The 54,804-nt window shown below is 69.4% G+C and carries 57 protein-coding genes and 2 pseudogenes (2 of these 59 only partly in view); 28 read left to right on the top strand and 31 right to left on the bottom strand.

Annotation, left to right across the window (positions count from 1 at the left end; translation table 11 throughout):
- Positions 1-599, top strand: partial view of a restriction endonuclease gene (locus OIE12_RS33445; RefSeq protein WP_329130311.1) — the end only. Its footprint begins 895 nt before the window's first position; only the last 599 of its 1,494 coding nucleotides appear in the window; its start codon lies beyond the left edge, outside the window; its stop codon occupies positions 597-599.
- A gap of 110 nt (positions 600-709) precedes the next feature.
- On the opposite strand, the gene OIE12_RS33440 is transcribed toward OIE12_RS33445, so the two are convergent.
- A complete protein-coding gene (locus tag OIE12_RS33440; RefSeq protein WP_329130313.1) occupies positions 710-1,201 on the bottom strand; it encodes a hypothetical protein in 492 nt (163 codons plus the stop codon).
- A gap of 94 nt (positions 1,202-1,295) precedes the next feature.
- Positions 1,296-1,496 (bottom strand): hypothetical protein, encoded by a 201-nt coding sequence (locus tag OIE12_RS33435; RefSeq protein WP_067237575.1) that lies wholly within the window; start codon positions 1,494-1,496, stop codon positions 1,296-1,298.
- A 229-nt stretch (positions 1,497-1,725) separates the two neighbouring features.
- On the opposite strand from OIE12_RS33435, the pseudogene OIE12_RS33430 reads away from it, so the two are divergent.
- The 4 genes and pseudogenes from OIE12_RS33430 to OIE12_RS33415 all read left to right on the top strand — a co-directional run.
- A pseudogene (locus tag OIE12_RS33430) lies at positions 1,726-2,937 on the top strand (helicase associated domain-containing protein); the annotation flags it as partial.
- A gap of 103 nt (positions 2,938-3,040) precedes the next feature.
- Complete coding sequence (locus OIE12_RS33425) at positions 3,041-4,279, top strand: ABC-three component system protein (protein ID WP_329130318.1); 1,239 nt, start codon at positions 3,041-3,043, stop codon at positions 4,277-4,279.
- A 2-nt stretch (positions 4,280-4,281) separates the two neighbouring features.
- On the top strand, positions 4,282-4,770 hold the full coding sequence (locus OIE12_RS33420) for a three component ABC system middle component (RefSeq protein ID WP_121709953.1): 489 nt from the start codon (positions 4,282-4,284) through the stop codon (positions 4,768-4,770).
- Positions 4,771-4,793: 23 nt separating this feature from the next.
- Positions 4,794-6,743 (top strand): DUF3732 domain-containing protein, encoded by a 1,950-nt coding sequence (locus OIE12_RS33415; RefSeq protein ID WP_329130322.1) that lies wholly within the window; start codon positions 4,794-4,796, stop codon positions 6,741-6,743.
- A gap of 152 nt (positions 6,744-6,895) precedes the next feature.
- Here OIE12_RS33415 and OIE12_RS33410 read toward each other — a convergent pair whose 3' ends face one another.
- The 7 genes from OIE12_RS33410 to OIE12_RS33380 form a co-directional block, all read right to left on the bottom strand.
- On the bottom strand, positions 6,896-7,216 hold the full coding sequence (locus OIE12_RS33410) for a hypothetical protein (RefSeq protein ID WP_189718390.1): 321 nt from the start codon (positions 7,214-7,216) through the stop codon (positions 6,896-6,898).
- 6 nt (positions 7,217-7,222) lie between these two features.
- On the bottom strand, positions 7,223-7,525 hold the full coding sequence (locus OIE12_RS33405; protein ID WP_329130326.1) for a hypothetical protein: 303 nt from the start codon (positions 7,523-7,525) through the stop codon (positions 7,223-7,225).
- Positions 7,526-7,666: 141 nt separating this feature from the next.
- Positions 7,667-8,500, bottom strand: a complete 834-nt coding sequence (locus OIE12_RS33400; protein ID WP_329130328.1) for a hypothetical protein — start codon at positions 8,498-8,500, stop codon at positions 7,667-7,669.
- Between the two features lie 778 nt (positions 8,501-9,278).
- The gene (locus OIE12_RS33395) at positions 9,279-9,455 is read right to left on the bottom strand and encodes a hypothetical protein (protein ID WP_329130330.1); all 177 of its coding nucleotides are present in this window, start codon (positions 9,453-9,455) and stop codon (positions 9,279-9,281) included.
- Positions 9,456-9,537: 82 nt separating this feature from the next.
- Entirely contained in the window at positions 9,538-9,693 is a 156-nt protein-coding gene (locus OIE12_RS33390) for a hypothetical protein (protein ID WP_329130332.1), read from the bottom strand.
- Between the two features lie 171 nt (positions 9,694-9,864).
- Positions 9,865-11,004, bottom strand: a complete 1,140-nt coding sequence (locus OIE12_RS33385; protein ID WP_329130334.1) for a hypothetical protein — start codon at positions 11,002-11,004, stop codon at positions 9,865-9,867.
- Between the two features lie 56 nt (positions 11,005-11,060).
- Complete coding sequence (locus OIE12_RS33380; RefSeq protein WP_329130336.1) at positions 11,061-11,282, bottom strand: hypothetical protein; 222 nt, start codon at positions 11,280-11,282, stop codon at positions 11,061-11,063.
- A gap of 188 nt (positions 11,283-11,470) precedes the next feature.
- On the opposite strand from OIE12_RS33380, the gene OIE12_RS33375 reads away from it, so the two are divergent.
- Positions 11,471-11,809 (top strand): hypothetical protein, encoded by a 339-nt coding sequence (locus tag OIE12_RS33375; RefSeq protein WP_329130338.1) that lies wholly within the window; start codon positions 11,471-11,473, stop codon positions 11,807-11,809.
- 51 nt (positions 11,810-11,860) lie between these two features.
- On the opposite strand, the gene OIE12_RS33370 is transcribed toward OIE12_RS33375, so the two are convergent.
- Positions 11,861-12,241: a hypothetical protein gene (locus OIE12_RS33370; protein ID WP_329130340.1), complete on the bottom strand. Its 381-nt coding sequence runs from the start codon at positions 12,239-12,241 to the stop codon at positions 11,861-11,863.
- Between the two features lie 162 nt (positions 12,242-12,403).
- Between OIE12_RS33370 and OIE12_RS33365 the strand changes: the two genes are divergently transcribed.
- Positions 12,404-13,783, top strand: coding sequence for a hypothetical protein (locus OIE12_RS33365; RefSeq protein WP_329130342.1), 1,380 nt, complete (start codon positions 12,404-12,406; stop codon positions 13,781-13,783).
- On the opposite strand, the gene OIE12_RS33360 is transcribed toward OIE12_RS33365, so the two are convergent.
- On the bottom strand, positions 13,780-14,493 hold the full coding sequence (locus OIE12_RS33360; RefSeq protein WP_329130344.1) for a TIGR02391 family protein: 714 nt from the start codon (positions 14,491-14,493) through the stop codon (positions 13,780-13,782). The genes OIE12_RS33365 and OIE12_RS33360 overlap by 4 nt on opposite strands.
- Before the next feature lie 66 nt (positions 14,494-14,559).
- Here OIE12_RS33360 and OIE12_RS33355 point away from each other — a divergent pair, with 66 nt between their 5' ends.
- Positions 14,560-15,795: an IS701 family transposase gene (locus OIE12_RS33355; RefSeq protein WP_329130346.1), complete on the top strand. Its 1,236-nt coding sequence runs from the start codon at positions 14,560-14,562 to the stop codon at positions 15,793-15,795.
- A gap of 139 nt (positions 15,796-15,934) precedes the next feature.
- On the opposite strand, the gene OIE12_RS33350 is transcribed toward OIE12_RS33355, so the two are convergent.
- Positions 15,935-16,797, bottom strand: a protein-coding gene (locus tag OIE12_RS33350) for an IS5 family transposase (RefSeq protein ID WP_443054085.1) whose coding sequence is annotated in 2 segments (ribosomal slippage) — positions 15,935-16,440 and positions 16,440-16,797 — 864 coding nt in all. Because the reading frame shifts where the segments join, the coding sequence is not laid out codon by codon here.
- Between the two features lie 1,054 nt (positions 16,798-17,851).
- Between OIE12_RS33350 and OIE12_RS33345 the strand changes: the two genes are divergently transcribed.
- On the top strand, positions 17,852-18,688 hold the full coding sequence (locus tag OIE12_RS33345; protein ID WP_329141683.1) for an alpha/beta fold hydrolase: 837 nt from the start codon (positions 17,852-17,854) through the stop codon (positions 18,686-18,688).
- Between the two features lie 131 nt (positions 18,689-18,819).
- Positions 18,820-19,542 carry a type 1 glutamine amidotransferase domain-containing protein gene (locus OIE12_RS33340; RefSeq protein ID WP_329141682.1) on the top strand — a complete coding sequence of 241 codons (723 nt, stop codon included), beginning with the start codon at positions 18,820-18,822 and terminating at the stop codon, positions 19,540-19,542.
- A gap of 705 nt (positions 19,543-20,247) precedes the next feature.
- Here OIE12_RS33340 and OIE12_RS33335 read toward each other — a convergent pair.
- On the bottom strand, positions 20,248-20,838 hold the full coding sequence (locus OIE12_RS33335; RefSeq protein ID WP_329141681.1) for a TetR/AcrR family transcriptional regulator: 591 nt from the start codon (positions 20,836-20,838) through the stop codon (positions 20,248-20,250).
- A 238-nt stretch (positions 20,839-21,076) separates the two neighbouring features.
- On the opposite strand from OIE12_RS33335, the gene OIE12_RS33330 reads away from it, so the two are divergent.
- The 3 genes from OIE12_RS33330 (at position 21,077) to OIE12_RS33320 (ending at position 25,553) form a co-directional block, all read left to right on the top strand.
- Complete coding sequence (locus OIE12_RS33330) at positions 21,077-21,721, top strand: isochorismatase family protein (RefSeq protein ID WP_329141680.1); 645 nt, start codon at positions 21,077-21,079, stop codon at positions 21,719-21,721.
- Between the two features lie 116 nt (positions 21,722-21,837).
- Complete coding sequence (locus OIE12_RS33325; RefSeq protein WP_329141679.1) at positions 21,838-22,332, top strand: DUF1579 family protein; 495 nt, start codon at positions 21,838-21,840, stop codon at positions 22,330-22,332.
- Between the two features lie 584 nt (positions 22,333-22,916).
- Positions 22,917-25,553, top strand: a complete 2,637-nt coding sequence (locus OIE12_RS33320; protein WP_329141678.1) for an alpha-L-rhamnosidase-related protein — start codon at positions 22,917-22,919, stop codon at positions 25,551-25,553.
- 13 nt (positions 25,554-25,566) lie between these two features.
- On the opposite strand, the pseudogene OIE12_RS33315 reads toward OIE12_RS33320, so the two are convergent.
- The 3 genes and pseudogenes from OIE12_RS33315 to OIE12_RS33305 form a co-directional block, all read right to left on the bottom strand.
- Positions 25,567-25,982: pseudogene (locus OIE12_RS33315) on the bottom strand (LysR substrate-binding domain-containing protein); the annotation flags it as partial.
- A gap of 340 nt (positions 25,983-26,322) precedes the next feature.
- Positions 26,323-27,072 (bottom strand): SDR family oxidoreductase, encoded by a 750-nt coding sequence (locus OIE12_RS33310; protein ID WP_329141677.1) that lies wholly within the window; start codon positions 27,070-27,072, stop codon positions 26,323-26,325.
- Between the two features lie 219 nt (positions 27,073-27,291).
- Positions 27,292-28,044: an SDR family NAD(P)-dependent oxidoreductase gene (locus OIE12_RS33305; protein ID WP_329142383.1), complete on the bottom strand. Its 753-nt coding sequence runs from the start codon at positions 28,042-28,044 to the stop codon at positions 27,292-27,294.
- Positions 28,045-28,185: 141 nt separating this feature from the next.
- Here OIE12_RS33305 and OIE12_RS33300 point away from each other — a divergent pair, with 141 nt between their 5' ends.
- On the top strand, positions 28,186-28,788 hold the full coding sequence (locus OIE12_RS33300; RefSeq protein ID WP_329141676.1) for a TetR/AcrR family transcriptional regulator: 603 nt from the start codon (positions 28,186-28,188) through the stop codon (positions 28,786-28,788).
- Positions 28,789-29,069: 281 nt separating this feature from the next.
- Here OIE12_RS33300 and OIE12_RS33295 read toward each other — a convergent pair whose 3' ends face one another.
- A complete protein-coding gene (locus OIE12_RS33295; protein WP_329141675.1) occupies positions 29,070-29,657 on the bottom strand; it encodes a TetR/AcrR family transcriptional regulator in 588 nt (195 codons plus the stop codon).
- Positions 29,658-29,739: 82 nt separating this feature from the next.
- Between OIE12_RS33295 and OIE12_RS33290 the strand changes: the two genes are divergently transcribed.
- Positions 29,740-30,642 carry an SDR family oxidoreductase gene (locus tag OIE12_RS33290; RefSeq protein WP_329141674.1) on the top strand — a complete coding sequence of 301 codons (903 nt, stop codon included), beginning with the start codon at positions 29,740-29,742 and terminating at the stop codon, positions 30,640-30,642.
- A 334-nt stretch (positions 30,643-30,976) separates the two neighbouring features.
- Here the strand turns inward: OIE12_RS33290 and OIE12_RS33285 are convergent, their stop codons facing one another.
- Genes OIE12_RS33285 through OIE12_RS33275 form a run of 3 tightly spaced genes read right to left on the bottom strand, consistent with a single transcriptional unit; the run spans position 30,977 to position 32,422 of the window.
- Positions 30,977-31,348 (bottom strand): antibiotic biosynthesis monooxygenase family protein, encoded by a 372-nt coding sequence (locus OIE12_RS33285; RefSeq protein ID WP_329141673.1) that lies wholly within the window; start codon positions 31,346-31,348, stop codon positions 30,977-30,979.
- Positions 31,349-31,379: 31 nt separating this feature from the next.
- Complete coding sequence (locus tag OIE12_RS33280; protein ID WP_329141672.1) at positions 31,380-31,973, bottom strand: NADPH-dependent FMN reductase; 594 nt, start codon at positions 31,971-31,973, stop codon at positions 31,380-31,382.
- The gene (locus OIE12_RS33275) at positions 31,970-32,422 is read right to left on the bottom strand and encodes a VOC family protein (RefSeq protein ID WP_329141671.1); all 453 of its coding nucleotides are present in this window, start codon (positions 32,420-32,422) and stop codon (positions 31,970-31,972) included. Before OIE12_RS33275 ends, OIE12_RS33280 begins: the two co-directional genes overlap by 4 nt.
- 99 nt (positions 32,423-32,521) lie before the next feature.
- On the opposite strand from OIE12_RS33275, the gene OIE12_RS33270 reads away from it, so the two are divergent.
- Positions 32,522-33,514: an Lrp/AsnC family transcriptional regulator gene (locus OIE12_RS33270; protein ID WP_329141670.1), complete on the top strand. Its 993-nt coding sequence runs from the start codon at positions 32,522-32,524 to the stop codon at positions 33,512-33,514.
- An 814-nt stretch (positions 33,515-34,328) separates the two neighbouring features.
- Here OIE12_RS33270 and OIE12_RS33265 read toward each other — a convergent pair.
- Positions 34,329-35,327 carry a helix-turn-helix transcriptional regulator gene (locus OIE12_RS33265; protein ID WP_329141669.1) on the bottom strand — a complete coding sequence of 333 codons (999 nt, stop codon included), beginning with the start codon at positions 35,325-35,327 and terminating at the stop codon, positions 34,329-34,331.
- 106 nt (positions 35,328-35,433) lie between these two features.
- Between OIE12_RS33265 and OIE12_RS33260 the strand changes: the two genes are divergently transcribed.
- From OIE12_RS33260 to OIE12_RS33250, 3 genes are all read left to right on the top strand, one after another.
- Positions 35,434-35,847, top strand: a complete 414-nt coding sequence (locus OIE12_RS33260) for a DUF1761 domain-containing protein (protein ID WP_329141668.1) — start codon at positions 35,434-35,436, stop codon at positions 35,845-35,847.
- A gap of 100 nt (positions 35,848-35,947) precedes the next feature.
- Complete coding sequence (locus OIE12_RS33255) at positions 35,948-36,409, top strand: VOC family protein (protein ID WP_329141667.1); 462 nt, start codon at positions 35,948-35,950, stop codon at positions 36,407-36,409.
- A gap of 93 nt (positions 36,410-36,502) precedes the next feature.
- Positions 36,503-37,543 carry an aldo/keto reductase gene (locus tag OIE12_RS33250; protein WP_329141666.1) on the top strand — a complete coding sequence of 347 codons (1,041 nt, stop codon included), beginning with the start codon at positions 36,503-36,505 and terminating at the stop codon, positions 37,541-37,543.
- Positions 37,544-37,739: 196 nt separating this feature from the next.
- Here OIE12_RS33250 and OIE12_RS33245 read toward each other — a convergent pair whose 3' ends face one another.
- Both OIE12_RS33245 and OIE12_RS33240 read right to left on the bottom strand, forming a co-directional pair.
- Entirely contained in the window at positions 37,740-38,846 is a 1,107-nt protein-coding gene (locus OIE12_RS33245) for an FAD-dependent monooxygenase (protein ID WP_329141665.1), read from the bottom strand.
- Between the two features lie 333 nt (positions 38,847-39,179).
- Complete coding sequence (locus tag OIE12_RS33240; protein WP_329141664.1) at positions 39,180-39,788, bottom strand: TetR/AcrR family transcriptional regulator; 609 nt, start codon at positions 39,786-39,788, stop codon at positions 39,180-39,182.
- 69 nt (positions 39,789-39,857) lie between these two features.
- Here OIE12_RS33240 and OIE12_RS33235 point away from each other — a divergent pair, with 69 nt between their 5' ends.
- The 6 genes from OIE12_RS33235 (at position 39,858) to OIE12_RS33210 (ending at position 44,844) form a co-directional block, all read left to right on the top strand.
- Positions 39,858-40,907, top strand: coding sequence for an alcohol dehydrogenase catalytic domain-containing protein (locus OIE12_RS33235; RefSeq protein ID WP_329141663.1), 1,050 nt, complete (start codon positions 39,858-39,860; stop codon positions 40,905-40,907).
- Between the two features lie 39 nt (positions 40,908-40,946).
- A complete protein-coding gene (locus OIE12_RS33230) occupies positions 40,947-41,549 on the top strand; it encodes an NADPH-dependent F420 reductase (RefSeq protein ID WP_329141662.1) in 603 nt (200 codons plus the stop codon).
- Between the two features lie 62 nt (positions 41,550-41,611).
- Complete coding sequence (locus OIE12_RS33225; RefSeq protein WP_329141661.1) at positions 41,612-42,697, top strand: alkene reductase; 1,086 nt, start codon at positions 41,612-41,614, stop codon at positions 42,695-42,697.
- Positions 42,698-43,179: 482 nt separating this feature from the next.
- A complete protein-coding gene (locus tag OIE12_RS33220) occupies positions 43,180-43,575 on the top strand; it encodes a hypothetical protein (RefSeq protein WP_329141660.1) in 396 nt (131 codons plus the stop codon).
- The gene (locus OIE12_RS33215) at positions 43,554-43,775 is read left to right on the top strand and encodes a helix-turn-helix domain-containing protein (protein ID WP_329141659.1); all 222 of its coding nucleotides are present in this window, start codon (positions 43,554-43,556) and stop codon (positions 43,773-43,775) included. The genes OIE12_RS33220 and OIE12_RS33215 overlap by 22 nt, the downstream gene beginning before the upstream one ends.
- 130 nt (positions 43,776-43,905) lie before the next feature.
- The gene (locus OIE12_RS33210) at positions 43,906-44,844 is read left to right on the top strand and encodes an alpha/beta hydrolase (protein ID WP_329141658.1); all 939 of its coding nucleotides are present in this window, start codon (positions 43,906-43,908) and stop codon (positions 44,842-44,844) included.
- A gap of 43 nt (positions 44,845-44,887) precedes the next feature.
- Here OIE12_RS33210 and OIE12_RS33205 read toward each other — a convergent pair whose 3' ends face one another.
- Both OIE12_RS33205 and OIE12_RS33200 read right to left on the bottom strand, forming a co-directional pair.
- Positions 44,888-45,580, bottom strand: a complete 693-nt coding sequence (locus tag OIE12_RS33205) for an SDR family NAD(P)-dependent oxidoreductase (protein ID WP_329141657.1) — start codon at positions 45,578-45,580, stop codon at positions 44,888-44,890.
- Positions 45,581-45,756: 176 nt separating this feature from the next.
- Entirely contained in the window at positions 45,757-46,590 is an 834-nt protein-coding gene (locus OIE12_RS33200) for a helix-turn-helix domain-containing protein (RefSeq protein ID WP_329141656.1), read from the bottom strand.
- A 390-nt stretch (positions 46,591-46,980) separates the two neighbouring features.
- On the opposite strand from OIE12_RS33200, the gene OIE12_RS33195 reads away from it, so the two are divergent.
- On the top strand, positions 46,981-48,237 hold the full coding sequence (locus tag OIE12_RS33195) for a chloride channel protein (RefSeq protein WP_329141655.1): 1,257 nt from the start codon (positions 46,981-46,983) through the stop codon (positions 48,235-48,237).
- Between the two features lie 156 nt (positions 48,238-48,393).
- Here OIE12_RS33195 and OIE12_RS33190 read toward each other — a convergent pair whose 3' ends face one another.
- Positions 48,394-48,771 (bottom strand): MerR family DNA-binding transcriptional regulator, encoded by a 378-nt coding sequence (locus OIE12_RS33190; protein WP_329141654.1) that lies wholly within the window; start codon positions 48,769-48,771, stop codon positions 48,394-48,396.
- Positions 48,772-48,846: 75 nt separating this feature from the next.
- Between OIE12_RS33190 and OIE12_RS33185 the strand changes: the two genes are divergently transcribed.
- The gene (locus tag OIE12_RS33185) at positions 48,847-49,575 is read left to right on the top strand and encodes an SDR family oxidoreductase (RefSeq protein WP_329141653.1); all 729 of its coding nucleotides are present in this window, start codon (positions 48,847-48,849) and stop codon (positions 49,573-49,575) included.
- A 118-nt stretch (positions 49,576-49,693) separates the two neighbouring features.
- On the opposite strand, the gene OIE12_RS33180 is transcribed toward OIE12_RS33185, so the two are convergent.
- Both OIE12_RS33180 and OIE12_RS33175 read right to left on the bottom strand, forming a co-directional pair.
- A complete protein-coding gene (locus OIE12_RS33180) occupies positions 49,694-50,626 on the bottom strand; it encodes an aldo/keto reductase (RefSeq protein WP_329141652.1) in 933 nt (310 codons plus the stop codon).
- Between the two features lie 104 nt (positions 50,627-50,730).
- Entirely contained in the window at positions 50,731-51,588 is an 858-nt protein-coding gene (locus tag OIE12_RS33175) for an aldo/keto reductase (RefSeq protein ID WP_329141651.1), read from the bottom strand.
- Between the two features lie 434 nt (positions 51,589-52,022).
- Here OIE12_RS33175 and OIE12_RS33170 point away from each other — a divergent pair, with 434 nt between their 5' ends.
- Complete coding sequence (locus OIE12_RS33170; protein WP_329141650.1) at positions 52,023-52,145, top strand: hypothetical protein; 123 nt, start codon at positions 52,023-52,025, stop codon at positions 52,143-52,145.
- A gap of 81 nt (positions 52,146-52,226) precedes the next feature.
- Here the strand turns inward: OIE12_RS33170 and OIE12_RS33165 are convergent, their stop codons facing one another.
- From OIE12_RS33165 to OIE12_RS33155, 3 genes are all read right to left on the bottom strand, one after another.
- Positions 52,227-52,790, bottom strand: a complete 564-nt coding sequence (locus OIE12_RS33165; protein WP_329141649.1) for a COG4315 family predicted lipoprotein — start codon at positions 52,788-52,790, stop codon at positions 52,227-52,229.
- Between the two features lie 104 nt (positions 52,791-52,894).
- On the bottom strand, positions 52,895-54,466 hold the full coding sequence (locus OIE12_RS33160) for a molybdopterin-dependent oxidoreductase (RefSeq protein WP_329141648.1): 1,572 nt from the start codon (positions 54,464-54,466) through the stop codon (positions 52,895-52,897).
- Position 54,467: 1 nt separating this feature from the next.
- A protein-coding gene (locus tag OIE12_RS33155) for a DUF308 domain-containing protein (protein ID WP_443054006.1) crosses the window boundary here: on the bottom strand, positions 54,468-54,804 show its 3' portion. 245 nt of this gene lie beyond the right edge of the window; only the last 337 of its 582 coding nucleotides appear in the window; its start codon lies off the right edge, out of view — the gene reads right to left on this strand; its stop codon occupies positions 54,468-54,470.

The raw sequence follows: 54,804 nt of genomic DNA, 5'->3' as shown, positions 1-54,804 counted from the left end.
AGCCGGCTGCCCCGCACCACAGCGAGCAGCTCGTGTACTGCGACACCACCCTGGGTGGTCTCTACACACTGACGGCAATCATCGCTGCGGCTGAGCCGTCACCCACCGGCCAGCGACCGGACGAGTGCGCCCCCTCGAGCGGCCAAGGCGACAGAACGCCGGCACCCCTCCTGGTCTCGCAGTGCCAACTTTCCTTCCAGCTACCTGGCACTCCGCTGGATGCCACAGCCCTGCGTCACCTCCACGACCGATTCGGAGCGACGCACAACGTCTACTTCCGCCACTTGGACATCACGGCGATCAAGATCAGCTGGCTTGATCAGCAACCAGCAGACCCACTGGCCACCATCGTGGAGCACGACCCAATCACAGGCCAAGACTTCGTCGTCGGCCTCGTCGTGCACGATCACTACTCCGTGAACAGCAAGCACGCCGTGCTCGAAGGCTGGCCGCTAGAACTCCAGGAGAGCGGGTTTCTGGTGTGCGCCTTGGCGGATCACCATCCCGTAAGTCGCCCACCAGAGAGCTACTGGCTGGAAGCCGTGCACACCGCCCACACGTCCGACCTAGCCGTAGCAACGATCCGGGCCAGATGGTGACCAGCGTCAGCTCCACGACGGATGAGCAGGGACAGACACTGCCGCAAGCAGGACCCGCTGGCTGGTGAAGGCCAGCAGCCAGTGGGTCCTGCTCACTCAAGCCCAATTGCCTAGGCGGTCTTCCTCCGCCCTGGACTCCGGTCCCACCTAGCGGCAAAAGACCGGATGGACTCAGCGGTGAAGACCGGACCGGCACCAGTGCGGCCAATCGGTCGCGGGAAGTCAGGATGATTACCGTCCAACTGGGCAACCCGCTGGCGGGAAACATCCAGTTCCTCAGCCGCTTCCCTGTACCCCATGAGCTCCTGCTCCCTGGGGTAGTCCCGCTCCGCGTTCGCCTGCTCAGCAGTAACCACGCGCAGGTCGATCAGCTGAGGCTCGTGACTCATCGCAGCCCCCAGCCCCTCAACCGCCGTATTAAGAGCCTTGTGCGCAGCCTCTACCAAGCTGGGCGCGTCCAGGCGCCACAGAAGGTGAAGACGCTGCCCGGCAGCCTCGTGCCTGATGACGCCAGCAAAGTGCCGATGCAACTCTTCGTATTGCTCATCCCGGAGGGCGCGGACAGCACCCACGGTTACAGATGCCCGCCATTCCTGTTCCATGCTTCTCTCCTTTCCTTCCATCTGTTTCGTTCTGCGGTGTGCGCGGATGGACAGGTACAGGGGGCCAGGCCTTCTGGCCCCCTTCTACACCTGGCTAGCCCTCGTCCGGGAAGACCAAGCCTGCGCCTCGCAGCGCCGAGATCAGATCGATCCACTCACCCGTGCCGTCCGGCTCGTGACCGATCGTGATCATGGTGCCGTTCCGGGAGAAGAACCAAGATCCCTGCAGGCTCTGCCTGCTCTCGAATCCCTGACGGTCCAGCGCCGCGAGGAGCACTTCCATCCGATTTGCCATGTCGATACCACCCCCAAACCTTGCGCGTGTCAAGAGATAATCTCGGGCAACCTACTCAGAAACCTTGCTCCTGGCAAGTGGATCAAGAGTTCCGCGCGCACCTCTCCGGCCGGCCCGTCTCGTACAAGGATCGAGGCACATGCCACGGAGCTGCACACAGCACTCGGACACCGAGATATCAGCAGGTCAGAAGGCCAACAAACACTCCCTACAGCTGCACCACCTGTAGATAAAGGGCCTGCGCAGCCACGATGAGCGCCTGGTCGAGCAGCTCGCCTCCCGCGCGCTCACCAGCGGCAAGCGCAAGGTGCACCTCCGGCGTGACGAGGACGGGCAGATCGTCGGGGCCGACGGAGAGGGCGACGGCGAGGACCAGGAGGACGACACGCAGGCCGCCGCCGAAGCAGCGCTGCTCCACTTCTCCAGCCCGCGCGACGCGGCCACGATCGCGGCGTTTCTGCGCACCCGGGTCTACCGGCCGGAGTCCCTGGTGTGGCTGGAGGGCTACCAAGCCCTGATCCGCTGGCGGGCGGAGAACAAGATCACCGGCCTCTACGCCGTGCCCTACGACGTCGAGGTCGAGGTCGGCGTCACCAAGGACTCCCCCCTCGGGCGGTGGGTGCACCAGCAGCGCAAGGCACTGCGCGCCGGCGAACTCGATCCCCACCGCAAGGAACTGCTGGACGCCCCCGAGGCCGGGATGGTCTGGGAGCCAGGCGAGGAAGCATGGGAGACCAAGCTCGCCGCACTGCGCTCCTACCGGCGGGCCACGGGACACCTTGCCCCGCGTCAGGACGCCGTGTGGGGCGAGGGCGAGGCGATGGTGCCGGTCGGGCAGCACATGGCCAACCTCCGGCGGAAGGGCGCGAAGAACGGCCTGGGCAAGGACCCGAAGCGGGCGGAGCAGCGTGCGGAGCAGCTCACCGCGATCGACCCGGACTGGGACTGCCCGTGGCCCCTGGACTGGCAACGCCACTACCGCGTCCTCGCCGACCTCGTCGACGCCGACGGCCACCTGCCCGACATCGCCCCCGGCGTGCTCATGGACGGCGATGACATCGGACGGTGGCTCCAGCGGCAGAAACAGCCGGGCACCTGGGCGCAGCTGTCCACCGAACAGCAGGACCGGCTGTCCAAGCTGGGCATCAAACCCACCGAGGCGCAGTCTCCTGCCCCGGCAACCAAGGGTGCAACAAAGGGCCAGAGCAAGGCGCAGCAGGCATTCCAGCGCGGCCTCGCGGCCCTCGCGCAGTGGGTGGAACGGGAAGGCGTGCACCGGCCGGTCCCGCGCGGCCATGGTGAGCTGGTCGCGGTCGACGGCGAGACGGAGCCGGTGCTCGTAAAGCTGGGCGTATGGGTATCGAACACCCGGGCGAGGCGGGACAAGCTCACCCAGGAACAGCTCGACGCCCTACGGGAGCTGGGTGTGGAGTGGGCATAGAGGTTGCGCACAGGAATCGGAGCCAGCGGAGATTCGCACCGATGTGCGATCTTATGAGTGTGTATTGATCCAGTTGCAGGCTGTCTCTAGAGTGACGCGCATCGTGACAGAGAAGATGCCCCACTCAGCGGCTGGCCAGATGCTGGGCTACCTCTACCAGTGCGAGTGGGCGTTGGTGGAGCTGGCGCAGCGGTGGTTCAAGGACGCCGAGGCCACCCTACGCATGGAGATGCTGGACGACATTGACCTGCTGCACGGGTCAGTTCCTGTCGAGCTTGTGCAGTCCAAGCATCATGGCGGTCAGGGCGAGATCGGCTCCACCAGTGCTGATCTGTGGCGTTCTATCAATTCCTGGTGCGATGCCTTAGAGATCCTCGGGGACGCGCCGCTGCCGCTGCTCCGCTTGGTCACCACGCAGCAGGTTTCTGCCGGGAGCCTCCTGGAGAAGCTGCGCGCCGAGCCGCAGACGCGCGATGTAGCCGCAGCTCTAGCAGCTCTTGAGGAGCTAGCTGGTGATGCCGAGGGTCCGAAGACGACACGCCCTTGGCGGGAGCGCTTCCTCCGGTGCACTCCGGTGGTCCGGGAGGCTCTGGTGGGCCAGATCGTCGTGGACGATCTGGCGCCTCGAGTGTCAGAGGTGGACTCTAAGCTCCGTGAAGTGATCGGCGTATGGAAGACGGATCAGGGCCAGAGCCAAGAGATCCTGGAGGAGCTAAAGGGCTGGTGGTGGGGGGTCTCCAAAGAGATGCTCGACCGCTCCAACCCCATCCGGAGAGACACTGTTTCCGCCGAGGAACTGCGCACGAAGATCGACTATGTGATGAGCAAGTACGCGCAGACCTCGTTGCCCATCAGCGACCGGCTGGAACGGCTCACCGAGGACGAGGTGGCCCGGTACAAGGACCGCGTCTTCGTTGCCCAGCTCCAGCTCCTGAAACTGGGGCGCCGAAGCATCCGATTCCATCTCGGCGAGTATCACCACGCATGGACCCATCGATCTCGCTGGCTCCACCGTCACTACGTCGCCCAGAGCGAACTCGACCAGTTCGAGTCAGATCTCCGGCGTGAGTGGGAGCAGGTGTTCTCCAAACTCGCCGACGCCTATGACGCTGGCGAATACGGGGACGATGCGGTCAAGGCCGGTGTGGACATTCTGGACAAGGCCATGGCTGCCGTAGAAACACTGCGGCTGCGTCCGCAGGTGGAGAAGCGATGGGTCGCCCGCGGCACGCTTCACGCTTTGGCCGATCTGGCTACGCAGGACGACGAGCCGGTGGGCTGGCATCCCGACTTCGAGAACCTGCTGTCCCAGTCGTCTGATACTGCTGACAGGGAGGAATAGCCATGTCGGCTCCCGCGCGTCAACTCCCTGAAGCTGCAGCGCTGTTCAATCCCGCTTTCGGGGCGTATGTGCTGGCGCACTGTGTAGCGGCCCACATGGCAGCAGGCCCCAGTCTGCCTCTCCCCTTGCCGAGCAGTTTCCTGGTCCTTCCCCTGGTGCTGCCGCCGGACTCCCGCGCCGCGCTCCCGAGAGATGTCCGCACGCCGCTGGCCAGCTGGCTGGCTGATAATCCGATCCAGCGCGCGTCATACCCGCACCGCGCCGCCTCGCTAACGGATTACACCCGCGCGTCCCAGCGGTTCGGCGTCCGGCACAACGTGTTGACGGTGCATTCCAGCGGCCTCGCAGTGACCAGACAGCCCAGGCGTCCCAACGCGAACAGTCATGGAGCGGAGCTCGTCGACTGCACACGCGCTGCGGCCCTCGTTGGCCGCTGGCTTGCAGCGACATCGCCTGCTACCGCATTCGCCCTGCTCGGGGTCCGCCCCTAGCTCTCCAAGGAAGCCACCTCAGCATGCATCTGCTCGCTCTTGCCCTGTATCACCGTGATGGCAGGCAAGCACCGCGCACCATTACCTTCAAACCCGGAGCCTTGAACATCCTCACCGGAGAGTCCGAGACCGGAAAATCGGCAGTCCTCGACATCATCGAGTACTGCTTGGGACGGCAGCACATTTCGCTGCCAGAGGGCGTGATCACTCAGACGGTGGGCTGGTACGCGCTGCTCGTACAGATCGGTTCGACGCGCCTGCTCCTGGGCCGGCCCCGACCAGCGGGAGCCTCCACCAACAAAGCCATGCTGATCATCGGCGACCACACGCTCGAGCTGCCGGCAGGCGACCGTATGAGAGCGAATGCCGACACGGACGCGCTACGCGCAGAGCTCAGCGCTCGCCTGGGCATCGACGACTTCCGCTTCGAACCTCCGGCGGGCGCCGAACGCTACGCGTTCAATGTCTCTATTGCCCAGGCCGTTTACCTGTGCCTGCAAAAGCAGACCGAGATCGCCAACCAGCAGCTGCTGTTCCATCGCCAGTCCGAGCCCGGCATGGCGCAGATGATGAAGGACACGCTGCCGTACTTCCTCGGTGCGGCCGGACCGGAACAGGCCGCACGCCAACGACAGCTTGCGGAGGCCACCCGGGCACTGCGGCGCGTCCAGCGACAGGTTGATGAGAGCCAGCGGGACAACGAATCCGCGAACGCCGCCCTGCACGGCCTGGCCCGCCTTGCCCAGGAGGCAGGCATGGTCCAGGGTGTGCCAGAGCGCGCATCGGCAGCCGAACTGAGTGTCCTGCTGCGCGAGGCGGCGGACACAGTCGTTGATCCATCGGCGCCTCCGGTGTTCGGCGAAGACGGGATGCAGGAACGCCTGGCTGCGGAGCGACAGGCGCTGAGGGAACAACTTCACGACCTCAACGAGGCCGGGGCCCTTCTCGACTCGTGGCAGCAGGAGAGTCAGGCGTTCACCGGTGAGCTCCACACCCAGCTCGGCCGCCTTACGTCTCTGCAACTCCTCAGTCCCGAAGATGCAGGGGCGCCCGAGGTCTGTCCTCTGTGTAATCAGGCCTTGGAGGAGCCCGACCCCGACATCGAGCAGCTCAACGACCTCACGCGCCGTCTCCAGTACGAGCTGACCGACGCAGAAGCACTACAGCCATCGCGGACCCGTCACCGTCAGGAACTCAACGAGCAGATCGCAGACGTTCGCCGGCGCCTCCAGGCCAATGCCTCAGCGCTCCAGGCCCTGCAGGCCAGTAACCGCCGTCTCCAGGAGATCAATGACCAGCACGCGCGGCAGGCTCACGTGCAAGGACGCATTCTCCAGGAACTGCAACGAACTACGTCGCAGTCGGCAGACGAATCTGGATCGCTGCGCCGTCAGGCGGCTCGTATGCAGGAGCGGATCGCAGAACTGCAGGAACTCGTCGATGCCGACGATGTGAGGGCGGAAACGGAAAGCCGCCTCAGCCGTATCGCACTGGACATGACGGACTGGGCCCGCGAGCTGGATCTCGAGCATGCAGACGAGGCTGAAGAAGTACGCATCAGCCTCTCCCTCCTCAACGTCGTCCTGCGCACGGAAACTAGTCGCATCCCCCTCACCCGCATCGGCAGCGCGAAGAACTGGATCGGGTACCACCTCGTAGCGCACCTGGCCCTGCACACCTACCTGCTCAAACACCAGCGACCCGTCCCGCACTTCATCATGTTCGACCAGCCCACCCAGGCCTTCTTCCCCGAAGAAGTCCATGACGTAGGCGCCCTCACCGACGCCGACTGGGAAGCAGTACGCAGCTACTTCACCCTTATGCGAGACGTCGTCAACCGCAACGGCCAGGGACTGCAGATCATCGTGTGCGATCACGTGAACCTACGAGACGATTGGTTCCGCGACGCCGTCATCGAAAACTGGCGCCAAGGCAAAGCCCTGATCCCGACGGACTGGATCATCGAGGCATAGACCTGGCCGTAGCTCCCCATGAGTCTCGCGTGTGAGACCTGAGTTCCACGCACGAAGGACCAATGTGAGCCGCTCCTGGTGGCCGGGGCGCGAAGGTATGCCGGGCGTCAGGGCCGCTGAGGGATGGAGCGTCGCTCGTCCCACTGGTGCCCCTACGGGTGGGGGCCGATGACGAGGACGGTGATTACCGAGATGGTCTCGCCCGCCGCGTTCTTCTCGTCCGGCCCGTACATCCAGTAGATGCGCCAGGCGCTGGGGTTGTGGTTCTCCACGTAGGAGTCCCAGACCTTCTCCGAGGCGTACCCGGGGAAGTTGTCGTACTGGTGGGAGTGCAGGCCGGGGTGGCGCGGGTTGGCCTGCAAACGGGCGAGTGCGTTGTTGACCTTCTTGAGCTTGGCCGGGTCGGCCTTCGAGCCGACGGTCAGGCGGTTGAGGGTCTCGTCGGCGTCTTCGGTGAAGCGGAGGCTGTGCACCTGGTTCTAGTCCTCGTAGTCCTCGTCGAGGTAGTGCGAGAAGTCGCCGCGGTCGATGGTCTTGCCGGCCTTGGCCTGCTCGATCCCGGTGCGGATGCGCTCGGCGAGGTGCGGGTCGTTCCACACCTGCATCTCCCGCTCCGGGATGGAGACGACCGGGGTCAGCAACAGCACGCCGTCCGGGTTGCTCTCGACCCGGTACCGGCGGCCCGGACGGGCTCCGGCACGGCCGAGGGAAACTCGTCCGCGGCTGTCGACCTCAGTCTCGGCGACGGTCTCGAACTCCTCGCGCTCGTGAATGGCGGTCATGTGCATGCTCCCTCGGTTCCGCCGGAAGGCTCTCCACGGCTCATGCCTCCTACGAGCGGGAGGCACGCCTTCCGGCGCTTAGCACCAAGGTACCCTCATTCGGGAAAGTGGGTAGTTCCCACTTTCGTGTTTCTCCTCTCCTCAAAGTCCAATGGCTTCGGCACCACCCGAGGCCTCGATGGCGTTCTCCGTGGAGGCCGCCTTCTTCCGCGCGGGGCGTGCGATGAACGGGTCGAGCAGCACGTAGCGATTGACCTCGGCCGTCCCGGTCGGGCTGAGAGGGGCGGTGATGTAGGCCTTGTGGACCTGGAGCACGCCCTCCTTCGCCAGCTCCCGGAAGCCGCGCTCGGCGGTATCAGGCGACCACCCGTACCACTCCTTCATCCGCTCAGTCGGAAGTTCGAAGAAGGCCGGCTCGCAGCTGGCCGTCAGCAGCATGGCCAGGGCCGGGAGGCTGAGCTTGTCGATCAGGCCAGTACGCCAAAGCTCGAACGGGATCTTCAGGTAGGCGTCGCGGTTCTGGTTGCCGGGCCGGGTGTACGGGTCGAGGCTTCCGTCCTCGCGCAGCAGCGTGACCTGGATGTCCCAGGTTCCCTTGGGCCGCTCATAGGTGATCAAGCGGCGTTCCTCGAGGCGCTTGAGGACCTTGGTCACCGCCGTGCGGGCGGAGGCCGGCGTCGCGTTCTCCGTGGTGCCGAAGGCCCTGGCCCACACCCCGCCGGGGAGGGTGGTGCTCCACCCCGACTCAGCGGTCTCGGCGCTGGTGACCGCGACGATGAACAGATATGCGCGCAGGCCGCGCACGTCTCCATTGGTGACGAACTCGGCCAGTCGGCTGGACCGGTCCGCCTCGTCGCGCTTCTTCTGCACGAACGCCCGCCGGATGGGCGCGAAGTCACGCGCGGCCCTCTCGAGGAGGGCTTCCCGCGTCTCGGCGGGGGAGGCGACCGGCTTCTGGGATGTCTGCTGCTTCACACCACAGACCATGCCGGACGGGCGCCCCGCAGGACAAACAATCCAGCTTCCGTAGTTCGGACGCTGTAGCGGGTGTCTGGAGGATTACGAGTGACGATGACATGTGACGATGACAGTGACGAGATCAATGTCTAATGACACTAGTAGGTGGAGTCCAGAAGGCGCAGCGCTGAACCCGTGGGTCCCCAGCGCGGGAACCATCCTCCGAGGCAGAAACTGCCGCCCGCTTCGCCAGAAACCCGCGAAGGACCCTTGCGGGGGCCCAGAGGACCCTTCCCGCCCCCGAAACGTGCCCTCCTCCATCGGGCCCGCACAGGGGCCCTGCAGCTGCTCCAGCCGCCCAGACAGCGCGGCCGAAGGCGGACAGGATGCCGGTCTCCCTCGCGGACCGATCGTCCGCAGGGCCGTCCGTCCCGAGCGCCCGAGGCCTTGCGCCGCGGAGGTCGCCCCGGGTGCTGGCGGAGCTGAGCTCACCCGGCAGGCGGGCGTGGCGTGGATCTCCCGGACGGTGCCGATCAGGTCGGGGAAGCGGCCCTCGCGGCGGGATCGGGCGAGCTGCGCGGACAGCCGCCGGTACATCGGCGCGGCGTGCGGCAAGCGCGCCCTCGGAGACCAGGCGGTACATCACCTGGCGCAGCGTGACGCCGCCCTCGTAGCTCTCCACGATCTCCCGGGCCCGGTCCACCACGGCTGGCCACCGGATCCGTTCCGACGCCATCCGTACTTGTACTTGTACCCATCGCCGCCGCCGTGGCGTAGCCGGGCCGGGAGGTCCTGCTCAGGCGTGGCTGCCCGCCGGCTCCCACAGCGGGCGAGCACGTCCGGTCCCGTCGCAGTGGAAACAGCGGCCGCCGCCCGGTGTGCTCCGGGCACCGATGGTGCCGGAGGCGTGCAGTGCGTGCCACAGGTCGCCCGGCAGATCCTGCGGTCCGGTCTCTTCTCGGCTGCGTCTCATACGGCTGGTGTAGGGCCTCCGGTGAGCTGCCCTCGTCGATGGGGCCGCTCGCCGGGGGTCAGCGGGCCTGGGCGCGGGCGCTCTACTGCCCCTGCAGCCGGCGGAGCATGATGCGGCAGTACTCGGCCAGTGGCCGGTGCTGGTCCTTGTCGATGACCAGAGCGACCGTATCCGTACCTGCATTGGTGTCGTGCGGCGCGGATGTCGATGACGATGCAGCCGGGGCGGTGTCGTGCACGCCGTCGACTGCGAAGGGGGGCTGGCAGGCGCGCCGGTTCTGCCGCTGGACCGGACAGTTGACGCCGCCGAGGTGCCGGGGTTCGACTGTGCTCGCTGTGCGGCGCCGCCGCCGGGCTTGACCCGGTCCTGAAGGGCTTCGACCACGGGTTCGGGTGATGGTGTGCGAGGGTCAGCCAGCGGTCCGGGACGCAATGAGCCGGTTGGTGAGTTCCACCGTTCCGAGGTACCACCAGAAGATCCAGTCCAGGAACGCTTCGTCGTAGTCGCCGCGCTGGTCTGCCTTGCGGTGGCGCAGGTCGTAGCGGTTGGCGATCTCGAACAGCGCACCTTCGTCCTTGCCGAGCTTGTCCTTGAGCAGGGCGCGGCGTTCCTCGAGGATGCCCGCCAGGGTGACGATCGCCGACCGCTTGCTCTCCACCGTCGTGTCCCGGCCGCGGAACAGGGCGATCGCGTGGCGGACCCGGGCCGTGATGTCTGGGGCGCTCTCGTTGAACGCCCGGTGCACCAGCGAGCTGCGGGCGTCGTCGGTGACGGCGACCAGGCGCCCGAGGTCCTCGCCTTCGGCAGCCAGCTCGTACTCGATGCTGGCCTCGCGCAGCAACTCGTTGACCCTGCCCCGGTACAGGACGCGGGCGGGCCCGTTGTGGAACTCCGAGTGGTGCCATCCGCAGCCGCTGTAGGAGTGGTAGCGCCGTATGCGAGGGCGGCTCACCAGATCGTGGAACACCTCGATCAGCCCGTAGAAGGTGTCTTCGTCCCACGTCTCCGGTGTCAGAGGCCACAGATCAGGGATGCCCAGGCGCCTGTCGATCACCTCAGAAGCGTCGGGCAGCTCACTGTTATCGTCGACGCATTCCTCGCCGAACACCTCAACCAGATAGCCCTTGTTTTCAAACTCACCGACGAGCCGTGCGAAGTCACGCCGTGTGTCCCGTGGAGTGCTGCCGTCATGCGACAGCCCACGGCCGCGGCGCTGCGGCCAGTATGGCCGGGGAGCCGCCGCCTGCCGGAGCTCCCCCGCCCGGTGGACCAGTTCGGTGAACCACTCCCGTTTGCCCATCCCGGGCTGGCTGTCCCAGCCTGGAGTGGTGGACGACCAGGGGGCGTCCGTGGGCACATCACGGTCTGGCAGCTCCTCGAAGTCCGCGACCGCGGTGGTGCCGGCCAGGGCCTCGGTGATGATCCAGGTAGCTCTGTCTACCCATGAAGAGTCCGAGGTGCGATCCGATGCGCACAGGATGCGCTCGCCTTCAGACGCGAGTAGCTCTGCGGGCCAGAGGAGTTCGTAGTTACTGAGGTCCAAACTCACCGCAACATCATCACTTATCAGGGATGTGTCACGGGCCTGAGTGATGGATTCCCGTCTCAGCCTCGGATGAGGTCCTGAAACTGAGGACATCCGACGGCATGCCACTCCCTGACGAGGACTTCCCCGTCCACAATCACGACCTCGGCGTGCCATGGCAGGCAGTCGTGGCACGCATGGATCTCGTACGAGTTGCCGTTGTCGTCGAACGCCTTCAGGTCGACGGAGCCGACGGGCGCCCGGTAGGTGACGTCCTGCTGCGAAACGGGGCGTTCTGTCATGTCGGCCAGTATCTACGTGCTGGAGCTGTGGGCTCTCATGGCGTTGGTTACACGAGTTCCTCGAACGTGAGCTGCTGCAGGACCATGACGAGCGGCGCCGACGGCTGTCAGTGGCGTGCTGTAGCTTGATCGTTAGGCGCGGGGCCTGGGCGGTCGGGGTGCGACCGCTGGAGAGTCCAGGAGGACTCGTGCCCATAGGACGCGTCAACGCCGCGAAGTTCATCGCTCGTCTTCTGCCAGAACCGCACGAAACGGATTTCGGCGGCGAGCCCGCCCACCGCCTACTGACCACCGCTCACGCCGACCGGGTTTGCCCACCGTCCGGCCACAGCATCGGCTGGACGGACTGCTACGCCAGCGCGGACATGCTGCCTCTGCCCGACAAAGCGGATCTGCTGCTTGAGCCGAACGGCGAGCCCAGGTCGATTCCGCATCATCTGGTTGGCGAGGCACGTGAGCTGGCGGACTGGGCCGGCCGCCAAGCGGCGCGGATCCGTCGGGAAGCTCACCATCGCGGACTTCGCTGAAGCCGCTCGTAGTCCAGCACCCGCCCTATCCCGGGGCGGGCGTTCGCGTACTCAGTCCCCGTATTCGCGCACTGACCAGCCGTCTGGCACTTCGCGGACTTCAAAGCCTGGCGCGATGATCTGGTGCAGTGTTTCGCCGTCGGTCCAGTCGTGGAGCGTGTCGGCAAGAGTGGTTATGAGCGGCTCGTCCACGTTGTCGAAGAGGATGACGGGCTCGACGGCCAGTTGGTGATCGGTTCGCCGCATACCGTCGACGGGAGTGGCCCAGCCGACGATTGGCATTACCAGGATCATGCCGTCGTCGGGACATTTGATCGCCACTCGCCACCCGTCCGGGGCGGCAGCGAAAGGGAACACGACTGCGGTCATGACGACAGACTCTAGCCCTGCGGTTTCGGGCAGCTGCCCGGGCATGACGGGCACGATGTCCATGCCGCTGCACCCGTCGGCCCCGAGCTTCTCCTTCCGCCGTTCAGAGGACGCCTTTGAGCAACGCGGAGCGAAACTCGACCTCCGTACTCAAAGGTTTCGAACATGGCTCCGGCGGCCCGGAAAACGACAGCAGGGGAACGCAGTGATCGCCACACTTGCAGGATGAGCTTGTTCCACACCGACTCCTACAGCCCCGACGACATGGTGATGCACCCTCGCCATCAGGCTATGCAGCCGGTCCTGGTCCAGCTCATCCAACAGCTCCGCGCCTGCGAGTCGGTGGAGGCCGGGGCGGATTTTCAACGGGACCTGCTCACGTGCCTGCTGGAGGTGGAGAAGGACCGCTGGGAGTTCAAGCGTGCCGTCACCCGGATGCGCAACGGCAAGCAGCCGCACCGGGAGGTCCCGGAGCTCCAGTCAGGCCGCGACCCCGCTGACATCGCGACCTGGCGTTTCGAGCACGACGTGTGCGAGAGGCTGGCCCGTCAGTTGCGTTCAGTCGGTGACGCGCTGGCCTGGCGCGTCTTCGGCTTCCACCGCCCGTTCATCCTCGCTCTGTGCCGCAACCAGTCGCCCGGCCCGATGTACGGCAAAGCGGGCCTGCCGGCAGAACTCGAACACTTCGAGAGGGCCTGCAAGGAGGACGGCGCTTTCGCACTCCTGCACGACCTGACCAACTGCCTGCGCATCGGCGACATCACCGTATGGGACGGCGTGCACCCGCCCCGAACAGAAGAGATCAAGACCAACCCGAAGAACAGCAGGAGCGCGCAGCTACGGCGGATCAACCAGGCCCGCGCGGCTGTGCTGGACGGCGGCCCGCTTCCAGGGGACAACGCCTCCGAACTCCTCTACGACCTGAACCTGCCGCTGCGCACCCACCTGGACGTGCTGCGCGACGCCCTGGAGCGGGCCGCAACCGACGGCATCTACGCCACCCCGGTGCCCGGCAGCCGGGCCCTGTTCGTCGTCGACCAGTACGCATGCGCCCAGCACGGCATGTCTTCCAAGCAGTTCAACGAGCGTCTTCAGCATGCAGCCGCCACCGCCCTGCAACGGGCGGGAATCGCGGCCGGCCGCGAGGACCACAACGTCCACGCCACCAGCCTCGACAGTACGGCACGCGACCCGCTGCGGGTGCCCTGGGCGAACTATCCACTGCATCCGGTGGCCTGCGCCCGGCTGATCGGCGACTACGCCGTGGCGACCGTGGAGACCTCCGGTCCGGTACTGACCCGCCTGCTACAGGCCGCCGGCCTGGACGCACGATGGGTCCGCCCGCCGGGCAATGCGGACCTCCAGCAGGGCGAGGTCATCATGGAGATCCACCAGCAGGAACAGCTGCGGTCCGTGGCACTTCCTGGCAGCCTGACGATGACGCCGGGATGGACGCTGCAGATGCGCCGATCCGAGCTGGACCGCTATCTGATTGAGCTCCTGCAACCAGGCTCGTGGGTCGCGGGTATCAAGGACGTCCTCGCCGCACGGCAGGCCGGGCGGCCGTGGCCTCACTACCGCAACGAGCACGAAATCTGGGTCTAGGTGGCGCGCTCCACAGCGCACTGCTCGATCCAGCGGGCGAGGACGCTCAAGGTCGCCAGGTGCTCCAACGCTTCCTGTTCGGTCCAGGTCACCTCATCCTCGTGCGCGGCGACGTTCCGCAGGGCGAGGAAGGCGCCGGCCGCGAGGTACTTGGCGCCTTCCTGTCGGGCGCGCCACGTAGGTGTGTTGCGGTCGCCGTCGAAGCGCAGGCGTGGTTTCCCTGCGGCGGGTTCCTTCATGTCGAAGGCCTGCATGCACAAGTCCGTCTCGCCGATGTCGTGACGTCCCAGCTTCTGCTGGAGTCGGCGGTTCACAGTGCGGGCAGCAGCCAGGACGGCGTCCTGCCGGGCCTCTGCGCCCCACAGTGGGGCGGCCGGCTCCCACACCCAGGGGTGGAACTGGTCAGCGGGCAGGGTGGGGGCATCTGGTACGAGCCGGGCGGCCCATTCGTCCATGTCCGCCAGGATGCCCAGGCCCCGATGAACCTCGTTGCGGGCCATGTCTTCGCCTGCCATCTGATCGAGATTGATCTTTTCGGCAAGCTGCGGGTCCAGGAGCCGCAGGATCTGCTTGACCGTGGGCTCTGCGCGGTGCAGCTGTTCATACAACGCCGCATCGCCTATGTAGTCGCCGGGCCCTGTACTTCGTTCGTAGCGCAGGGCCAGGTCGTCGAACGCCTCAAGCCGCTGTCGCATCCAGTCTCGATCCACGGGCCGCATCCTAGTAGTGCTTCGTTACGTTGAGTGATCTCGGCTGGTGGTGGGCAGCCTCCCAGGATGAGGCTGGGGGAGGTGGAACGGCTCCGGGGCGAGTTGGCGGGGTTCGTTGCCGATGTGTTCGGGTCGTTGCCGCGCCGGGATCAGCGGCGGTGGGGCGAGTGTTATCTGCGGGGCCTGATGCTCGACGGCCGGCGCAAGTCGGTCCAGCCGATGGCCGAGCGGCTGCCGGACGGGAACATGCAGGCCCTGCAGCAGTTCGTGAACCAGTCGCCGTGGGATCCGCTGCCAGTCAGGCAGCGGATCGCTGAGCGGCTGTCCGAGGTGATCACTCCTGAGGTGTGGGTGATCGACGACGTGTCGTTCCCCAAGTGCGGCAAGGCGTCGGCCGGGGTGGCCCGCCAATACTGCGGAGCGGTCGGCAAACGCGCGAACTGCCAGGTCGCGGTCAGCGTCCATGCCGCCACCGACACCGCGTCCTGCCCGCTGAACTGGGAGTTGTATCTGCCGCGCGAGTGGACGGACGAACCGGACCGCTGCCGCCGGGCCGGAGTCCCCGACGACGTCGTCCACCAGGAGAAGTGGCGTCTCGCGCTCGGCCTGCTCGACAGCCTGACCGACTGGCGGTTGAAGGCGCCGGTCGTGGTCGCCGACGCCGGCTACGGCGTCAGCACCCCCTTCCGCCTCGGCCTCGAGAAGCGAGGACTGTCCTACGTCCTCGCGCTGACCGGCAAGGAAGTCGCCCACCCGGAGGAGGTCGAGCCGCACCAGCCCGTCTACGGCGGGCTCGGACCGCCGACCCTGCCCCGCTACCGCACCCCACCCCGAGCCGTTTCCGCCCTTGCGGCGCGGGCCAGTGCCAGCCGGTTCACCGAGGTGACCTGGAGGCAGGGCAGCAAAGGCGCGATGACCTCACGGTTCGCGGTGCTGACAGTGCGGCCCGCGGGCAAGCAATGCCTGGCCGCTGCCCAGGAGGCGGGCGGCGGCCGCAACCACTGGAACGGAGTCCTGCCCTCCCAGACCCTGCTGGTCGAATGGCCGGACGGCCAGGACGCTCCGACCGGCTACTGGATATCAAACCTGCCCGCCACCACCCCGGTCGCTGACCTGGTGCGGTGGGCGAAGATGCGCTGGCGCATCGAGCACGACTACCGCGAGCTCAAGCACGGACTCGGGCTGGACCACTTCGAAGGCCGCGCCTGGCGCGGCTGGCACCACCACGTCACCCTCGTCACCGCCGCCCAGGCCTTCCTCACCCTCCGGCGGCTCGACCCAAAAGCCCACATGCCGGCCTGACCCTCTACCAGGTCCTCGATGTCCTCCAGGACCTGCTGAGGTGCTGGACCGGCACCTGCACCACCTGCGGTCGACCACTCACCACACGCAGAATCAGACCCAGAACCTAACGAAGCACTACTAGGCAGTTTCGTTTGGATCACCGCGTTGACCAGAGGAAGATGCCCGCGATGTGGAGTCCGGCGAGGTAGATGGTCGCGGTCTTCTCGTAGCGAGTGGCGATACCACGCCACTGCTTCAGACGGTTGATGCACCGCTCGACGGTGTTGCGCTGCTTGTAGGTCTCACGGTCGAAGGCCGGTGGCCTGCCGCCGCGGCTGCCCCGACGTAGCCGGTGTCCGCGCTGGTCTGCGGGGACGGGGATCACTGCCCGGATGCCGCGTCGGCGCAGGTGGTCGCGGATCGCGCGGGAGGAGTACGCCTTGTCGGCCAGGACCAGGTCCGGCCTGGTGCGAGGCCGGCCTCGCGGGCGGGGAACGCGCAGGCGGGCCATGACCTCGGTGAAGGCGGGTGCGTCACCGGCCTGGCCTGCGGTGAGAACGAAAGCCAGCGGCCGGCAGCGGCCGTCGGCCGCGAGGTGGATCTTCGTGGTCAGTCCGCCGCGGGACCGGCCGATGGCGTGGTCGTCCGGCTCCCCGGCCGGGGCCCCTTTTTGCGGGCCCCGGCAGCGTGCTGGTGAGCCCGCACGATGGTGGAGTCCACCGACACGGCCCAGCTGACATCCTCGTCCGTGTCGGCCTGGGCCACCAGGGCAGTGAACACCCGCTCCCACGTGCCGTCCACGGCCCACATCCGCAGCCGGTTGTAGACGCCCCGCCAGTTGCCGTACTTCTCCGGCAGGTGCACCCACTGCGTGCCGGTCTGGAACTTGAAGGCGATCGCATCGATCACCTCACGATGGTCACGCCAGCGGCCACCCCGCTTCGGCGTCCGGTCCGGGAGCAACGGCTCGATCCGCGCCCACTGCGCATCAGTCAACGGCACACCCGGACCAACGACCAACTGATCCAAACGAAACTGCCTAACCCAAAACACACCACCATCGACACCGGACCCACTCAGCAACGACACATCAGCACCGCACACACTCACCATTCCCACCCCCAACGACGTCGGCGAACACGACATACCCGACCCCTTCGAAGGAAGCAGCAATCCGGCCCACACCCCCAACACACCCAAACCGGTAACCATCCCCGACACAGGCCACCCCGCCCCCCTGGAACAACCCACGGACGTTCTCCACCCCCCCCTGAACTCCACACCCCCACAGCACGAACACCCCCCCCCGACACGACCCCACCCCACTCAACTGCACACCACAACCACCTCCTCACGAGCGACAACGGCCGCTGCGGGCACCATGAAACGGCCCTGCTGCACGAGAGCGGCAGCCGCGGCGAGTCCTTCAACGGCCCGGCGGATCCACACCCGGGCCCACCGAACGAGAAAGCCCCCCGTACTGCGCCGCGTCCGGATCGGCATAGTGACCACCCGGTCAGGACACACTCTCTGCAAGGTCCACCAGATCGGACAGCGAGCCGGATCCGGCGCAATCCAGAACGGCACCAACCCCCACCCGGTACATGAGCAGCGACCCGTCCGGTACATGAGCGGCAACCGCCGGTTGCATGAGCGGCAACCCGTCCGGCCAACGCCGGGCCGTAGCCCGTCACCATCGCCCTCAGCCCCGCGACGAACACACAGGGCGCCGGCCGTCGTACCCGGTACGCGCGCGCTGCGGGCCACCGTGGGCCGAACAGCGATCGTGCCGACGCCGTCGGGACTGCACCCTCGGTCAGCAAAGCCATGCCGGCAGCTGTCGATACGGGCGCACCCGGCCGTCCGGCCGGTGACACCTGGCACTGGCCACGAGCGTGCATTGCGCCACTGCGTGCCCTACACGACCCCGCCGCGCGGATCACGGCCTGCCGCCTTGGGCCGTCGGTGAGGTGATCGGCGGGCCTGTCGGATCGACGCACGATTGACGGCCAAGTAGACCAGTCGTATAGTTCCGGGTGTCGGAACGCGCAACATACTTCGGAGGTCGGACGTCATGGGACGTATCAAGGTCGGCACGGAGAACAGCACGGACATCGAGGTGCATTACGAGGACCTGGGTTCGGGCCAGCCCGTGGTGCTGATCCACGGTTATCCGCTGGACGGGGCCTCGTGGGAGGGGCAGACGTCGGCGCTGCTGGAGGCCGGCTACCGGGTCATCACCTATGACCGGCGGGGGTTCGGCAAGTCCAGCCGACCCTCGACGGGTTACGACTACGACACCTTCGCCGCGGACCTGAACGCCGTGCTGGAGACGCTGGATCTGCGTGAGGCGGCGCTGGTCGGGTTCTCCATGGGCACCGGTGAAGTGGCCCGCTACCTCGCCTCCTACGGTTCGGGCCGCATCGCCAAGGCGGTGTTCCTGGCCTCCCTGGAACCGTTCCTGGAGATCACCGACGACAACCCCGACGGCGCCGCGCCCGCCTCCTTCTTCCAGGGCGTCTCCGAAGCGGTCAAGAAGGACCGGTACGCCTTCTTCTCCGACTTCTACAACGACTTCTTCAACCTCGACGAGAACCTGGGCACCCGCGTCAGCGAGGGAGCGGTCCGCAACGCCTGGAACGTCGCCGCCGGAGCGGGGGCCATCGCCTCGGCCACCGCCCCCCTCACCTGGCCCACCGACTTCCGCGCCGACATCCCCAAGATCGACGTTCCGACTCTGATCGTCCACGGCACCGCCGACCGCACCCTGCCCATCGACGCCACCGGCCGGCGCTTCGCCAAGGCCCTGCCCACCGCGCAGTACACCGAGATCGACGGCGCCCCCCACGGACTGATCATCACCCACACCACCGAGGTCAACGGAGTCCTGCTGGCCTTCCTCGCCCAGTAAGCCGCACCCCTGCCCGGCCGCCCGCACCCGCGGGCGCAGGCCGCGCCCCGCGTCCTCGCGCCACGCCTCACCCCCCGCGCCACCCGCCCCGCTACGGGCGACCGGCCCACTGATCCACAGGAGCAGTCATCATGAAGGTCCTCATCGTCCTCACCTCGCACGACAAGCTCGGCGACACCGGCCGCACGACCGGCTTCTGGCTGGAGGAACTCGCCGCCCCCTACTACCGGTTCAAGGAAGCCGGCTGGGACATCACCCTCGCCTCCCCGAAGGGCGGCCAACCGCCCCTGGACCCCAAGAGCAACGAACCCGCCAACCAGACCGACCAGACCCGCCGCTTCGAAACCGACCCCGAGGCCACCCGCGCCCTGGCCACCACCGTCCGACTGGACTCCGTCACCGCCGACGACTACGACACCGTCTTCTACCCCGGAGGCCACGGCCCCCTGTGGGACCTGGCCGAGGACACCGACTCCGCCCGCCTGATCGAGACCACCCTGCGCTCCGGCAAGCCCCTGGCCCTGGTCTGCCACGCCCCCGGCGTCCTGCGCCACACCATCAACGAGGACGGCACCCCCCTGGTGCAGGGCAGGAAGGTCACCGGCTTCACCAACTCCGAGGAAGACGGCGTCGCCCTTACCGACATCGTCCCCTTCCTCGTCGAGGACGAACTCAAAAAGCTCGGAGGCATCTACTCCACAACCAGCGACTGGCAGCCCTACGTCGTCCAGGACGGCCTGCTCATCACCGGCCAGAACCCCGCCTCCTCCGGCCCGGCAGCCGACGCCCTCATCACACTCACCACTGCTCAAACCACAACCGTCGCCGAGAAGAGCCCGTCCGCCTCCGCGTGAAGGATCCCCTCCGCACCTCCGGCCCGCCAGGCTGACACCCGGCGGGCCGGAGACGCTCCGCACGACAGGTCCCGGACCGACTCCTCACCCCACGGCACACCTCCTCCTCGGCCGGCGGAAAGAAGCGCCCTCACGCCTCCCCACCAAAAGCCGCGCCACCCCTTAAGCACCTTGCACAACGCCCGCCACAGTGAAGTCCCCGAAGGCCGTCGCCACGACACGGCCACCAAACGGTTCATCGACACCAAAGACCCCTATCGGACCAGCCCACCAGACAAGCCGACTCAGCGCCGCACAGTCCGAACACGGGTCCGCCACCCTGCATCACGCTCCCTCCCCGTCTCCCGTATCCGCTTGTTCTCCTCGCTCATCTCCCGCCGCAGCCGCTCCAGTCCGGCGCGCTCGGCCTCGCGCATCCGCCCTTCGGCGCGGGCTCGGCCGACCGGACGACTCCAACCGGTTGCGCCGCCACCGCGACGCCCGGCTGTGGAGCGTCCCGGAGTGGACACCGAGCTCCTCGGCGACCTCCGGATCGGCCTGCCCGTCTCAACTACGGGGTCGTCGCCCTCAGTACGCAGCCGTTCCAGCCGCGTCACGGGGTCGTCGCCGGCCAGGTGCGAAGCGTCGCGGACCGGGTCGCCGTCCATCCCGACAGGAACGGTCCCAGGTCTCACCTGCCGGTCCACGGGGGGCGGCGCGTCCCCGTCAGTCGAGGAGGATGCCGCGCAGCCGGGGAACGAGGTGCCGTACGAGTGCCTCGTCCGACATCGCGGCCAGGGGGCCGCTGCCCAGGACGTAACGGGCGAAGGTCACACCGATCAGGTAGGCGCCGACCGATCCGACGCGCTCCTCCAGATCCGGTCCCGGAATGACGTGCCGGTACATCTCCAGGCTCTCCTCCTGCATCGCCGTGAACAGCCGCTCGGCGGCTTCCTCTCCAGAGGCGACCGACCGGATCAGGGCGAGGAAGGGGTCGTTCCCGCCCGACGCGGACATGCGGCGGACATAGGAGCGTGCAACGCGCGTGGGCAGTGCGGCGGGGTCACCGGCGATCTCCGCCATGAGGTTCTGGGAACTGGGGACCGCGGCGAGGAACAACTGCTCCTTGGATCCGAAGTGACGGATCACCAGACCGTGCGTGACTCCTGCCCGGCGCGCGATCTCGCGGATGGTCGTCTTCGCGTAACCGCGTTCGGCGAACGCGGAGCGCGCCGCTTGGAGGATGGCCGCCCGGCGCACCTCGGGCTCTCGCCTCCGCTTTCCGTCCGGGGAGCCGTCCGGGGGAAGTGCAGTCATACGGCAAGTGTACACATGGTCATCAATGCCGAGAGCGCGACGGACTACTGGTGCCGTATCGGCGGTATGGGACAAGTCGCGACCAGCACTTTCGACAGGAAGAGTCCGAAGAGAGCACGTCCATCAAGTAACCAAGTGGACACTAAGGACCCAACTGATCTATGGTCTTGGTGACCAAGCGGTTACTGAAGACCGCTTCGGTCGCCACCTGCAGGCACCCGCGGAAGGAAGCACCGTCATGGCAGTGCCCGAGCCCCTCAGCCCGGACAACACCACCGTCGTCCTGGTCGACTACGCCATCGGTTTTGCCAATCTCATCGGCTCGCACGACCTCAGGGAACACATCAACAACGCCGTGGGTCTGGCCAAGACGGCCAAGTGGTATGGGAGCGGGCTCGTCGTCACCAACGGCGAGCCGACCAAGCCGTCCGGCCCTCTCTACCCCGAACTGCTGGACGCCATCGGCGACGAGCCGGTCATCGAACGCGCCGTCGACTTCAACTCGTTCCTCGACGCCCCCTTCGCGGAGGCGGTCCGGGCCACGGGCCGGCCCAACCTGGTCATCGGCGGCATCGCGACGGACGGCTGTGTGCTGCAGACCGTGCTCGGCGGCCTGCGCGAGGGCTACCACGTCCATGTCGCGGTGGACGCCTGTGCCAGCCCTTCCGCGGAAGCCCACCACGCCGCGCTGCAGCGCATGACCGGGGCAGGGGCAGTGCCGGTGACGTGGTTCTCCCTGGCCGCCGAATTCCAGCTCCAGCCGAGGTTCCATGACGCCCCGCACCGCATGCGTCTGATGCAGGAGCACGTGCCGTCCATGTCCATGGGCGCCCGCTCCTTCTTCCACGCCTTCGACCTGGGCAAGAAGAGCGCCTCCGCCTGACATCCCGCACATCCCGCACATCCCGCACAGAGGACTGGAGCACGACAGTGAATGTGAGTCGCAGGGGTTTCTGCATAGCCGCGGGCACTCTGGCGGCGACAGCGGGCGGAGGCGGGGTGGCGTTCGGCGACGGGACCGCCGTGACCTCGCAGCCTGTTTCCCGACTGGCCGAGCTTTCCTTCTTCGACGGTGCCTGGCTCGGGACCGGCACCTTCTTCTTCACCGCGTCCGGCCGACCGAAGCCGATCGTCATGGACATCCGGAACAGCACCGGCTACGAAGGCAACTGGGTCATTACGCACACGCGGGAGCGGCGAACCGCCGACAATCCCGATCCGCTCGAAGCGACCTACTTCTGGGGGTACGACCCGGCTCGTGACGTGTTCGTCGCCGAGTGGTTCGACAGCGTCGGGGGCAGGGCCACGCAGCAGTCGTCCGGCTGGGACGGTGACCGGCTCGTCTTCACCGGCACCATGACGAGCAGCGGAAACAGCTTCACCCTCCGGGACACGTTCACCAGACGCGGCCACAGCCGTTACCACCACATCGGCGAGGCCGACTTCGGCACGGGGTGGACGACCGTCGACGAGGAAGAGGTCCGCCGGCGCTGAGACCGGCAGCGGCCGGAAAGCGAGGACGGGGACCGGACACTACTCCTCGTTCCGGACCGCACGAGTGCCCAGTCCGAGGAGCACGGGCGTCCCGTCAGAGGTGAAGGAGCTGCCGGGTCACGGTCATGACGACGTCGAACGGTGCGAGTTGGCGATTGGTCTTGGCCATGACGCTCCCCCGAGCCACATGCCATTGAGCACCTGAGTCGCGTCACCCGGCTCGCCGTCGACTGTGATCGATCCGTCCACCAGTCCGGCGACGAGGCTGCGTTCGATGGCTCGACGACGGCGCTGGCGCCTTCCCTCATCACCAGCCGCATCGACTCCGACGAGTCGGCGACCTCGGCACCGAGTGCGACCGGGAGGCACTTGCCCTGGCCTTTCGAGTGGCTTTCCGTCCGAGAAGAACGTAGACCAGTCGGCTAGAGATCGCCAAGCGGACCGGTCGAATCCTGGAACACCCTCCACCCCGCCGGGCGAAGAACTGCGGTTCACGGTATGTACGGGAAAGACGTGCCTGGGATACCTTCTTGCCGCACACCTCGGTTGAATCGTTTCATTTCGATCCAGAGAGACAAGGTGTCATGTCGTCGAGCCGCAGGACCTCCCAGCCGCACCCGCAGACCGCTCCCAGCCGTCGAACCGTCATCGCGGCGGGGGCCACGCTGACGGCACTCACCGCCGCGGGGCTTCCCTTGGCTGCGTCTTCCCCCGCTGCTGCCGCCCCCTCAGCGGGCTCGCCCGCGGTGGTCCCCCGCGGAGCGGCGTCCTGGCACCGTTACGTTCAGGGCCCGTCGGGCCGTACCATCCGCCCCGTCCGCGTCATCGCTTCCACCGGCGCCGTACGCCGGCCCGAGGCCCTGCTCGAGCGCGGCGGCGAGGTCACCGTCCTGGAACGCCCCCAACCCGTCGCGCCGCCGCGCTGGCCCCAGGGCACCACGGCGGCGGCGTCCTCCTCGCACGCCGGCAACCTGGGCAATGACGGCAACCCTCGCACGTACGAAGCGGGCAACGCCGTCGACGGTGACCTCGACAGCTTCTGGAACGACGACACGTTGGGCGCCTTCCCGGACACGCTCACCCTGACTGTGCCCGCCGTCCAGCAGTTGTCGGGCATCACCGTGCTCTCCAACAGCGACGGCGTGCCCACCGATTTCACCGTCGACATCCGGCAGGGCGACGCCTGGCACACCGTCGCCGCGGTGTCGGGCAATGACGCCGTGCAGCGAGCCGTGCCCTTCTCCGCACCCGTCTCGACGACTCAGGTCCGCATCACGGTCACCAACGTGCAGGACACGCCCCGCGGGGCGTTCACCCGTATCAACGAGGTGTGGCCCGCCGCCGTGGAAGCGCCCGAACTCCCCAGTGTCACGGTGGACTTCGGCAAGGTCGTCGTGGGCTTCCCCCGCATCCGGTTCGCCTCCGCCTCGGACAACTCCCCCGGTGTCCGCCTCGCGTTCTCGGAGACGCGGCAGTTCCTGACCGACCGGTCCGACTTCACCCGGTCCGATCAGGCGGGCGGCGCCGGCCAGGGCACCGACCAGTTCGCCGTCCCCGCGGGCGGGACCACCTGGACGGACCGCAAGGGCTTCCTTCGTGACGGCAAGGTGTTCGCCGACGGACTGCACGGTTTCCGCTACCTCAAGATCACGCTCGACGCGCTGGCCACCGACGCCCCAGTCGCCCAGCCCTGGGGCACCGTGCGGATCGAATCGGTGGACCTCGACTTCACCGGCTACATAGGGACGCCCAGCACCTACCGCGGCTGGTTCCTGTGCTCCGACGACGACCTCAACCGCTACTGGTACGGCGCGTCGTACACCAATGAGCTGGTCACCGACACCTTCCGCCAGGACGACGTGGATCCCCGCAACGCGTGGACCTCCTCCCTGGAAGGCAAGCTGGTGCTGCACGACGGAGCCAAGCGCGACCGCGACCCCTATGTCGGTGACCTCGCCGTCTCCGCCCGCACCCTCTACCTCACCCACGACGACACCGCGGCAGCCGCCCGCAACGTCCTGGCCGACCTCGCCGACCACCAGCGAGCCGACGGCTGGATACCGCCCGCCTCCATCTCCTCCTACGACCTGCCCCTGTTCGACTATCCCCTGTGGTGGGTGACGTGCAGTTGGGACTACGTCCTCTATACCGGCGACCGCTCCTACGCGACCCGGTACTACCCCCACCTGGGGAAGGTGCTGGACACCTGGTACCCGAGCGTCACCGACTCGGCGGGGCTGCTGAGCAAGGGCCTGGGCGACACCGGTCGTTACGGTGACTACGCCTTCCTCGACCGCACCGGCCGGATCACCTACTACAACGCGCTGTACGTCCAGGCTCTCCAGGACAGTGCGGCACTGGCCCGTTGGCTGGGACACGAGGCGGACGCCGAGCGGTGGGCCGAGCGCGCCCGGAATGTCGCCGCCGCGGTGAACACCCACTTGTGGGACGACTCCGCCGGAGCCTACCTCGACTCGTCCACCGGAGCGGCCCGTCACGCCCAGGACGGCAACTCCCTCGCCATCGTCTCCGGTGTCGCCGGCACCGAGCGCGCGGCCGCGGCACTCGACCACCTCGATGCCACCACACGGCTGCCGTACGGCAACGCCTTCATGGACAACGACACCCTCTTCGATGGCGCCTCCCAGCGCGTCTACGCCTTCACCTCCTACCCCGAGATCGTGGCCCGCTTCGAGAGCGGACGCGCGTCCTCGGCGCTGGACCAGATCCGGCGCACCTACGGCTGGATGGACAGCCATGACCCCGGCACCACCCACTGGGAAGGCATCGGCCCCGGCGGTTCCCTCTACGAGGGTGCTTACACGAGCATGGCGCACGGGTGGTCCACGGGCGTGCTGCCGGCCCTGACGCACCAGCTCCTGGGCGCCCGTCCGACGTCGCCCGGCTACACCGGCTGGGAGGTCAGGCCCCACCCCGGCGACGTGGCCTGGGCACAGGGCCAACTGCCCACTCCGGCAGGTCCGCTGGCCGTCGACTGGACGAACACGACGAAGTCGTTCACCCTGACCGTCGAGGCACCTCGCGGCACCCGGGGCACGGTCTCCTTGCCGGTCGGCTCCGCACTCGCGGTGGTACGGCAGGAGGGACACGTCGTATGGGACGGCCGGCGCGCACGGGCCGGCCGGGTGACCAAGGACGGCGACCGTGTCTCCGTCTCCGGGCTGGGACCGGGCCATCACCGCTTCACGGTCACACGGTAGCCGCACACGCCGGTCACAGTTGTGCGGCGGTGCGGACCATGCCGCGAGGGCGAGGAGCGGCTGTGCGCGGGCCAGGCGACGTGCGTGACGACAGGGGGCGCGTCGGTCGGGGGAACCGCGGCGTGTTCGGCCCACAGCCAGGCGCGGGCGGATTCGGGGAAGACGGCCACGCTGCGGCCGAGGGCGACCAGTTGGGCCAGCTGCGGCTGATCGTGGATCTCGGGTCCCGGACCGGGTGGACAGGTACCGTCGTGGGCCCAGTGGGCGAGCGGAAGGCCGGGGATGTCGCTGACGTCGGCGAGTGACAGTGTCCTGCGCGCGGCGAGAGGGTGGCCGGCCGGCAGGACGGCGACCTGCCCCGGTCAGTTCCTCGCTGTCGAACCCGGCGAGGGAGTTGAACGGCCTGTGCGTGAGCGCCACGTCGGCGCGTCTTGTGCTCGGAGTCGCCTTGGGCCAGCACGTCGCAGCCGACCGTGACCGGGCCCGCCGCCGGGTGGTCGATCGTCTTGTGGTCCTCGCGGTGCGTGGCCACCTCGGATTCGTCCTTGCGGCGGGGCCCGGACCGGTAGATCCTCACCTCGTGACGCGAACCCAACTCACCAGCCGGGAAGGGGAGTTCCGCGGACCCTGTCCGATCTGACGCGAAGACACTCGGACCACCAATTGATCACTACTCCGATACGCGCCCCGGAGGACCCGAGGATCGCCGGCATCGGCCAGGAACGTGTCCACGCTCCTGGCCGAGTACCACCGAAGACGCGGGGCGACGCTAGTAGGCGAGTTCTCCGATGCCGCCGTCGACACGCAGCACGGTGCCGGCGGTGTAGGCAGACTCGTCCGAGGCGAGATAGACGGCTGCCTTCGCCAGTTCGGTGGGCGTTCCCAGGCGGTGGAGCGGCACGGTCCGTCGCAGCTCCTCATACAGGGCCGCCTGGCGCTCCGGGCCGAGCGGCGCGAACGCGTTGGTGACGGTCGGCCCCGGGCTCAGCCCGTTGACGCGCACGCCCCGGTTCCTCAGCTCGTGGGTCAGGCCGCGGGCGTAGGACAGCAGGCCCGCCTTGGCGGCACCGTAGACCGTCGCGTTCTCGTGTCCGACGAAGGCGGAGACCGAACCGACGAGGATGACCGAGGACTGCTGCGAGAAGAGCGGCAGCAGCTCCTTGATCAGGAAGAACGGCGCCTTGAGGTTGGTGGCGAGGAGATTGTCGAATGCCTCCTCGGTCCATTCCTCGATCGGGAGATGGGTGAGGTCGGCGGCGTTGCTCATCAGGATGTCGAGCTTGGGCCATTGCGTGTGCAGCCTCGCCGCGAGCGTCGCCTGGGCGGGTACGTCACCGGCGTCGCTGACCAGGGTCAGCAGTGGCCCGCTCAGCTGCCGGGCGGCCGCATCCAGCCTGCCCTGGAAGCGGCCGGTGATCGCGACGGTGGCTCCCTCCGCCAGGAACTCGCGGGCTGTTTCGAGGCCGATGCCGCTCGTGCCTCCGGTGATGAGTGCGTGCTTGCCGTCAAGGCGTCCCATGTGAGGCCTTTTCTCGTGCGGCGCCGATGAGGCGCGTGGTGCGCAACTGATGACGGGGTGTGCCCGTCGGTGCAGCGCGTTGTTGGATGGCTGTTCGGTGAGCTGTCGGTGGGTTGTCCGGGGCTGTCGGTGAGCTGTCGGTGGGTTGTCCGGGGCTGTCGGTGAGCTGTCGGTGGGTTGTCCGGGGCTGTTCGGTGGGCGCTTCCAGCCGGTCGGGGCTCAGATGGCGGTCCGACCGCCGTCGGCGGCCACGGTCGCCCCAGTCATGTAACTGGCGCGGTCGCCGGCGAGAAAGGCGATCACCTGTGCCACCTCGGTCGGGTCGGAGGTGCGCTGGAGCGCGGTGGTCAGGCCCATCCCGCCCATGTCCTCCCCCATGGCCGCGACCACCTTCGCGGTGCGCATCGGGCCCGGGGCGACGGTGTTGACCCGTACGTTCGCGGAGGCGAATTCTGCCGCCCAGGTGCGGGTCAGCGATTCGAGAGCGGCTTTGGTGGCGCCGTAGACGGCCATGCCCGGCATGCCGAGACCGGCCGCGGTGGAGCTGACGTTGACGATGCTGCCGCCGCCCGCGGCGGCCATCTTCGGCGCGAGGAGCGCGGTGAGCAGGAACGCCGCCCGCACGTTCACCGCGAAGGCGGCGTCATAGCCCGCCAGGTCCTGCTCAGTGGTCGGGCTGAACGTCATGACGCTCGCATTGTTGATCAGGATGTTCGCCGCTGCGGCGTCCTCGGCCAGCCGTCGCACGGCCTCGGTGTCGGCGAGGTCGGCGGCGACGAAACGCACCGTCCCGGCAGCGGAGCCGCCGGCGGCCGTCCGGATGTCCTCCACGGCCTCGGCGCCGCGTTGCGGATCAGCGCCGGTGAGGATCACGTCGGCGCCCTGGGCGGCCAGGAGCCTGGCCGTCGCATGTCCCAACCCGCCGATCGCGCCGGAGCCGGTGACCAGGGCCGTCCTGCCTGCCAGTTCCACTTCTTCCGCTGTCATCGCTTCACCCTCCGGACCGATGGCGTACTCCATCGGCACCTGACTTTTATGTGGCCGTTCAAGAAGTAACAGGGGTGAAGCTACGACTTCTTGAACGGAGCGTCAAGAAGTCATAGGATCAGGGTCGTGGCACGAACCGGACGCCCCCGCGAGTTCGACAAGGACAAGACGCTGGAGCGCGCACTCGAACTGTTCTGGTCCCGGGGATACGGGACGACATCCATCCAGGACCTGGTCGACGCCCTGACTGTCGAACGAGGCAGCCTCTACGGCGCGTTCGGGGACAAGCGCCGCTTCTACCTCGAGGCCGTCCGGCTCTACTGGGATGTGTACGAGCGGCGCCTGACCGCCGCGCTCGACACCACTCCCCTCCTGCCGGGACTCCGCCAGATGCTGACCCACCCAGCGCGCCTGGACGAGTTCATCTCCGACGTCGGCACACCGCACGGCTGCCTGGTCGGCAACACGACCGCCGAACTCGTGCCGCACGACGGCGACGCCACGGACATCGTCACCCGCTCCTACCGCCGCTTCACGGCCATCGTCACCGAGGCACTGCGCCGGGCGCAGGCCGCCGGGGAAGTCACCGACAGCGCCACCCCCGAGGCCCAGGCCCAGCTCCTGCTGTACCTCGTCCAGGGCCTCTCACTCGTCTCGCGGGCAGGGCTCGACAAGGAGGCCGCCCTGGCCGCGGTCGACGCCGCCATCGAGGGTCTGCGAGCCCGCTGAGACGGATCACATCCCCGCGCGGCTCGCCGGTCGCGGGGGCGCGCGCGGCTGACCGGCACGGCATGCACGGGCTCTCGCCTGCGTCCTTGGCCCGGCCGCCGATTCACCCGGCGCGGGCCGGTTCGACGGCGGCCGCCCCGTTGTCGGCCACCGTCGAACCGACAGTTCCTCCCCCGCCCGCGTCCACCGAGGTCGGGCCTCGCTTCACCGCACCGAGGCTACGGACGCAACGCCGAGCGCCGCTCTGCCCGACACTCACCAGCGTCCGACCAGCCTGCCGGTCAGGACTGCCGACCCATTCCGGCGATCATGGTGACGAGCGTGTCGATGAGGTCTTCGGCGTCCACCTCGCCCCACTTGTCGTTGGGCAGCTGGCCGCTCACTTCCATGCCGGCGACACCGTTCGCGGTGCTGATGAGCAGGGCGGCGTACCGGCGGGCGTGCTGCTCGCCGACCAGGTCGGCGACGATGGCCAGGAACTCGGCCTGACTGCGCTCGGCGGCCCGGGCCAGGGCGGTGGGGTCGCCGGACGGATTGCTGAACATCAGCTTGTACAGATGCGGCCGGGTGCGGCCGATGTCGATGAGCGCGAGGACCCCGCTGCGCAGTTTCTCCCCGGCCGACCGGCCCGGGTCGGCGCGCAGCTCCTGCATGAAATCGCCGAGTCGCTCCCACGCCTGCGTGCCGATCGCCACCAGCAGGCTCTCCTTGTCGGGGAAGTGCCGGTAGGGCGCCCCGCGGGTGACTCCGGCCTCGGCGCCGACCGCGCGGAGGGTCACCGCGTCGAGGCCGCCGCCATCGAGCAGGGCGGCTGCGGCGTCGAGGAGGGCGCGGCGGGTGGCGGCGGCCGATTCGGTGCGGCTGATCATGACGGTCATCCTAGCGAGCCGGTGATGACACCGTCACCCCAGTGAGTTGACAACGTCATCCGAGTACGGCAGGGTCATTCGGGTGACAAAGTCATCCGAAACTCAGGAACTCGTCGTCGTCACCGGTGCCTCCACCGGCATGGGCGCGGCCACCGCCCGCGAAATGGCCCGCTGCGGCTTTCATGTCCTGGCCGGTGTGCGGCGCGACAGCGACGGCCGGGCGCTCCTCGCCGACGGCATCGAGCCGGTCATTCTCGACATCACCGATCCGAACCACATCACGGCGCTGGTGGACCGCATCGACAGCGACGCTCAGGGCCGCCCCGTGCGGGCACTGGTCAACAACGCGGGCCTGCCCATGGCCGGGCCGGTCGAGATGATCCCGCTCGACCAATGGCGGCGCCTGTTCGAGGTGAACGTCTTCGGTCACATCGCGCTCACCCAGGCCCTGGTGCCCGCGCTGGTCCGCAGCGCGGGCCGGATCGTCAACATCAGTTCGCTGAACGGCAAGGTGTCCATGGCCGGTTACGGCGCCTACGCCGGCAGCAAGTTCGCGCTGGAGGCGGTGAGCGACGCGCTGCGCAACGAACTGGCCCCGCACGGTGTGCAGGTCGTGGTCGTCGAGCCGGGCGGCGTCAGGACCGAGATGGCCGGCCTCGGCCTGACGACGTTGAGCCGCCTCAGTGCCGGGATGACCTCGGAACAGAGCGCCCGCTACGCGGACTTGATGCAGGCGATCCCGTCCCACGTCGCCGCGTTCACCAAGGCCGGCGTGAGTGCCGAGACCGCGGCCCGCACGATCGCGAAGGCCGCGACCGTCCGCCGGCCCCGCGCCCGCTACACCATTGGCGCAATGACCGCCTTCCTCATCCGCGCCTCCCGCCTCCTGCCCGACCGGGTGCTGGACCGGATGACCACCTCCGATCTGCGCAAGCACTATCCGGACCGGGCCCGCCGGGCCCCCGCAGTACACCCCGCCTCCTGACAGACCGGGCTCCCGCCTGAGCCGATGACCGGCGGGCCTGCCGGTCAGCCCGTCAGTCAAAGCGGCGCCCCTGGCGGGTTCGCCTTTCGCCGATGCCAGGCGTGCTCGGCAGGAAGCCGTGGTAGCGGCCCAGGGAGCCGGGACGCACGCGGCGAGCCTCGCTCGGCCGCACCGGAGCCCGCCGCGGGGCCCGGCACGACTCTCCTACGGTTGAAGCGAACGGTCAGTGCCTGCGAGCGCCCCGGCAGCTCCGGCCGCTGGACGGGCCCCGTGGCAGGGACGGAGCGGCGGGCGTAGCCATGCGCGCCGAACGGTCCGGGACCGCTTCAGCATGTCAGGCGACGCAGATCCCCGGCACTGCCTGCGCCCGGAACAGATGCGGGCTGGCGACGAGACTGGCCGGGTACAGGGCCCGGGCGGCCGCGCGGACGCTGTCGTCCAGGCGGGCCGTGCGGTAGTGGTCCGTTGATTCCCACACGGCGTGGTTGAGGAAGGTACTGCTGCCGGCGATACCGCGGTACAGCTGGGTGGAGATGAAGCCCGGCTGGTGTTTCAGTGCGGCCGCGTCGGTGGACCAGGCCAGCAGCAGCTGGTCGACGTCTTCGGGGGCGACCTGCAGGACGTTGACGAGGATGACCGGTCCGCCTCCCTCCTCGAGCTGGTCGGTGAGTGTGACGTGGGGGTCGAGTTCTCGGAACTCGGGCATGGTGGCTCCTTTCGCGAGGCGGTCGGGAGGATCAGGTGTGTGCGGCCGTCCGTTTCGATTGGACGGTCCGGTGCAAGGCGTCCAGGGCTGTGGTGAGTCCGTGCTCGATCGGTGCGGTGGGGCGGAAGACCCGCCCGTCGCCCCGAGGGTGCAGCAGTTGGTCGATGTGCGGGATCGGGACGAAGCCGACCACCTGCAGCTGGAGCGCGATCAGCACCGGTTCGAGGGCCATCGCAGCCCGGGCCCCGGCTGCCACGCCACCGTAACTGACCAGGATCACCGGCTTGCCGCGCCATTCCCGGAACAGGTGGTCCAGGGCGTTCTTCAGGGCGGCGTGGTAGCCGTGGTTGTACTCCGGCATCACGAAGATGTATCCCGCCGCGCGGTCGATGAGCTCGCTGAAGGCGCGGGTGGACGCCATCTGGTAGTCACCCGAACTCGGGTGCCCTGGCTCCGCGAGCATCGGCAGGCCGATCTCGGCGAGGTCGACCACCTCGATGTCGAAGGCGCCGCCCGCGGCGGCCTCTGCGGCGACCCACCGCGCGGTGGGCGCGCCCGCGCGGCCGGGCCGGGTGCTTGCGATCAGGACCTGGACGAGGGGACGGCCGGTCGAGGATTCGGTCATGACAGGTCCGGGAGCTTTCCGCTCGCCTTGAGCTCCTCACCGAGCAGCGGGTTGACGTGCTCGGCGTCGAGACCGCCGCTGCCGTAGGGGCGGGTGATGATCTCCAGTTCGTGGCCGCTGGGGTCGTTGAAGTAGACGCCGCGGCCGTCATCGAGGCGGTTGATGACTCCCGGTTCCTGGTGCCGGGGGTCCCCCCAGTACTCCAGGCCGCGCTCCTGTATCCGGGCGAAGATCGTGTCGAACTCGTTCTCGCTGACCAGGAAGGCATAGTGCTGCGCCATGATGTCGCGGTCGGTGGTCATGTAGTCGAAGGTGATGTCGGGGCTGACCTGCACCGTGACGAAGTGACCGAGTTTCACCGGAGGCTCGTAGCCCAGCATGTCGGTGAGGAAGCGGGCGGAGGTCCCGGCATCGCGGGACCAGACGATCTGGTGGTTCAAGACGCTCATGCGCCCAGTGTCCTTCGCTTCCTGCGAGAACCCCAGCGATCAGCCGGATATGGCCGCGCAACTTCCATGTGGTTCACGTGGGGCATCTAAAATCCCGGCATGGATCTCGTTGATCAACAAATCCTCCAGTGTCTGATGCTCGACGGGCGGGCTCCGATGCGCCGGATCGCCGAGGTGGTGGGGGTCTCGGAGCAGACTGCGATGCGCCGCTACCGCGCGATGCGGGAGGCGGGGGTGCTCCGCGTACTGGTCAGTGAGGCAGCCGCCTCGGCACGGCACCGGCTGTGGCTGCTGCGGCTGCAGTGCCGCCCTGACGCCGCCGCGCACCTGGGTGCCGTGCTCGCCACGCGCGAGGACGTCTCCTGGGTCGCATTGCACTCCGGCGGTGCGGAACTGATGTGCACCACGACCCTGCCCGCCGACGCGGCCTGCGGTACAGGGGTCCTGCCGCAGATCTCGCACACCGCGGAAGTCCTGTCCTTCACTGCGCACCTGGTGCTGCACTCCTACTCGGGCGGCCCTGCCGAGTGGTCCGCATTCGAGGAGCCGCTGGGCCCGGACGCGGAGCGGCACCTCCTCCAGGGGCGCGATCCCAACCGGCGCGAGGCGACGTACAGCCCGGTGCCCGACGAGGACCGTCCGCTCCTGGAGGAACTGCGCCACGACGGCCGCGCCACCGCCGCCGCCCTGGCCCGCGCCCTCAACTGGCCGCTGTCCAGGGTCAGAAGCCGTCTGCAGTCCCTCCTGGACAGTGGCGCAGTCACCGTGGACGTGGACGTGATGCTGGAAGCGTTCGGCTACCGCACCTCGGCCACACTGCTCCTGCAGGTCTCCCCCAGCCTCATCACCACGGTCTGCGAAGCCCTCTCCGCACACCCGCAGACCAGCTGGGTCGCCGCCATCACCGGCTCCGCGAACATCGTCGCCGCCGTCACCTGCCGCGACAGCACCGAACTCTTCAGCTATGTCACGGAGCAGCTCGGCGACCTGCCTGGAGTGACGCACGCCGAGGTCGTACCGGTGCTCACCAGACTCAAGCAGGCGGCGACCCGCGTCACCGGCAGCCGGCTCACCGAAGCAGGCGGCTCATGAGCGGCCCGGCTGCTTCGCCGTGACTCCCACACCCGTGCACACGGCTGCCGTACCGAACGACTTCGCTCGTGCGCTTACATCAGTGGGGATCGGGGCTGCGCTGCGAGGTGATGTTGCGCCCACGGGCAGTGGCCGCCCGGGATCTGCGCGGCGGCAGCATACGAGACGAGCATCAAGGCGAGCACAGCCGCGCGGGACCGGCTCGCGCAGCCGGCGGCCGAGCACGGCACCACCACTCGCGGCGTGGTGGAGGACCTCGCGCAGGGCACTCCGACGCGGTCCGAGCATGCCGAGCGGGCCGAGCTGGCCCGCGCCGAGCTCGCCTGCGCCCTCGGCCACGCGCCGAGCGCGGAGGCCGAGGCCGAGGCTCGGGCGCTGCTGGAGCGCCTGGACTGCTGCGTTTCGGGCACTCCTTCGCCGCCGTCCACGCCATGCACGCCGCCCGCCCCTCCCCCGCCCGCCCCTCCCGGCGGCCGGTACCTGCTCGCCCTGAGCCCCAAGGCATACGCCGGCACCGGCGTCCAAGCCGTCCACCCCGGCCAGTGGCCGTCATTCCTCCGGCCCCACCGTCCACCACCGGCAACACCCGCTGCCGCTTCGGTGGAAGCAGCGACGCCCTCGCACGGCCGCCTTCCTTGTGCGCGGACCCGGTTCTCCGACCTGCCGGAGATACGCATGGTTCACGGAACGATGTACCAGGCCCTGTACGTCCCGGGCCGCGGCGAGCTGCGCCACGAATCCGCCCCAGCGGCGAGGCCTCAACCCATGCGCGCGGCATGCCGCAACAGACTGTTCACGGGACGGCGCGAGCTTCTCACGTCTGTGTCCGGGAAGTCGCGTGGCCGCGGCCGGCCGCGGCGTTGGCGCACCGGTCGGCCAGGTGGGCGAACGCCTCGGTCAGTTCGGGGGGAGCGACGACTTCGATGTCGGCGTCGTAACAGGCGATGGTGGCGGCGAGGCTTGCCCATGACCATGCTCCGAGAGTGAGCATGCACCGGTGCGGGCCGGCTTCTTCGACGATGCCCTCGCGGGTGTAGAGGGCCACCTCGGCGGCGGGCAGGTCGAGGATCACGGTGCCCTGGCAGGGCCAGCCGGCGGTCGTGCCGTCGGAGCCGCGGAACGTGCCGGTCACGTAGGTCGCGACGTCCCCGCCGGGCAGCGCGCGTGGGGTGAAGCGGGGCCCGTTGGGTGTGCGCGGGGTGATGCGGTCGGCGCGGAAGGTGCGCCAGTCCTCGCGGTCGAGGTCCCAGGCGATGAGGTACCAGCGCCCGTTCCGGGTGACGACGTGGTGGGGCTCGGCCCGGCGCAGGGTCTTGTCCGCATCCTCGGAGCCGTAGTCGAAGCGCAGCACCTCATGGGTGTGGACGGCGGCGCTGATCGCCGCGAGGACGCCGACGTCGACCGGAGCGGCCGGCCCGGCGGCGGGCGGTTCGACCGCGGTGACGCGCAGGACCGCGATGCGGTGGCGCAGCCGGGAGGGCATGACCTGCCCGAGGGTGTTCAGCGCCCGCCGGGCGGCTTCGGCGAGGCCACCGCCCGAGGCGGCGGTGACCTGCAGGGCGATGCTCAGTGCGACGGCCTGCTCGTCGTCGAACAACAACGGCGGCAGCTCGGTGCCGGCGTCGAGCCGGTAGCCGCCGTCGGGGCCCTTGACGGCGGCGATGGGATAGCCGAGCTCGCGCAGCCGGTCCACGTCACGGCGCACGGTGCGCAGGCTGACGTCCAGACGGTCGGCCAGCAGCGTGCCGGGCCAGTCCCGGCGGGTCTGCAGCAGGGAGAGCAACGCCAGGAGACGGGCGGATGTTTTCGGCATGCCGGTGATTCTCCCCCGAGTAGGTGCCACATCCTGACACCTATGGCTGCGAATCTCTGTTCATGGCCGGACGACACCGGCCACCCTCGAGTACGGAGTGAGCAGCATGTTCGACGTTCTGGGCGATGTGAACTGGGCCGGAATCCTGGTCGGCTTCCTCGCCTTCGCGGCACTCGGCGGCGTCTGGTTCGCGCTGCTGTTCCCCAAGGCCTACAACCGATCCCTCGGCCGCGCCGCCGACGCCAAGCCGCAGACGTCGCCGCTGTTCTTCGCCGGTCCTCCGCTGTCGGCGCTGGTCATCACCCTCACCAGCGCGGTCCTGATGGCCGCCCTGCACATCGACACCTACGGTGACGCACTGCTGTTCGGCCTCATCACCGGCCTCGGCTACCTCACCGCCAACACGGTGAACATCGCCATCAATCCCAACTTTCCCCGGCCGCTCTTCTACGCGGCGATCTCCGGCACCTACAACACCCTCGGCAGCGTGATCGTCAGCGTCGTCCTGCTGGCCCTCTGAAACGGGCAACACCGCCCCGGCGGCCCATTCCTGTCCGATGCCTCCCTTTTCTCTCTTCTCCGCACACGCAGACCCTCACCCTCGACAAGGAGTCCTCACCATGGCGCTCACCACCCACACGCACCTCAACTTCCGCGGCGACGCCCGCGCGGCGCTGGAGTTCTACCAGTCGGTGTTCGGCGGCCGGCTCACGGCCGTCACGTACAGCGACTTCGGCATGCCCAAGAACCTGCCCGACGCCGACAAGATCGTCTTCGGCCAGGTCACCGGCGCCAACGGCTTCGCCATCCTGGCCTACGACGTCCCCAGCAATGCCGCCCCCGCCGCCCCGCCCACGGCCACCACCCGCGAGAACGGCCTGACGCTGACCGGCGAACGGTTCTTCGTCGCCCTCGGCGGCGACACCGCCGAGGAGATCACCCCACTGTGGGACAAGCTCTCCGAGGGCGCCGAGATCGTCGAGAAGTTCGGCCCGTCACCGTTCAGCCCCGGCTTCGGGATGCTCACCGACCGCTTCGGCGTCACCTGGATCCTCCAGGTCAACGCCGCCCACGCCGGCTGACCAAGCCCCCGCCCCCGCCCCCGCATCCGGTCCGAGGCAACAAGCCCCCGCTTCACCCCGCCCCGGACCGGATGCGGCCTCGGAAGGAACACCATGCGCACTCGCCCCCTGGGCCGCACCGGAATCCAGGTCAGCCCCTACTGCCTCGGCACCATGATGTTCGGCCCTCTGGGCAACCCCGACCCCGACGACTGCGTCAAGATCATCCACAAGGCGCTCGACGCGGGCATCAACGTCATCGACACCGCCGACGTCTACGGCGGGAACGGCGAAAGCGAGCGCATCGTCGGCACGGCGCTGCGCGGCCGGCGCGACGACGTCGTACTCGCCACCAAATTCAACGGCCCCATGGGTACCGACCCCAACCAGCGCGGCAGTTCGCGCCGCTATGTCGTCACCGCCGTCGAGGCATCGCTGCGCCGCCTCGGGGTCGATCACATCGACCTGTACCAGGTCCACCACCCCGACCCCGGCACCGATGTCGAGGAAACCCTGGCCGCCCTCACCGACCTGGTCCGGGCCGGCAAGGTACGCGCCATCGGCCACTCCAGCCTGCCCGCCGCGCAGATTGTCGAGGCCCAATGGGTCGCGGAGCGGCGCAACCTGGCACGCTTCCGCACCGAACAGCCGCCCTACTCGATCCTCAACCGCGGGATCGAACGCGACGTCCTGCCGGTCTGCGAACGCTATGGGCTGGGCACCCTCGTCTGGAGCCCGCTGGCCATGGGCCTGCTCACCGGCCGCTACCGCGAGGGCAGCCAGGAACGGCCCTCGGCGGTGCGCATGCGGTTCGTGCCCAAGCATCTGACCGACAGGAACAAGCTCGACGCCGTCGAACGGCTCGTCCCGATCGCCGAACAGGCCGGCCTGTCACTGACCCACCTGGCCATGGCCTTCGTCCTCAGCCACCCCGCGGTCACCTCGGCGATCATCGGCCCACGCACCATGGCCCACCTCGACGACCTGCTCGCCGGCGCCGGCACCGTCCTCGACGACGACATCCTCGACGCGATCGACGAAGTCGTCCCGCCCGGCGTGGACCTGAGCCCTCTCGACGTCTCCTACGTGCCGCCCGCCCTGACCGAACCCGACCTGCGCCGCCGCGGGCCGAACGACCGTGCGGCGACGGACTGACACAGTCGCGAGGAGGCCCGGCCGCTCCCGCTCGGCCGGGCCGTCCGCACATCGAGACCTTGCAGTCGGTGCCGATGCGGTTGTCCACGGCACGGCGGGCCTGGACCGCTCGCGCGGCGGGTTCACCTGCCATTGACCCTTGACCGTTTGCCACCGAACTTTGACGGTGATCGACTACCACGGTTTCCGGGGCCGGCTACGGGAGGGCGTGCAGGGGGGCGTGGTTGGCCTTGAAGAGGCGCTCCCCGGCCCGGCGGAGCGTGAAGTTGCGCAGCGGGGTGGGCAGGTTGCGGGCCTTGTCACGGCGGTGGTTCTGGCTCACCACCCAGGCGACCCGGCCGGCTCGCCGGGCCTGGAAGGCCGCGAGGGCCGTGGGGACATCAGATCCGGTCGCGAGAGTGTCGGCGAGCACCAGGGCGTCTTCGAGGGCCATCGCGCCGCCCTGAGCCATGCTCGGGGAGAAGGCGTGGGCGGCATCGCCTACAAGGACGGCGCCGGGACGCGTCCAGACCGTGTTCTCGCTCTCGTGCAGCGCGGCGAAGTGCGCGTTGGCGCCCTGCTCGAGCAAGCGCGGGACGGGACCGCCGAAGTCGGCGAAGAGGGTGCGCCAGTCGCCGGCCGGAGCGGTGGGGACGGGGCTGTTGATGTCGGCGTAGCAGTAGACGCGGCCACCGTTGAGCCGCACGGTCAGGAATGTGCGGCCCTTGCCGCCCAGGCGCGCGGTCCAGTCGGTGATGCCCGGTGTCGCGGCGGTGTCCTCGGCGATGAACCGCCAGCACAACTGGCCCAGGAAACGCGGTTCGGGACCGCCGAAAAGGGAGCGCCGCACGGCGGAGTTGATGCCGTCCGCACCCACCACCAAGTCGTACGTGCCGCTTGCGCCGCCCGCGAAAGTCACGGTTCCGTCGTCGGACACGGACCTCACCTCGGTGTTGTGACGGACGACGGTGCCGTCGACGGCCGTACGCAACACCTCGTGCAGATCGCTCCGGGTGATCGCCAGGCAGCGGCCGACCTCGCCCCAGATCCGGCCGACCTCGAACTCGGCGAGCGGGCGCCCGCGCTGGTCCTGGAGCCGCTGCCACGTCACGGGTTCCGCGCGCTCGGCCACCTGGTCCCCCACGCCGATGCCCCGGAGTGTACGGACGGCGTTCGCCGGAAGGTAGAGACCGGTGCCGAGGGTCTGTCCTTCGGCGGCGCGGCGCTCAACGACCTCCACCGGTAATCCGCGGTCCAGAAGAGCTTTGGCCAGCGCCAGACCGGATATTCCGGCCCCGACGATCAAAGTACGAGATGTGTTCACGAGGGTTTCCTTGCCAACAACGGACAACGTGACGACGTCAACGGATCAGCCCGAGCTGGGCGGACGCATGGCGCTGGATGGTATCGCTCGCGTACGGCGGTGCCCCCACCGCCCCTCCAGACCACCGAGTCCCTCTGGCCGAACTTCACAGGCGGGAACCACCAGTGGTCAGACTTCGGTGGCAAACGGTCAAGGTTCAGTGGCACTGGACAATGATCGGCCGGACAAGTCCCGTTGAACCGCCGCGTCACACGCGGAAGTTCGTGCTCGGGCCAAATAGGGCGCCGGGGGCGGCGAGCGGCCCGTTCGCTTCGGGTGTCCTCTGAGCCGGCGTCAGTCGAGGGCCTGTCGGTGGCCGGCTCGTAGGATCTCCTCGGAGAGTTCGGGCTCGACGTGGCGTACGGCGCGGGCGAGCGTCAGGGCGCCGACCATTTCGCTGAGCAGACGCATGGCCTTGCGGCGGGCCTCGTCCGGGGTGAGTGTGCGGCCCTCCTGCTCGGCTTCGCGCACGAATTCGGCGGCGAAGCCGGCGAGGTAGCCCTCGACCCCCACCGCGTACGCGCTCTGCACGGCTTCGCTGTGCCGTCCGGCGTCCGTGACCAGGGACGCGGAGGGGCAGCCACCGTCCGGGGCATCACGGTGTGCGGTGGACAGGTATCCGGCCACGACCCGCGTCAGCGGGGAGCCGTGCCGGTCCGGGCCGTCCTCGATCTCCTGGGCCAGGACTCCGAGCGATGCGGCGAAGGAGGCTCCGCACACCTCCACGACCAGGTCGTTCTTGGACGCGAAGTGGTTGTAGAAACCGCCGTGGGTGAGTCCGGCCTCCTTCATCAGCTCGGCGATGCCCACCGCGTCGATGCCCTGCGAGCGGAACATGCGGCCCGCCGCCTCGAGGATGTTCTGCCGGTTGCGGGCCTTGTCCTCCTTGGTGATCCGCGGCATGGCCGTCCTCTCGTCGTCGCTCTCGATTTGACCTTTTCGATGACGGCTCTCATTATAACCAGTATTACGATGACACTCATCATCAATACTCTGTGGAACGGGAGCACCATGCGCGCCATCGTCTACGACCAGCACGCGGAAGCCGGACGTGTACTGCGCCTCAGCGAGCAGCCGCCCCCTCACCCGCCCGCCGCCGGGCAGGTACGGGTACGGGTGCTGTCCCGGCCCGTCCACCCCGGCGACCTCGCGGTGGTGCAGGGCTTCCCGGGTGCGCCGCGAGGGCCGTTCGCCAAGCCGCGGATTGCCGGCCTGGAGGGGATGGGCGTCATCGAGAGTGCCGGCGAGGGGGTACGGGAGCTGCGGCCCGGTCAGCGGGTCGCGTTCTTCCCGGTGCCGGGTGCGTGGAGCGAACTCGTGACGGTGCCGTCCGAACTGGTGGTGCCGGTACCCGAGGGCGTCGACGACGAGACCGCGGCCCTCATGCTGGTCAACCCGCTCACCCTGCTCACCCTGCTGCGCGCGGTCGAAGAGGCCCAGCGCGACGGGCAGGCGGGCCCGGTGGTGCAGACCGCCGCCGGCTCGTCGGTGGGAAAACTCGTCAGCGCCGCGGCACGTGAGCACGGCATCCCGCTGGTCAACCTGGTGCGCAGCGCCACGGGGGCACAGACCCTGCGCCGGCGTTTCCCCGGCATACCGGCCCTTTCGACGGACGACGCGGACTGGCGCGCCCAGGTCCGGGACGCCACCGGCGGCCGGGGTGCCCGGGTCGTACTGGACGCGGTGGGCGGCTCCCTGACCGGTGAGCTGGCCGGGCTGCTCGACGACGGCGGCACACTGATCACCTATGGACAGCTCGGCGACGGCAGCACGCCGCTGGAGTCACTCGCGCTGACACCGCGCGCCCTGACCGTGCGGGGCGTGTCCATCGAGCAGTGGATGGCCCGCACGCCCGAGGAGCGGGCCGAGGACGTCGCCTTCGCAGCCCGTCTCGCCGCGACCGAACCGGACCTCTTCGAGGTCGCGGGCCGCTACGACCTCGCCGACTTCGCGCAGGCCATCGACCATGTCCGCCGCCCCGGCAAGAGCGGAACCGTCCTGCTCACCAGCCCCGCCGCCTGAACCCGGAGAACCCCGCAAACCCCAAGAAGGGCACCTGTCATGAAGATCGGAACTCTCGGCGCCGGCACCGTCGCCCAGGCCATCGCCCGTCATGCCGTGGCCCACGGCCACCAGGTCGTACTGAGCAACAGCCGCGGCCCCGCCTCCCTGACCGGCCTCGCCGACGAACTCGGACCGCTCGCCCACGCCGGCACCCCGCAGGAGGCCGCCGCGGCGGAGCTCGTACTCCTCGCGGTCGGCTGGCCCCAGGTCCTGGACGCGACGGCCGGACTGCCGCACTTCGGCGGCCGCGTCGTCATCGACGCCACCAACCAGTTCGCCGCCCCTCCCCCGCACCCGGAGATCGCCGACCTGGGTGAGCTGACCGGCAGCGAATACGTGGCCTCACTGCTTCCCGGAGCCCGCGTCGTCAAAGCGTTCAACACCCTCTACGCCCCGTACATCGCCGCCGACCCGCGCCACGGGGCCGGACGCCAGGTGCTGTTCCTCGCCGGCGACGACGCCGACGCCAAGAGGACCGTCGCGGACCTCACCGCCGGCTTCGGCTTCGCCCCCGTCGACCTCGGCTCCCTGCGCGAGGGCGGACGCCTCATGCAGCTCGGCGGCCCGCTCTCCGCCCTGCACGCCCTCAAACAGGACTGAGCCGGGTCCTCCCGGATCCCCGCTCCTCTTCTCATCTCCCCTTCCACACAAGGACGTTGCTCATGACCACCCAGCCCCTGCTCCAGCCCGTCCGCCTCGGCGCGCTGGAACTCCCCAACAGCGTCGTCATGGCCCCCATGACCCGCTCCCGCGCCCACAACGCCGAGCTGACCCCCACCAACCTGCATGCCACCTACTACGCGCAGCGCGCGGGCGCGGGGCTGATCGTCACCGAGGGGACCTGGGTCAGTCCCGACGCGATCGGCTTCATCAACGTCCCCGGCATCTACACGGACACGCAGACCGCCGGCTGGGCGAAGGTCACCGAAGCCGTCCACGAGGCGGGCGGGCGGATCGTCTCCCAGCTCGGGCACGTCGGGGCGGTCTCCCACCCCGACCACCTCGGCGGCCGCCTGCCCGCCGGGCCCTCGGCCGTCAACCCCGGCGAGATGTCCTTCACCCCCTCCGGCCCGAAGGACACCCTCACCCCGCGCGCCTTCACCGCCGCCGAGATAGCGAGCACCATCGCCGACTACCGTCACGCCGCCGAGAACGCCCGCCGCGCCGGCTTCGACGGCGTGGAACTCCACGCCCAGGTCTCTCACCTGATCCCGCAGTTCCTCAACCCCCGCCTCAACCGGCGCGCCGACGCCTACGGCGGCAGCAGCGAGAAGCGGGCCCGCTTCCTCCTCGACGTCCTCGACGCCGTCGGCGACGTGTGGGGAAGCGACCGCGTCGGCGTGAAGATGTCCCCGCTCTGGACGAGCGGCACCGCCTTCACCGCGGACGAGGAGACACTCGCCGACTACGACCAGCTCCTCAAGAGGCTCAACGACAACGACCTGGCCTATCTGCACCTCCAGGGCGCCCCCGGCACCCTCGAGGAACGCCTCACCCTCTTCTCCCGCTACCGCGCCCACTACCAGGGCAGCATCATCGCCAACCTCGGCTTCACCCAGGCCCTCGGCAACGAGATCCTCGCCCACGGCGTCGTCGACGCGGTCTCCTTCGGCGCCCCCTTCATCGCCAACCCCGACCTGGTCGAACGCTTTACGCACGGCCACCCGCTGGCCGCCGACGACCGGGACACCCACTACGCCGGCCAGGCCGAGGGCTACACCGACTACCCCGCCCATACCGCCGGCTGAGCCGACCGGGAATCCGCCGAAAACGGTGGTACGCCAGGCGAAGGGACCGAGGGCGAACCCGCCGACGGCGCCCTGGTTCGAGCAGACCACCGGCGGCCCTGGCAGGCCGCGGCTGCGCTCGTACGACGGAGTGATGCATGAGGCTCGCGCCGCGCCCCGCACCGGCGCCTCCGTCGCTCGGTGTGCCGGGACGCCTCGCCTTGCCCCGGGGCCGACCGCGCACGTGGCCGCGTTCCGGTTGCTGCGGGCCGGGCCGGCGGGTGCCGGTCCCGGCCGGGGCGGGGCGGGGTTGGAGAGGCGTGTGCCGGACGGTGAGGACGTCCGTGTGCCGACCGAGTTCCTCAGCCGGCTGTGGCGGCAGGGGCCGGGCGCGGCCGACGATCCCTGTCTCGGAGTGAGGGCCGCCGGTCAGTGGCGCTTCGGGCGGCTGCGCCTGATGGACTACCTGGTCGCGAACGCGCCCACGCTCGCCGGTCGACGCGATGGCCAGCCAGTACGCGCTCGCGGCCGTGCTGTTCCGGGCGCGGTACGTGGCCGGGCGGGAGATCCGTCCGCTGCACGTCGCACTGATGTCCAACGCCCCCGCCCGGCACCGGGAGTTGGCGGACCCCTTCGGGGCGCGGCGGCTCGACTTCGGTGTCGGGACCACCGCCATGACCCTCGCGTCCGACGACCTGTCGCTGCCGCTGCCCGACGCCGATGCCCGGCTCGGGGCGGTTCTGCGGCAGCACGCGGCCGACGTGATCGCGGCGCAGGCATCGTCCTGGTCCGGCAGTCGCCGCCCTCGCCCTGGGCGGACAGGCTCCGGCAGGTCATCGCCGCCCAGCCGGCCGGCGGTGGCCTGTCGTTGCCCGGCGTGGCCGGGGCGCTGGCGCTGAGCCCGCGGAGCCTGCAGCGCCGTCTGGCGGAGGAGGGCACCACCTGGCGGGACCTCGTCGACAGCGTGCGCCGCGACCGTGCCGCCGCGCTGCCGGCCCAGGGGCTGAGCCGGAAGGCGGTCGCGGCACGGCTCGGCTTCGCCGACACCCGTGCCCTGCGCGGCGCACTCCACCGCTGGCACCTGAGCCTCGTCCCGTAGGCGACGTTCCGCCGGGACGACTTGGCGCGGCAGAGCCGCCCCCCTGGCGTGCCGGAGCCTCCGCCCCGGCAGGCCCGGCCCGCGAGGATCACCCACAGAAGGGCCAGGGGGATCACCGCGTACGAAAGGCATGCAGATGATGACTGGCGACCAGGAGATCACCGGCCGGTTCCCGGTGGGGTACCACCCGCTGCACCCGAACGTCTCGCTCAACTTCCAGCTCAACCGGTTCCACGGCTGGGCGAACGAGGAGCTGATGCTGAAGGAGATGCGGACGGCGGCGCCCCGCATCGCCGACTACGCCGACTGGACGCGCGAGATGCTCGCACTCAGCGACACCGCGCTGTCCGCCGGCCGTCATCTGCCCGCCGCCCACTACGCCCGCGCGACACAGTTCTTCCTCCGCCCGGACGACCCGCGGTACGCCCCGGCCCGGCAGCGGTTCCTGCACAACGCCGAGACCGGCAACGGCGTCACCGCCGCCGACCGCCACCAGGTCCCGTACGGGGCGACGCGGCTCACGGCGTACCGCTTCACCCCCGACCGGCCGCGCGGCACGATCGTCGTGTTCGGCGGGTACGACAGCTACATCGCCGAATGGCTGCCCGCGGCGCTCGCCCTGCGCGACGCCGGGCTGGACACCGTCATCTTCGACGGGCCGGGCCAGGGCACCGTCCTCGACGCGGGGACGCCCATGACCCCGGACTGGCACCTGCCGGTGGCCTCCGCCGACTGGTTCCTCGGACAGGGCAAGCGCGTCATGGGCGCCGCCACACCGGCCGAGGTCTTCAGGGCCTGGCGCGCGTACCGCACCGACGACGTCTCGCACCTGGTCACCCAGGACGTCCTGCTGCTGGCCGGCGCCGCCGACCACTACGTTCCCCCGCACATGCTCGGCGACCAGATCCTGACCCTGAACGCCGCACGATCGCTCAGCGCCCGCGTCTTCACCGAAGCGGAACACGCCCACAACCACTGCCAGATCGGCAACCAGGGCCTCGCCCTCCAGGTCATCCTCGACTGGCTGGACCAGGTCGGCGGCCGGACCGCCCACCCGGCCGAAGGGTGAGGTGCGGACCGCGGCCGTCACGGCGGACGGACGCCGGGTGGCGTCACCACGGGAGGCTGCCGGAGCGGTCGAGGAACTGTCCCGTCGGCCCGTCCGGGCCGATGGTCGCGAGGGTCACGATGGACTCGGCGCCCTCGGCGACGCTGTGTCCGAGGCCGCCGGTGAAGTCGGTCGCGGTCTGCCCGGGGTCCGCGGCGTTGATCTTCACGTCCTTCAGTTCCCTGGCGTACTGCGTCGTGAGCATCGTGACCGCGGCCTTCGAGGCGGAGTAGAGGGGCAGGGCGTACCGCGACTCGACCCGCGCCGGGTCCTGGGTCACGCCGAAGGAGCCCATCCCGCTGGAGACGTTGACGATGACGGGGTTCGGCGATGTGCGCAGCAGCGGGAGGAAGGCGTGGGTGACGCGCACGAGTCCGACGACGTTGACGTCGAGCACGGCGCTGATGTCGGCGGCGGTGTAGTCCTCGACGGGGCCGACCGTGCCGAGGACGCCGGCGTTGTTGACCAGGACGTCGAGCGTTCCCTCGTGCGCGGCGACGTTCTCGGCCGCCGCCCGGACCGAGGCGTCGTCGGTCACGTCGATCCGCACGAACCGGACGCCCAGCGTTTCGGCCGCGGCCCGGCCGCGCTCGGGGTCGCGGGCGCCGAGGAGGACGGTGTGTCCCGCCTCGACGAGGCGACGGGCGGTTTCGTAGCCGAGGGACTTGTTGGCCCCGGTGATGAAGGTGGTGGTCATGCGGGCTCCTCGTGGTCCGGACAGCACGGTCGTGCGCTGTGCACGCACTTCATGCTGGGCACGCAGGAGCGCCGACGGGAGCTACGGGTCTTGCTGGTACCGCGCGTACCACCCAGCAGCACGGTCCGGTCCGGCGTGACGCGGCAGCGGAGGGGCACTCGGCGCCGAGGAGACACTCAGCGCCGAGAGGACATCCTCTGGACCCCGAGCGTCGCGAGGAGTTCGAGTTTTCCGGCGGCGTCGGTGCCCGGCTGCGGCGTGTACACCACGAGGCGGAGGTTGGTGTCCTGGGTGTTGAGGATGTCGGAGTTCAGGGCGATGTCCCCGACGTCCGGGTGCCGGACGAGTTTGTGCGCGCTCTCGTGGCCGCCCACCGCCCGGCGGTTCCACAGCTCGCGGAACCGTGGGCTGTGGTTGAGCCTCGACACCAGTACCGCGAGGTCCGGGTCGTCGGGGTACCGGCTCGTCGTCGCGCGCAGGTCGGCGACGAGGGACTCCTCGAACGCCGTCCGCTCGGCCGCCGTCTGCCGGACGCGGGGCAGCTCGCCGAGGAACTGCCAGACCAGGACGTTGCGGTCCCCCGCGCCGCGGACCGTGGGGTCGCCGAACGTGGCCGCGAACAGCGGGTTCCAGTGCAGCAACTGCCAGGTCGCGTCGTAGACCGCCAGCGGGTTGCCGGCGAGCTGGTCCACGATCCGGTACAGGCTCCCCGGGATCATGCGCGGGACCCGGCTCGGATCCGCGGCGTGACCGGCCATGCGGAGGAGGTGCGCGTGCTCCTCGTCGGACAGGTGCAGGGCACGGGCCAGGGCCGAGCAGACCTGCGCCGAGGGTGTCGCCACGCGGCCCTGCTCCAGCCGGACCACGTACTCGACGGAGATGCCGGCCAGCGTCGCCAGTTCCGCGCGTCGAAGACCGGGGACCCGGCGGGGTGAGCCGTGTGCCAACCCCACCGTCGCGGGGTCCAGCCGGTCCCGCCACGCCCGCAGCGCGGCACCGAGTTGCTCCATGCCCACCATCCTCCCGCACGCCACGCCACGCCCCGCCGGGTGGTACGCGCGATACCACGAAGTCCGACACGAGGCCCCCTGACGCCTGCCTGATGCCTCTGCTCCCGCCGCGCCAGACCCGGCAGCCGCACACCAGATGTCCGGAGGCTGTCGGAGGGGTTGGACGGGGTGGCCGGGTGTGGCGGAGGGGGGCAGTGGCCCGCCGCTCGGTAGGGTCGCGCTCCCTGCGAGGGCCCACGCACCTCGCGCCACCGCACCCACCGACCCGGGAGTGCCGCCATCGCCGAGTCCGCCCGCCCGCCCGCGAACCCGGAGCACCACGCGCCACAGCCCCAGCAGCAGGCCTCTCTGGCAGAGACGCTGCGCCGACCCGGTTATCTGAGGGCACTGGTGTTCTGCGGCGTCATCGGCATCCCCGTATCGCTGCTGGCGTTCTTCTTCCTCGCCGGCCTGCATGAACTGCAGCACCTGATCTGGGTGGCCTGGCCACATGACGCCGGGTGGGCCGACCCGCCGTGGTGGTGGGCGCTGCCGATGGCAGTGGTGCCGGCGGTGGGCGTGACGCTCGTGGTGCGCCACCTGCCCGGACAGGGCGGACACGTGCCCGCCGACGGGCTGCAGCTCGGCGGCGCGTCCAAGGCTGCCGTACCCGGGGTGGTGCTGGCAGCCGCCTGCGCCCTGCCGTGGGGCGTGGTGCTCGGCCCCGAGGCACCGCTGATCGCCCTCGGCGGCGGACTGTCGCTGCTCTTCCGCGACCTGGCCCGGGCTCCGGCCACCAGGGGAAGCAACCAGATGATGGCCGCCGCGGGCTCATCGGCGGCCATCTCGGCGATCTTCGGCAATCCACTGGTCGGCGCGATCCTGCTCATGGAGATCGCCGGAGTGGGCGGCCCGCAACTGTTCGCCGTGATGCTGCCGGCGCTGCTGGCAAGCGGCATCGGCTCGATCGTCTTCACCGGCTTCGGCCGCTGGACCGGGCTGCACATCGAGAGTCTCGCCCTCCGTCTTCCCGACCCTCCGCGCCTGGACACCGGTGACGTGGTCTGGTCCGTGCTGATGGCCGCGGCCCTCGCCATCGCGATGCACTTCACGCTCGCACTCGGCCGACGTATCGCGGCGCAGACGACATCCCGCTCCTGGCCGCTGATCGCGGTATGCGCCGCAGCCGTGGCCGGATGCGTCACGCTCTATGCCCTCGCCACCGGACGCTCACCCGCCGAGGCCGCGCTGTCCGGGCAGTCCGCACTGGCCGGGCTCGCCAAGGACCCGCACTCCTGGCCGGTCGGCGCGTTGATCGCGGTGCTGGCGTTCAAGGGCGCGGCCTACGCGCTGAGCCTGGGCAGCCTGCGCGGCGGCCCGATCTTCCCCGCGCTGTTCCTCGGCGGCGCGGCCGGCGTGCTGCTCGCACCGCTCCCCGGGTATGGCGTGATCCCGGCGATGGCCGCGGGCATGGCCGCGACGTCCTGCGCGGCACTGCGCCTGCCGGTCAGCTCGGTCGTACTCGTCGCCCTGCTGGTGCGCCACACCGGCCCCCTCCCCCTCATCATCCTCGCCGTGGTCGTATCCCTTGTCACCACCGAACTCCTCTCCACAGCGACCCGGCGGATCCAACGCAGCTTCCCGACCCGCGCCCATCGGGAAAGGTGACCCGCCCTGGCCGGCAGGCTGCCGGCGGGCTCCGTCCGGCTGTTCCACCCGACTGCGCCGCCTCGTCCACCCGCCGGCCGCTGGGCACCAGGTCCGGTATCTCTACCGGCCTCGGAGACTCCCATACGCAGCGCGCGGCGTTGGCGAAAAAGGACGTCAAGGGTGCGTGTCCGTGAGGGCGATGACCTCGTCGAGGCGGTCCCGGGCGGCCTGCAGGTCTTCGATCTTGGCCTGGATGCGCTCGCGTTCGACGCGCAGCATGGCTCGTTGGTCGGCGTCGGTGTGTCCGGCGTCCCAGCACGGAAGGAGTTCGGTGATCCGTCGGCTGGTCAGGCCGGCGGCGTACATCTGCTGGAAGAAACGGACCAGCGGGATGGCGTCCTGCCGGTACAGGCGCTGGCCCGACGGGCTGCGCTCCGGGGTGAGCAGCCCCTGCTGCTCGTAGTAGCGCACGGCGCGCACGGAGACACCGGCGCCCCGTGCCACCTCGCCGATGCGGATCAGCCGCTCGGTCGCGTCCACTGTGGCAGACATGGTGATTCCTCTCACCCCGGGTCTGATGATCGGCACTTGCCTCTGACGTTGGCGTCAGCTTTTAGCGTACCGGGCATGGACATCAACAACTCCGTCGCCCTTGTCACCGGCGCCAACCGCGGCCTGGGCCGCGCCTTTTCCCAGCGTCTGCTCGAACGGGGCGCCCGCAAGGTCTACGCGACGGCCCGCCGGCCGGAGACCGTGGACCTGCCCGGCGTCGAGGTGCTGCCCCTCGACATCACCGACCCCGCATCCGTGCGGGCCACCGCCGAGGCCGCCCCGGACGTCTCACTGCTGATCAACAACGCGGGTGTCAGCACGGGTGCCGATCTGGTGACCGGTTCGCCGGACGCGGTGCGGCACGAACTGGAGACCAACATGTTCGGCCACCTGGAGATGATCCGGGCGTTCGCGCCGGCGCTCGCCGGGAACGGCGGGGGCGCGATCGTCAACGTCCTCTCCGCCATGTCGTGGTTCGGGGGCAGGGGTGCCGGCGCGTATCACCTGTCCAAGGCCGCCGCCTGGGCCATGACCAACGGCGTCCGTCTGGAGCTGGCCGAGCAGGGCACGCTCGTCACGGCGGTGCACCTCGGCCTGGCCGACACCGACATGGCCGCGGGCTGGCCCGTGGCCAAGATCGCTCCGTCGGACCTGGCCGACGCGGCGCTCGACGGGGTCGAGGCCGGCTGCGCCGAGGTTCTCGCCGACCAGTGGAGCCGGGACGTCAAGTCGCGGCTGCCCCTGGCGCCGGAAGAGCTGAACGCCGCGATGGACCGAGCCCTGGCGGCGCTGATGGCGGCCTGAGGGGACGGACGCCTCGGCCCCGGCGGCACGGCACCGCGAGACCGCCCCCGGCCCAGGGCATGGGCCGGGGGCGGCGTCAGCCGTCGGCTGCGCAGAGCGTCCCGGGAGTGGACGACGGTTACGGCACCGTGTAGCCGGCGGCGCGGAACAGTTCGTACCACTCGGAGCGGGTGAGCGGGAGGTCCGAGCCGAGCGCGGCGGCCGTGACCCGCTCCGGTGTGGTGGTGCCCAGCACCACCTGCATCCGCGCGGGGTGGCGCGTGATCCAGGCGACCGCGATCGCCTCGGCCGGCACGCCGTACTTCTCGCTCAGCCGGTCGATCACGGCGTTCAGCTCGGGATGGCGCTCGGAGCCGATGAACGGGCCGTCGAAGAACCCGGCCTGGAAGGGCGACCACGCCTGGATGGTGATGTCGTGCAGGCGGCAGTAGTCGACGATTCCGTCGTCACGCACGAGCGACTGGTCCAGGCCCTGCATGTTCGCGGCGACACCCTGCGCGATCATCGGCGCGTGGGTGATCGACAGCTGCAACTGGTTGGCGACGATCGGCTGCCGGACGTACTTGCGCAGCAGGTCGAGCTGCCGGGGCGTCTGGTTGGAGACGCCGAAGGCACGCACCTTGCCCGCCGCCGACAGCTCGTCGAAGGCGCGGGCCACCTCCTCCGGCTCGACGAGCGCGTCGGGGCGGTGCAGCAGCAGGATGTCGAGGTAGTCGGTGCCGAGCGCCTCGAGCGAGCCGTTCACCGACCGCACGATGTGCTCGTGGGAGAAGTCGAAGTACGGGCCGTCCCGCACGATGCCGGCCTTGGACTGGATGACGAACTGTTCGCGCTCCGACGAGCTGAGTCCCAGTGCTTCCGCGAACCGGCGCTCGCAGCCGTGCGTGTCCGAGCCGTACACGTCCGCGTGGTCGAGGAAGGTGATGCCGGCGTCGCGCGCCGTGTGCACGAGCGTGCGCACCGCCTCGTCGCTCATCTCCTGGATGCGCATCAGACCGAGGACGACGTTCGGGACCACCATGTCGGTGCCGGGCAGGGTGAAGGTCTTCATATGGCTCTTTCGGTGTGGCTTGGAGGTGTGTGGCTTGGAGGTGTGTGGCTTGGAGGTGTGTGACCTGGAGGTGCGCGGCCTGTGAGGTGCGTGGCCTGGACGCGTCAGGCGGACAGGCGTGCGATCTGGTCGGCCGTGAGTTCGAGGTCGGCCGCGGCGGCCGAGTCACGGATGCTCTCGGGGCGCGAGGCGCCGGGGATCGGGATGACGACGGGTGCCAGCGCGAGCTCCCACGCGAGGGCGACCCGGTGGACGCTCGCGCCGGTCTCGTCGGCGACCTGCTGGAACGCTCCGTGGCGCTCCGCGAGGTCCTTCGCGTTGCCGATGCCGCCCAGCGGGCTCCACGGCAGGAACGCGATACCGAGGTCGGCGCAGTGCTCGAGCTCCGGCAGGCTGGAGCGGAACGCGGGCGAGAACTGGTTCTGCACCGACACGAGCCGGCCGCCGAGCACCTCGCGGGCCACGTCGATCCGGGTGATGTCGGCGTTGGAGATGCCGGCCATCAGGATCACGCCCTCCTCCAGCAGCTCGCGGAGCGCGCCGACGGAGTCGGCGTAGGGCACGGCGGGGTCGGGGCGGTGGAACTGGTAGAGGCCGATCGCGTCGACGCCGAGCCGGCGGGCGGACTCCTTCGCCGCGCGCTTGAGGTACTGCGGGTCTCCGTTGCGCGTCCACGATCCGTCGCCGGGGCGCAGGTGACCGCCCTTCGTCGCCACGAGCACGTCGGCGGCGCCCGCGCCGTACTCGCGCAGCGCCCGGGCGATGAGTTCCTCGTTGTGGCCGACCTCGTGCGCGTCGCGGTGGTAGGCGTCGGCCGTGTCGATCAGGGTGACGCCGGCGTCGAGCGCGGCGTGAATCGTGGCGATCGAACGCTGTGCGTCCGGGCGCCCCTCGATCGACATCGGCATCCCGCCGAGGCCGACCGCGGAGACGGTCCGCTCACCGATGGTGCGCTGCCGCATGAGTTCCCTCCTCCTGGACATCCTTGTGCGTGTTTCTCCTGGACGTCTTCGCGCGGAGACGGTGCCGTGCGACGTCGCCCGCTCACTCTAGAAATCACTGATCCAGAAATCCAACAGCTACTGGTGCTGGCATTCAGCAGTGTGGGATGTGAAAAGAGCACCGCCGGGCGGCTTTTCGACCAGGGGTTCCATCGGGCCGACCTGCGGATGCCGTATGCAGCCGGTTGATTCCCGACTCCAGGCCCGGCGACAGGACCCGGGCCGGACGGTTGGCGGCCAGTACGTCGCTGTACCGGCACCCGGCGCGGGCCGTGGCCGGCCGGCAGACCCGCAACGGTCCGGTGGAAGGGGGCGGTCGACGACCTGCGGGCGAGATACGGGGACCGGTTCTGGCTCGGGCATCTCGACGTCACCGAAAGGACACGGCCGTTCCGGTGCCGGGCGATCCGGTCGAGGTCGCGGCGAAGGTGATCGACAGCGTGTCCCGGGGGCCGGCCCCGATGAAGCTGGTGCTGGGCAGCGACTGCTACCGGGTCGCCACCGACGCGGAGGCGTGAACACCGCCACCGTTCGTGCCCGGGCCCGCTGGTGGTTCACCAGCGGGCCCGGAGGAACTACCCTGCGCACACGGGTGGTTGTTACGGCTTGGAGCCGTTCATGATGTTGGCGATGGGTCCGATGAGGAACCACTTGTTGTCGACGCCCTGGCCCTTGATCTGGTGGGGCTCGGTGTCGCCTGTGTAGTAGTACAGCGGGTGGCCTCCGTAGGTGACCTGCTTCGTGCCGTCGGTCCGCTTGATGGTGCCCAGGCTGCTCGGCACGGTGTACTTGCCGGTCACGGTCACCGGCTTGGTCGTCGTGAGCGGCGGCCACTTCTTGGCGCACGCGTCGTAGCAGTGGGACGCCGTCTTCTTGTCGTCGGTGTTCAGGTACAGCGTGCGCCCGGCCGTGTCGGTGAGCCAGATGCCGGCGCTGCCCTTCGCGGTCTTCAGGACCAGTTCGGATCCCGGGTCCGACTTCGCACCCGGGTCCGGCGCCGCTCCCGCGTCCGGCTTCGCACCCGAGTCCGGCGCCGTGGACGCCGTCTTCGCACCGGTGGACGACGAGTCGTCGGAGGAGTCACCGCATGCTGCCGCGAACGTCGCCAGGGCGGCGAGGGAGAGGCCGAGGCCGAGCGTGCGCAGGGAAGTCGTACGGAGCATGACCATCCTTGTGTGTGAGTGCGACGCGAGATGTGGTCGTCGCGAGTCGTGGTGGTGAGGTGGACCGGCTCGCGGAAGCATGGGCACGCCGCCGGTCGTGGCCGTCAGGAGACCTCGACGGTGAGGGTGTGGTGGCCGGTGGCGCCGTTCGGCACCACGCCCTGGACGGCGGAGGTCTGCACGGCGCCGGTGGCGTCGGTCGCGCGCACCCCGACCTTGTGCGAACCCTTGGGCGCGTTCGTCCACTCGTACGACCACTGCCGCCAGGTGTCCGGGGTGTCCGCCGCCGTCAGCGTCGCCTCCCGCCAGGGACCGTTGTCGATCCGCACCTCCACGGCGGCGACGCCGCGGTGGGTGGCCCAGGCCGTCCCGGCGAGCGTCACGGTTCCGGCCGGAACCGTCGCCCCGCTCCGCGGCACGTCGATCCGGGACGCGGTCTTGACCGGGGCCTGCGGCGAGTAGCCGCGTGGTGTCCAGTACGCGTCGGAGGCCGCGAAGGTGGTGAGGTGCAGATCGGTCAGCCATTTGGTGGCCGACACGTATCCGTACAGGCCCGGAATCAGCATTCGGCAGGGGAAGCCGTGCTGGGTCGGCAGCACCTCGCCGTTCATCGCGATCGCCAGCATGGCCTGCCGGCCGTCGAGCACCGCTTCGACCGGCGAGCCGATCGTCATCCCGTCGGTGGAGGTGGACAGGATCATGTCCGCTCCACGGTGGACACCGGCGCGGCGCAGCAGGGGCGCAAGCGGCGTGCCGAGCCAGCGCGCGTTGCCGACGTACGGTCCGCCGACCGGGTTCGACACACAGGTCAGGGTCATGTCGTGTTCTTCGAACCGGTAGGAGAGCAGTTCGTCGAACGTGATCTCGAACGGGCGGTCCACCATGCCGTGGATCCTCAGCTTCCAGTCCCTCGGGTCCACGCGCGGAACGGCGAGTGCCGTGTCGACCCGGTAGAACTCCGAGGTGGGGGTGAAGAAGGGACCGAGGCCGCGGACCTTCGCATGCACCGAGGCGGGCGGTTCGGGCAGCACGGTGGCCGGTGTCGGCAGCACCACCTTGGCGCGCGCCTTCGCGACGTCGTAGCGCTTCTCGATCCACTCCTTGCCGCCGTATCCGGCCACCAGCGCGCCCGCGGTCGTACCGAGTGCGCCGATCACGAAGCGGCGCCTCTCGCCCGACTCCGCGGACGGCTGCGACTCCTTGCGTGACAGGAGGGTCAGCCGCCACAACACCAGCGCCGCGGCGACGCCTGCGCACAGTGAGGGAAACAGCCAGCTGGTGCCCGCCGTCGGCCGGGTGACGGCGGCGATCGCGCCGACGACGCCGAACGCGGCGGTCAGCACGCTCGCGAGGGTCGGCCGGGCGCGGGCGAGTACGCCGGTGGCGGCCGCCCCCATGCCGATCGTCGTGTAGACGCCGGTCAGCAGCACCGTCTTGTCGTTGCTGCCGAAGTTGCGGATCGCGAACTGTTCGAGCCAGGTGGGCGTGATGCTGATCGCCCAGTTCCCGACCGCCGTCACCGGCGCGGAGGCCTCCCCCGTGGCCACCGCGACCAGTTCACCGACCGCCAGGCCCGCGCCGCCGGCCACCAGGCCGACCAGCGCGCCCCGCGCGACGCGCCCGACGCGGCCGGCCGGGCGCGTCCTGGCGGGGGTGTCGAGCGATGTGCCGCCCATGTCAGTCCGCCTGGCGGGTGCGGCCGAGGCGCAGCGCCGAGACGAGGAAGAAGATGCCGCCGAGGAGGGCGTAGCCGCCCAGGTTGGTCAGCTTAGGATCCGAGGCGGAGGCGCCCAGGAAGAACTGCGTTCCGGCCAGTACGGAGATGCCGCCGCTGAGCATCATCGGCCACTGGCCGCTCATCCGGCGCTTGCGGCGGCTGAGACCGACGAACAACTGGACGGCTCCGGAGACGACGGCCCAGGCACCCCACACACGCAGGACGGCCGGCACTCCCGAGGCACCGGCGACGGCGAGGGCGGCCGCGGCGACGGTGCTGATCGCGATGTTCGTCTGC

The organism is Streptomyces sp. NBC_00670 (assembly GCF_036226765.1).
In the GTDB taxonomy this organism is placed as follows: domain Bacteria; phylum Actinomycetota; class Actinomycetes; order Streptomycetales; family Streptomycetaceae; genus Streptomyces.
Note: the sequence above shows the minus strand (reverse complement) of the source record. Positions and strands in the feature narration are given on the sequence as shown.

What these genes read in the sequence shown, in the direction of transcription:
- OIE12_RS33440 (WP_329130313.1), bottom strand. Translation starts at nt 1,201, where the DNA reads ATGGAACAGGAATGGCGGGCATCTGTAACCGTGGGTGCTGTCCGCGCC.
- OIE12_RS33435 (WP_067237575.1), bottom strand. Translation starts at nt 1,496, where the DNA reads ATGGCAAATCGGATGGAAGTGCTCCTCGCGGCGCTGGACCGTCAGGGA.
- OIE12_RS33420 (WP_121709953.1), top strand. Translation starts at nt 4,282, where the DNA reads ATGTCGGCTCCCGCGCGTCAACTCCCTGAAGCTGCAGCGCTGTTCAAT.
- OIE12_RS33415 (WP_329130322.1), top strand. Translation starts at nt 4,794, where the DNA reads ATGCATCTGCTCGCTCTTGCCCTGTATCACCGTGATGGCAGGCAAGCA.
- OIE12_RS33405 (WP_329130326.1), bottom strand. Translation starts at nt 7,525, where the DNA reads ATGACCGCCATTCACGAGCGCGAGGAGTTCGAGACCGTCGCCGAGACT.
- OIE12_RS33395 (WP_329130330.1), bottom strand. Translation starts at nt 9,455, where the DNA reads ATGAGACGCAGCCGAGAAGAGACCGGACCGCAGGATCTGCCGGGCGAC.
- OIE12_RS33380 (WP_329130336.1), bottom strand. Translation starts at nt 11,282, where the DNA reads ATGACAGAACGCCCCGTTTCGCAGCAGGACGTCACCTACCGGGCGCCC.
- OIE12_RS33370 (WP_329130340.1), bottom strand. Translation starts at nt 12,241, where the DNA reads ATGGACATCGTGCCCGTCATGCCCGGGCAGCTGCCCGAAACCGCAGGG.
- OIE12_RS33365 (WP_329130342.1), top strand. Translation starts at nt 12,404, where the DNA reads ATGAGCTTGTTCCACACCGACTCCTACAGCCCCGACGACATGGTGATG.
- OIE12_RS33355 (WP_329130346.1), top strand. Translation starts at nt 14,560, where the DNA reads ATGAGGCTGGGGGAGGTGGAACGGCTCCGGGGCGAGTTGGCGGGGTTC.
- OIE12_RS33345 (WP_329141683.1), top strand. Translation starts at nt 17,852, where the DNA reads ATGGGACGTATCAAGGTCGGCACGGAGAACAGCACGGACATCGAGGTG.
- OIE12_RS33340 (WP_329141682.1), top strand. Translation starts at nt 18,820, where the DNA reads ATGAAGGTCCTCATCGTCCTCACCTCGCACGACAAGCTCGGCGACACC.
- OIE12_RS33335 (WP_329141681.1), bottom strand. Translation starts at nt 20,838, where the DNA reads ATGACTGCACTTCCCCCGGACGGCTCCCCGGACGGAAAGCGGAGGCGA.
- OIE12_RS33330 (WP_329141680.1), top strand. Translation starts at nt 21,077, where the DNA reads ATGGCAGTGCCCGAGCCCCTCAGCCCGGACAACACCACCGTCGTCCTG.
- OIE12_RS33320 (WP_329141678.1), top strand. Translation starts at nt 22,917, where the DNA reads ATGTCGTCGAGCCGCAGGACCTCCCAGCCGCACCCGCAGACCGCTCCC.
- OIE12_RS33310 (WP_329141677.1), bottom strand. Translation starts at nt 27,072, where the DNA reads ATGGGACGCCTTGACGGCAAGCACGCACTCATCACCGGAGGCACGAGC.
- OIE12_RS33295 (WP_329141675.1), bottom strand. Translation starts at nt 29,657, where the DNA reads ATGATCAGCCGCACCGAATCGGCCGCCGCCACCCGCCGCGCCCTCCTC.
- OIE12_RS33285 (WP_329141673.1), bottom strand. Translation starts at nt 31,348, where the DNA reads ATGCCCGAGTTCCGAGAACTCGACCCCCACGTCACACTCACCGACCAG.
- OIE12_RS33280 (WP_329141672.1), bottom strand. Translation starts at nt 31,973, where the DNA reads ATGACCGAATCCTCGACCGGCCGTCCCCTCGTCCAGGTCCTGATCGCA.
- OIE12_RS33275 (WP_329141671.1), bottom strand. Translation starts at nt 32,422, where the DNA reads ATGAGCGTCTTGAACCACCAGATCGTCTGGTCCCGCGATGCCGGGACC.
- OIE12_RS33270 (WP_329141670.1), top strand. Translation starts at nt 32,522, where the DNA reads ATGGATCTCGTTGATCAACAAATCCTCCAGTGTCTGATGCTCGACGGG.
- OIE12_RS33265 (WP_329141669.1), bottom strand. Translation starts at nt 35,327, where the DNA reads ATGCCGAAAACATCCGCCCGTCTCCTGGCGTTGCTCTCCCTGCTGCAG.
- OIE12_RS33260 (WP_329141668.1), top strand. Translation starts at nt 35,434, where the DNA reads ATGTTCGACGTTCTGGGCGATGTGAACTGGGCCGGAATCCTGGTCGGC.
- OIE12_RS33255 (WP_329141667.1), top strand. Translation starts at nt 35,948, where the DNA reads ATGGCGCTCACCACCCACACGCACCTCAACTTCCGCGGCGACGCCCGC.
- OIE12_RS33250 (WP_329141666.1), top strand. Translation starts at nt 36,503, where the DNA reads ATGCGCACTCGCCCCCTGGGCCGCACCGGAATCCAGGTCAGCCCCTAC.
- OIE12_RS33240 (WP_329141664.1), bottom strand. Translation starts at nt 39,788, where the DNA reads ATGCCGCGGATCACCAAGGAGGACAAGGCCCGCAACCGGCAGAACATC.
- OIE12_RS33235 (WP_329141663.1), top strand. Translation starts at nt 39,858, where the DNA reads ATGACACTCATCATCAATACTCTGTGGAACGGGAGCACCATGCGCGCC.
- OIE12_RS33230 (WP_329141662.1), top strand. Translation starts at nt 40,947, where the DNA reads ATGAAGATCGGAACTCTCGGCGCCGGCACCGTCGCCCAGGCCATCGCC.
- OIE12_RS33225 (WP_329141661.1), top strand. Translation starts at nt 41,612, where the DNA reads ATGACCACCCAGCCCCTGCTCCAGCCCGTCCGCCTCGGCGCGCTGGAA.
- OIE12_RS33220 (WP_329141660.1), top strand. Translation starts at nt 43,180, where the DNA reads ATGGCCAGCCAGTACGCGCTCGCGGCCGTGCTGTTCCGGGCGCGGTAC.
- OIE12_RS33210 (WP_329141658.1), top strand. Translation starts at nt 43,906, where the DNA reads ATGCAGATGATGACTGGCGACCAGGAGATCACCGGCCGGTTCCCGGTG.
- OIE12_RS33205 (WP_329141657.1), bottom strand. Translation starts at nt 45,580, where the DNA reads ATGACCACCACCTTCATCACCGGGGCCAACAAGTCCCTCGGCTACGAA.
- OIE12_RS33200 (WP_329141656.1), bottom strand. Translation starts at nt 46,590, where the DNA reads ATGGAGCAACTCGGTGCCGCGCTGCGGGCGTGGCGGGACCGGCTGGAC.
- OIE12_RS33190 (WP_329141654.1), bottom strand. Translation starts at nt 48,771, where the DNA reads ATGTCTGCCACAGTGGACGCGACCGAGCGGCTGATCCGCATCGGCGAG.
- OIE12_RS33185 (WP_329141653.1), top strand. Translation starts at nt 48,847, where the DNA reads ATGGACATCAACAACTCCGTCGCCCTTGTCACCGGCGCCAACCGCGGC.
- OIE12_RS33180 (WP_329141652.1), bottom strand. Translation starts at nt 50,626, where the DNA reads ATGAAGACCTTCACCCTGCCCGGCACCGACATGGTGGTCCCGAACGTC.
- OIE12_RS33175 (WP_329141651.1), bottom strand. Translation starts at nt 51,588, where the DNA reads ATGCGGCAGCGCACCATCGGTGAGCGGACCGTCTCCGCGGTCGGCCTC.
- OIE12_RS33165 (WP_329141649.1), bottom strand. Translation starts at nt 52,790, where the DNA reads ATGCTCCGTACGACTTCCCTGCGCACGCTCGGCCTCGGCCTCTCCCTC.
- OIE12_RS33160 (WP_329141648.1), bottom strand. Translation starts at nt 54,466, where the DNA reads ATGGGCGGCACATCGCTCGACACCCCCGCCAGGACGCGCCCGGCCGGC.